The following is a 55,085-nucleotide window of genomic DNA, read 5'->3' on the forward strand; positions in this document are numbered from 1 at the left end:
GCGGGACTCGTTGAACAGGGAATTTAACCTTATAATTACAATTTATTTTGTAAGAATTTATAAAGTTTTAACATCGGTAGAATCGATATTTTCTACTTATGAAAGCGATGGCACTTGCATTACAACAATGCAATTAAAATAGAAAAAAGTAGGGTTGTCCAAAAAGTCAGTGAAAGCTGATTATTTGTAGCAACCCTTTCCTTTTTAGATTTTTAAAATGCTAGGTTTAGTTTTGCAATAAGGTTGCGATGTTTATAAAAAAGATACGGTGTTTTTAGCATATTCGAATTGTTAAATGCAACTCAAACGATTTAGTTAATGGATCCATTTCATCTTTGATTGATAAGAAATATCTTTATGATTTAATTCACCATCTTATGTAAAACCTCAGTCCTTTTGACAGGAAAAGGAGTAGTTAAGAGCCAAATAATCACGAATGATTTTAGGATGTCCGCCATTTTCAAGACAAATTTTACTCGCAATTTTAATTTCCTTCTGATTATAGTGAGATTGCGCACCAATTAAAAAGATGCCTGACAGTATCAATAATGTGCCAATCCCCAAAACATATTTTATGACTCTTTTCAATACACGTACCTCCATTTCAAAAGTAATCGCTATCCCCAGTATATGTTGAACGATGAAAGCAATATGTTTATTGACATGATGTATACAAATTAGAAATTGGAGCATTAGGTGGCTATAGTGGCATCTGCCTGGCGAGAGGAATTGAAGATGTGGGGCACATTAACCTCACTAGAGTTAGAGGAAAAATATGCACAAGGAAAATGATGAGCCATATTTAGCGTACTGTATAAAAATAGAAAATACTGGTGCGTTAATGGTCACGGATAGTCGGGTAGTGTTGCTGATCCAGAGATAACACCAAAACGCTATACAGCCATCATGAAGAAATTTAATGAGCTGGTGGCAGTCCACCCGCAACTGGAGTCCATCCTTTGACCAATTGGGGATGACATAACCGTTTCTAAAGTAAAAAAATAATAAAGGTAAAACCTCCTTTATGGTAAAGTATGGTTAGTAACCCAAAAAGGAGAGATGCTTTTGAAACAAGCGTTAATTGTGATTGATGCACAGCAAGAACTAATGGAAGGTAATCAGGAGGAACAAGCTGTTTATCGTAAAGACGAATTAGTAGAGACCATCAATAAGGTGATTAACAAGGCAATCGAAGAAAATGCTCAAATTATTTTTGTTCGTGATCAAGATGTAGCTGGTGGGGAGGGAGCTGGCTTTCAAGTACATAAAAAAATCCATGTTCCCACATCAGCTGTCTTTTTTGATAAACTTGCTACCAATGCATTCTACAACACGGGTTTGCTGGACTATTTAAAGGTTCATGATGTGAAGCACTTGGTAATGATGGGGTGTAAAACCGAGCACTGTGTAGATACCGCCGTCAGAACTGCCACTGTTCAAGGCTTTGATGTCACAGTTGTCGGTGATGGACATTCGACGAACGGCTCCAAGGTTTTAGAACCAGGCGCAATAATCGCACATCATAATGACTTATTACATGGTCATTACAATGTTGACCATTTCTCCCTTGTGCGTCATTCCGACGAAGATTTATTTGAGCCGAGCCATTCAACCTATCGCTAACATAAGAATGACCAAGAATTTTAGTTCTTGGTCATTCCTTTTACTTTCTAAAACATCCAATCTACTACATGAAAGACGTTATGCTATAGCAAAAGCTTGTCCAAAAGGATAGAGTTTTTTTAGAAATGGAACAGGTAACTTATTGGATATAGTAAAAATGGGATACAAGTTATATGGAAACCTTCTTCTTCATAGGGCCACTGTACGACCAGTGACCCTAAGTATCAAGTCAGGAGGTGTAAGGCTAAAATTAGCTTTACACTATTATATATATGTGAAAGTAGCTTTGAAAGTTAGTGATCTGCCTGTTCGATAGATTATTTTTTGAAAGGCGACTAATTAGGGCACAATATGTCGGATGACATCATTCTATTCTTGCTATTGTTGTGTAAAGGGAGGTTATTCAAGTGGATTCATGCACACGATTGAATGAAGCAATTGCCTATATTGAGGCCAATTTGACAAACGATATTGACATGAGGGAAGTAGCAAGAAAAGCGTATTGTTCAGAGTATCACTTTAAAAGAATGTTTTCATTTCTAGCTGGTATCTCACTATCTGAATACATTCGTCGGCGACGTTTGACACTGGCTGCTCTTGATTTGTCGAACGCCTCTTTGAGAATCCTTGATATAGCTGTTATGTACGGCTATAGCTCAGCAGATGCTTTTACACGAGCTTTTCAGCACTTACATGGAATGACACCCTCAGAGGCAAGGCAAACTGGTCAAACATTTAAAGCTTTCCCACGGATGACCTTCCAACTTACCATCCAAGGAGGAAAAGAAATGAATTACCGACTCGAGCAAAAAGAAGCCTTTCACATTGTTGGCTTGATGAAACGTGTACCGATTATTTTTCAGGGAGAAAATCCGGACATTGTGAAAATGGCGCAATCTCTAACAATTACAGATATTGAGCAGCTTAAAAAGCTGTCCAATGTGGAACCTAAGGGCATCATCCAAGCCTCTACAAATTTTTCAGAGGGGCGAATGGAGGAGAAGGGAGAACTCGATCATTATATTGGAGTAGCTACTACAGAAGCAACAAACCCTGGGTACTTTTGTCAGCTTGCTGTCCCTGCGAATACATGGGTAGTCTTTACAGTGGTAGGACCATTCCCGCAAACACTTCAGGAATCGTGGGGCCGTATTTATGCCGAATGGTTTCCGTCTTCTGGCTATAATCAGGTGGCTGGCCCTGAAATTGTCAGTCATGCGAGCACTGATTTCTCCTCACCAACCTTTACAAGTGAAATATGGATACCCATTCACAAAAAAGAGCCTCTTGCATAATGCACGGCTCTTTAATGTATTTTTGTGCCATTTGGTACGTGCTGATCAGGTGTTAACAGGATAACGTCTCCCTCTTCGGGCACTCCACCAATCACTAACACCTCTGACTTAAAACCGGCAACTCGGCGTGGAGGAAAATTAACAATGGCTACAACTTGCTTTCCGACCATTGCCTCTGGCGTATACCGTTTTGTAATTTGGGCAGAAGACTGTTTAATGCCGATCTCCTCCCCAAAATCGATGTTCATTTTAATAGCAGGAACACGCGTTTTTGGTAGCTCCTGTGCCTGCAAAACTGTACCAACTCGTAGATCAAGCGCTGTAAAATCTTCAAATGTGGCCAATAGACAACTCTCCTTCATTTAACTATATTATCATGCTAACATTGTATGGGAAATTATTCAAAATAAAAAGAAGAGCACATAGAGTGCCCTTCTTTTCTTAACGACGATGCTCCACCAGGTCAATAGCTCCTAACACAATATGAGCTAAACCAAAGCCAAAAATGGTGTTGGCCACCATTTTATTAGAACCATGCTTTTGCTTCATGGCATATCCTGCCGCTGTGACAGCCGACCCGAGAATAGTTGGGATTAAACCTTCACGAACATTATTCATAAAATTGATCCCTCCGTCGTATGATTCGGTATGAGTTTCATACCATACTTACTATGAACGTTTGGAGCTTATCCTATACGAATAAATAGTAGAGGAAAAATACTCGTTTGTTATTTATTGTTGAATCGGTTCTACTTCTATTTGATCGACCATAAATTCGTTCTTCGTATGATCGAATGTATAGGTAATATGGAAATCAGCCACATTTATAGGAAATACGCTAGCTGCAAGGGTCAATTTTATTCGTTGGTTTTCTATATAATAAATCGTTATTGCACCAAAACCTAGCTGATCCTGCTGTATTTCTAGCTCTGGATCGATTTTATAGTCAAAGTGATATTCCTTGCCAAATGCTCGACCCGTAATATTTAATGTTTCAAAGTCTTTTTTCACAACGTTTGACTCCATATGTTGAGCAACAATTTCCTCATAATGAGGAACCTTTATTTCTTGTAAGTCCTGATCTACTACATGAATATCATAATTATCTAGCCCCGTTCCTCTACCAGTCTGAAGGATAATAACAGCTTCCTCATCGCCGTCATCAGTCATATCTATGTAAAACACTTGAGGCTCGGTTCCTGTATCATCAGGGTTGTTCCAATTAAAGTCCTTCGTTTTCCCATTAAACTCCAGTTTTACGTCATCTCCTTTCTTATACAGTTTTACTTCTTTATTGGCAGAGGAACCCATTCATGTGGCATCAGCATGTGTTGGACTATAAGCTTTTTTAAAAGTTTTTTCTTCTGTGGGATTTTCTTTTTGATCTGAATGGCAACCTGAAAACAGAATAGCACTCAACAATAGCAACGCACCCATTTCTTTTTTCAATTTGTATCTACTCCTTCTGTATTATTTGGAAAACCGTCGACTTTGCTCATCGCTACGATTTATAAATAAAGAAAATTCCTCATTATATTATATAGTGGCTGTAATGAATATGAAAATTTTGGTTTTTTTGAAACGAAAATGAAGCTTCCACCGTATACTACAGAAGGGGTGTGTGGAAATGAAATATGTAGGCATCGGAACGATCATGTCCATCCTAGGTGTTGTATTTTCAATCCTAATATGGGGTACAGAAAAAGCCCATTTCCTTTCGGGGCTTGTAGGTGGAATACTCATTATTTTCGCTTTGTTAATGTCTGGATCAATGGGGAGTGGGGATCGAATGCGGGCCAATTTTGCAACAGAAACCAAAGAAGATAGGGATGAACGTAATCACATCATGAATAACGCTTTATGGTTAGCATTACCGAATATTATTGTCGCTATCTTTGCGTGTTATATGTGAAAAAAACGTCTCAATAGAAAGGATGTTGCAGATTTTGGATAAAGAAAAAGATTATTATTCAGAGGCTTCTAGATATACACTTGCAGTTGTTCTCTTCACACTTATTATTTGGGGCATCTATGATTGGCGACATGCAACTCCCAATGGTTTTCAATTTTTATTAATAAACGAAATTGTTATCACCCTTGGCATTACACGATATATGTTGAAGAAGCGAGATCAAAGAAGAAAGCACTCTCAATAATCTTTACATAGGTAATCAATAAAAGTGTCACATCTACCCTAGGTGTGGCTTTTTTTGTTGCATTTAATAGTTAGGAGTACATTTGCAATAGAGAGGTGGTACTATGCAATTAACAGATGGTACACGGACATTTGAAACGGACATAATTGATGAAGCTGCTAGAAAAAAAGAACGTGATGAGCAGGAGCGGGAGATGCTTAATGCATTTGCTCGCTACGCATACCTTCGATACAAGCAAATACGGGATAAGGTTAATCCACGTAAATGCAAATACATGTATATCCATCAAGTTCGTCAACAATTAACTTCACCAGCAAGACTGCAACGTGTTTGCAATCTTTTAAGTATGACTGATGAAGAAATACTTTATATTGTAGAATTTGTCCGCAAGTATTTGAAATACGTCAAATAAAAGCCTCATCATCGGATGGGGTTTTTTTACATAATTTCTAGGGAGAATTGTTTCTCAATCACCCACTCCATATAGTATGATGAACGTGGATAAAGGAGTGAAGCGATTTTGAGATTCATGAAATGGTTAGTTGTTTTTATTATTTTCATTGGTATAGTTGGCTATGGTGTATTACATTTTGGCACGAAATTTGCGTCAGAAAAAATTGTCAATACACTCTCAACAGAATTAGAGAATAGTGGACAAAAGGAAGAAATCAAAAATACAATTGAAAACGATCCGGAGTTAAAAGCCTATATGGAAGAGGCGAAAACGGTAGATAGTAGTACGTTACCTTTTACGTCGAAAGAAGAGGCTACTAAAGTAATCATTCAAAAAGTAGGCATTACAGAGCTAAATGATATTCGTGTGAAATTACAGGACGGCTCCATGACGAAGGAAGAGGCATTACAACAGGTAGAAGGCAAATTATCAGATGAAGAAATAGCTGCATTAAAAGTTATTATCTATAAAGAATTATACGAATAAAACAAGGCACACTCAACATTGGCAGTGAGCGTTGCAGCAGAGGCACTTACGAAATGGTAAGTGTCTTTTTTTGTCCATGTATTCAGAAGAACACCCTCAAAAAAAGGACCATAAATTCTAGCGAAATAAAAAATTAGAAAAATTTGTCCCTTTTTATAGCATAAACTTTTATATAGATAGTACAGAGAGTAATTGTGGAGGAGGGGGATAGCCATGATCTACAGAGTAGTGAAGAACGATAACTTTGTGGTATTGGACAAGGGCTTTTTAAATAATGACCAATTAAGTTGGAAGGCAAAGGGATTGCTTGCCTATATGCTGTCATTGCCAGATGATTGGGATTTTTGTCTGACAGATTTGGCGACACGTAGTAAATGTGGACGTGACGGGACTGCTAGCATTGTTAATGAACTGATTCGGGAAGGTTATCTTCAAAAGGTACAGGAGCGAGCAAAGGATGGAAAATTCAGCAAGGTGGAGTTTGTCGTTTTTGAAGTCTCTAACCGTGCTGCCCAGCCGTCAACGGGTTATCCGTCAACGGCCGCACCACATACGGAAAAGCCCACACAACTAAATAATAAATTACTAAATAACCAATTACTAAACAATAAAGATGATAATCAACAATCACAGACAGCCTACTACTTTTTCGAACAACAAGGCTTTGGCTCTCTGTCGGCGTATATGACTGCAAAAATTCATTCCTGGCTAAACATTTTTTCAGAGGAAATAGTCATCCATGCGATGAAGCTAGCTGTGGAGCACAATGTATTGTGCTGGCGGTATGTTGAGAAGATATTGCAAAATTGGCATCATAAACAACTAAAGACCATGGTAGATATTGCTTCAGACCAAATGCGCTTTCATGCCCAGAAGAAAAAAGTGGCGGACATGCCAGCCAAGAGACGTCAAGAGATTATTCCACAGTGGTTTCACCATCGTCATGAAGAGGAACGGCCACAGCAGCCAGCCATTAATTTTGAAGCAGAGCGGCAAAAAATATTAGCGCTGCTCGAAAGTGGCTAAACGACCTGCTGATCGGGATACCATAAAGGCCTCACGGAGGAAAAGTAAGCATGATCCTGTAAAATTAGCTGAATTCTGGCTAACGCATCGTCAAATGATTGCGGATCATATTGGCGTGTCAGGCAATGGTTGAAATGACATTTATGGCAGCATATAAGGCATATAGTCGCCAAAACTCATCATCTGGTGGCTGGGTGGAATACCCATTTATTTGCCCGATGCAATAGGGGACACTATGCCGTCTACTAAACAGGGCTAGATTATAAAAATCATGATAGGGATCACCTACATCATAGCCATTAAAATCAATAACCCCATTAAAACTATTTTGGTGGCAAATAATGTGCCCAAGGTGGTAATCATCATGAAGAAGGGTAGTTGGGCGTTGTCTTAATAGCGGTCAATGTTCTTCTATAAAGTACAATAATTTAGCCTCTTGCGGAATTTGATAAGAATCCTGCTGATAGGCTTGTAAATAATTAGTAAATTTCTCTTTTTGTAACGTCTCCCAATGGATAGTTTTTGGTGATTTCACCTGATGAATTTTTCTTAATTCTTTCCCTGCCATTAGACCGAGATGATACTGCTCTGTGTCCGAAAGCTGAAGAATGATTTCATCCGCAGGGGAGCCTATTAAATAGCTCATCACCATCGCTGAAAGATGGTCGTCTGGGAGGACCATATATTCAATGGCCTTATGTGTTTGAACTCTCTGGAGCTCTAAGTCCTGTAGTAAAGTAAATTCAATCCACCTTTTCTCTTGGTGTGCGAGATCGGAGAGGCGTACAAATAAGGTGTATCATTAACGGTTACGACATATTTGGTATCAGAGGAATAGCCTTTGTCGATTTTTTTAATAGCCGTGTAACGGTGTAGGCTAGTTAATCGATTCATGATATTTTCTACAATCACTTTATCTCTCTCCTTCATTCAGTTTAGAAGATACAAAATACTATATGGAGCCGTCCTTTGTCAATGCACCTGTTGAAGTGAAATGATCATTTATTCATCATTTTAAATAATAGTCATGAGCACAACTAACTAGAAAAAATGGTGTAGCTTGCATTTACTAGAATAAGTGAATGTCACTCTCTTCCTTCATTCACTTTATATGTGTAGCAGCAAAAAAGGTGAAATAGAGCAGTCATCCATTCAGCCCATCAGTCAACCATGACAAATAGCTAGCCTGTCGCAATAAAACTAGTTGTCCATTCACCCCTATAATCGTCAAAACAAATGATGAATAGCATGGTGGTCATTCGCAAAAAAATGATAGGAAAGGATGGTGCATAATGAGTTATGTGATTGAATTGCAGATGATGTCAGGATTACCTAATCAACCGCTCACCGCCATTAAGTACGTGGTAGCACATGAATCGGGTAATAGCACTAACACTGGTCCAAATGCATTAGAAAATGAAATTGCCTATATGAATAAAAATAAAGCCAATGCCTTCGTTTCTCACTGGGTAGGGGGTGGCGGACGCATTGTGCAAATAGCACCAGTTAATCGCGTTCAATATGGTTGTGGCCCTAAAGGGAATCCATATAGCTATGCCCAAATAGAGCTAGCGCGGACTTCTGATAAGGAACAATTTAAAAAGGATTACGCAGCATATATTTGGTTATTGCGCAAAATGGCTATAGAGGCAGGGATTCCCACTATTTTAGATGGTACTGGCAACGGCATCAAATCCCATCGTTGGATAGCTGATAATTTGGGCGGCACCACACACAAAGATCCGTTTGCCTATTTAATAAGTATGGGTATTAGCGAAGCACAGTTCCAGCAAGATTTAAAAAATGGCCTGGAGGAGGGGTTAACAATGTCCCAATATAATGAGTTGAAGCAGGAAATAGAAGCTTTAAAAAGCGTATTAGCTACAAAAGCTAGTTTACTATACGATCGAGAAGTAGCCGCATCTCATAAAGAAGCGTGGGAATGGGCTATTAGAGAAGGCATTATCCGAGGCGATGGCAGTAAAAATATGAATCCGGCAGGGGTTCTCACACGTGAGCAAATGGCTACTATGCTCAAACGTTATTACGATAAATTTGTCGATAATAAATAACTATGCTATAATAAAGAAAGGATAAAGTTCGTTGAAACAGCGTGCTTTATCTTTTTTTTTTAAAGATCTTTAGAACTTTTGTCGAAATAAAAAGAAGAGAGGCGGGGGTTAGGATGTTAACGAAAATAAGAAAAGTAAAATTTGAGCAGGAAAGAAAAAATCCGTTATATAACGTGGTCATGGAGTGTCCAGAGGGAAAACAACTATATATAAAATTTGATTATACCTATAAGACTAAAAATTTCTGGCCATTAGAAGTAAATTATAATAAAAAAAATTATGGCGCCAAATTGGCATGGTATACAAATGAAGTTGAAAATATGACAGTTGCTGCATTTTTAGAGAAAATAGCTAATAAAATTAATAAAAAATATCAGTTCGAGTTAGAACAACACTAAAAAAGCAGCATCCTTCCAAGGAAGCTGCTTTTTGTTTGTCCATTATTTTGTTGTAATATAGACGGTTAATTTGGCTTCATCAAATGTTACCTCTGCGCCAAGGGCTTGACTAACAAAGCGTAAAGGCACCATTGTCGTTCCTTGATAAACTTCGGCAGGGTGGCTAAGGCTAATTGTAGATGTCGTTCCATTTGCATCAACATAAGCTGTTTTGTTGCCAACCCCGATAACAATTTTCTTCCCGACCTTCGTCGCAGTTACTTTTTTAGTGGCATTATCATAAGAAACAGTTGCTCCAAGAGCTTCAAAAATTGGTTTCATCGGTACCAATGTTGTGCCATTTTTCATGTAGGCGCTTGGCGTATAACTTTGTTTTACATTATTCAAATAAACGGCTACTTTTGTCAATGCTGGAGCCTGAATTGCTGTTGTGGGCTGTGTATAGCTGCTTTGACCACCTGAGGAGGAACCACTGCCGCTATTCCCATTATGATAATGATAGCCTGTACAAAGACCTTTTGCCTTTGACTTGTCTGAACAATTATGACCACCATTGCTATCGAGACGCCCTGGATGTGCATCAGCAATCGTGGTAGTGGTGAAGAATAGGGTAATCATCGCTAAAAATAAGACTAATTTTTTCATATATATCCTCCTATTATCAAAATATGTAATTATTATACTATCAAAAAGTAAAATTTGGTATGTTTTTATAGTAAAATAGTAGTGAAATATAGGGAAGCTATTACATATCCAAAATGGAGAGCACTAACAGAAAACGGTTAATTCTTTTCGGTTTTTATAAGAGGCGATGAGGACAGCTGCAAAAGTTGCTATGGTACTTGATGCAAACATAAGACTCATTGCCCTCATAATACTACCGGTCATATCTTCTTGCCTATAAAGAAGTATCATAGACAGTACCCTGTTAGGATAAAGAAAATGATGACTATAGTACAATGCTTGTTCGGTTGTTCTTTGTTGTCGTTACATAAACGCATGAATTCTAAAATAAAATATAGGAAATTAAAAAAATAATGAAAATCAATATTTTTTATGCGATAACAAAAAAAGCATTCATCCGAATGGGATCAATGCTTGTTAGATTGATTCATTAACATCTTACATATTTACGTTTAAAACCAAGCCTTCCTCGATCAAGTTCCTTTTGAATAGTTTCATAGGCATTCAGTGTCGTGCTTTTTTTATTGTCACGCTTCATTTCCACAGGACCAACTGCCTGTGCTATTGCCACAGCTTTTTCGTGGAGGGGTACATAGGAAATCGCCACTGTGTAAAGAAAATTATTCATCGCAGATTTTGTTCGTTCAGGCGCAGTATGAATTGTTTTTTTCACAACCTCTAGCATGCTTGCTAATTTGCTTTCAGAAAATTCGTTATCTTTACGATTTCCTAAAAGCCAGCAATAGCAGCTCCAGCCTGCTGACATTTTCAGTTCCTCACCACTCGCCATCCATGCATCCGCCACCTCTTGTGCAATAGGTGATTCCGCTAAAGTGACTGCCACTACATAATCAGCCAGCATATAAAAGTAAGCCGAATCCATCCATCGATCAAAATCAGCCGCCGTCATCGTTTTTGGATCTGCAATGATACCTGCAAAATACATAGCATCATAGTTGCCAGTCGCATAAAGCTCTTCTGCCAATGCCTGATCGATTTTAATTTTCTTGGCAATCGGCTTCATGGCTCCTGTTGCCACACCAAAAACCGGCTCATGTGCCCCATTCGACATATACATTTTTTTCGTCCGTTCTTTGCCTAGCTCCTTCAGCTCCTGCATCACCATTTCTGCATTCATAGAAGCACTTCCTTTATTATCTGATTTCAACGCTCTTTACTATTATCCTATAGGGCATGCCCTTTTGTCATGATTGAACTAGTTTCGTCTAGAAATGCTTCCATCTTATTCGAATAAAAAATACGCTATTCAAATATAGTTGTTCACGATTAAAGCCTATTCCAAATAAACATAAATTGTGCAGCATCCGCTTCAAGGGCTAGTTGGTGATACTCGGTCGATTCATCCTCTGTAATTAAGCGACCTTTTTGAACATTTAAAATGGCATGTTTAACAGAAGCAGGATGTTCAACGGAATAGTGAGAATCCTTTAGGAGGGTAAGGGCAGATCGACATTTATGTTTATCAATGCGTTCATTTTTTCCTTTGAAATATAGTTTTATAAGGTAGGGGATGTCATCAACGATTAAACCAAGCTCTGGATTTGAACGGACGATTAAGTCATCACAAACCCAATTAGATTTACCGGGTTCAAACCATTGCACATTTTTGTTTTTAAAAAATTTTAAATAGGCTTTTATAGCTTCTTGATAATTTTTCTGACGAGCAGGGAGGGCATTGTCTACAAGATCGAGAAGGTAAGAGTCATTAAAATGATGTTCATGGTATTTTTTTAACCCTTCGCGTAATGCTTTCCAATAATCCTTAATTGGATGATAATCGCCCTGATATTTAATATCTTTCACAAATTTCGTCTTGGCGGCACTTCCCTTCATCGTGAAGTCCGTAAATTGTGTTAAGCCAATTGATGGCTTTGTCAAAATTGTCATTTTCACATCACCCTTCCTTCATAAAATTACAATGTTATAGATTAGTATTATATTGGTACGAGTAAATTTATATGATTGCTCGAAGACTGAAGAGAGCTGGGATGGCAAGGTTCTACTACTATAGAAAAATCAATTTTTTGAAAAAAGGATGTTTAGATAGGATGTAGCTGGGAATATAAATAGCGAGCTAGTCAATAGCTCAAAAAAAATTAGGAGGAATAGAAAATGGCTAACAAGCAAAACAATCGCAACAGAAACAACAATGAAAACATGACTGTCGAAGAAGCGGGACGTAAAGGCGGAGAAGCTACCTCCAGAAATCATGATCGTGATTTTTATGAAGAAATAGGACGTAAAGGCGGCGAGGCTCGCAGCAAACAGCGTAGTAATAACACTAACCAAAATCGAAGAACTAACAATAATAACTAATCCCTTTAAATAAGATAAGACCCTTCACACACGGGGCGTTTGTAGTTTTTACTACAAGCGCCTTTTTTGTGGAGCATTTCCTCAAGATCTATAGGATTTATTTGTTGAATTTATATGAATTGTAGTATATATTTAATCCGTTTCCATTATAGTTACATGAGATTGTTTGCAGAGGAAATGAGGACGGATCATGACAAAACAACATAATGAAAAAGAACTATATGATATCATCAACTCCGTTGTGCAGGCTGTTGGCATGCGGATGACTATAAAGCAGGACCATTCAGGAATTAATATGAGCTATAACTTTATTGGGCATTATGTAGGCTTTGATGCCGAGCGATTAATCGAGGCAAAGAATGAGCTGCCACATCCACCTTCACTTGAAGTGTATGTAAAAACAATGACCTTACATGAGCTGGGTCATGCGGTGGATCGTGAAGCATTACAATCATCGCTTCCGCGTACCATTGAAATTTTTACAATGAAAAAACAACATAGCTTACAGGAAATTTATCTTCATGAGCATCTGTTATCTATGTTGCTGGAAGAACATCATATGAATATTCAATTTGAGCAAACTGCATGGGAAAATGCTTGGGCTCTCAATCAAAAACATCACTTAGTAAGTGATGAGGAATTCGATTATATAAAGCATTATAGCCTAGCGACCTATAAAAAATTATATGACCAAGATTTACAAGCATATCACCATCTTTTGAACCAGCTTGTACCTCAATTAGCATAGCTAGAAATGATTATTTCATACCTTTCCAAGAATGAGATCGAACCAATTAGGGCAATGTAATACTACTTGGAGGTGATCATTTTGACAAAGGGCAAGCAATATAAACGTCAGTCAGAGTTGGCGGAATTAGCGACAGATTTAAGTCCAGATGATTTAGATGTGCGTGAAGATAATTCTTTAACAAAAGAACAAAAGAAAAATTCAAACGATACGAATCGTGCGAATGAATCATCATCATGTAAATCTCAATCATAATTCACACACCACAATCCATACGATTGTGGTATTATTTTGTCCGTAATTTCACCTATGAGTAGACTAAAGCAGAGAAGATGGTTTGAATCCGTACATACAATGCATAAACAGATACCAAATTAACATCCATTCCTATCAATTACCAGATTTATATAAAAACTATGGGTATAAAGAGAACAGATTCCATTTTTTGCATGCTATAATCATACATAATGAAAGAGGAGGGATGGAAATAGTGGAATTTTTTATTATGTTTATTGGCATCATCATAGTCGTCAGTATCCTTAGTAGCTTTAGCCAAAAATCTAATCAATCCAATGAGGAGATACATGATTTACATTCAACAAACGATTGGAATGGTCATCATTTGCATACTACTACTCACGAGAACCATCATTGTGCTGATAGCTCAACAACTAGTGATTCGTCATGTGGTCCTTCAGGAGATTGAGCAATGAGGAAATCTAATTTAGTAAGAAAGCCTAATGATTATTATTTATCATTAGGCAAATTTATAGAAAGATTGTAGTTTTTTCATCGTAAATAGAAATTATGGCTAAAAGTATGATTTACAGATGACATACTAGATTTATAACAATGAAATAAAGCCTCCTTTAAAGGGGGGAGAGAATGATTTTTAAAATGATAATCATTCCTATAATTAGTATCTCAGCCCGAAGCGTTCCTTGTAATAGCGAATAAGTCCTTTAGACCACCAACTAACCATAGATTATTACCATCCTAAGGTTGTAAAATAAGCTATAGATACAGAGAGAAATTGGAGGGAAAAGATATGATACGATTTGAAAATGATTATGCAGAAGGTGCCCATCCACAAATTTTGCAAAAATTAGTGGAAACCAATGAGGAGCAATCTCCAGGTTATGGGATGGACGAGCATTCGGAAAGAGCTAGAGCCTATATCAAAAAAGAGATAGCGGCTGAGCAGGCAGACGTTCACTTTTTAGTTGGTGGCACGCAAACGAATACAACTGTCATCGCCTCCATCCTACGTCCTCATCAAGGAGTCATTGCGGCAACTACAGGCCATATTGCTGTCCATGAGACAGGGGCAATTGAAGCGACCGGTCATAAAGTGCTCACTTTGCCTAGCGATGATGGTAAAATAACGGCCGCACAGGTAAAGGCATGCTATGACGCCCACTGGCAAGACAGCACACATGAACATATGGTACAGCCAGGCTTAGTGTACATATCTCATCCAACAGAAAATGGAACAACATATAGTAAAGCAGAGCTAAGTGCAATAAGTAAAGTTTGCCGGGATTGTGGATTGCCATTGTTTCTAGACGGTGCTCGTTTAGGCTATGGTTTAGTAGCAGACGGCAATGATTTATCGTTAAAAGATATTGCTCAGCTTTGCGATGTATTTTATATAGGTGGAACAAAAATGGGCGCCTTATTTGGCGAAGCGGTCGTAATTGTGAATCCAGCTTACCAACGAGATTTTCGCTATATGATCAAACAAAGAGGTGGGCTACTCGCAAAAGGCAGATTACTAGGTCTTCAATTTGAAACATTATTGGAGAATCATCTTTATTTGGATATTGCCCATCATGCGGTAGAGATGGCAATGCTCATTCAGCAGGCGTTTATCCAAAAAGGATTCGCCTTACGCTATAATTCAAAAACCAATCAGCAATTCCCCATTTTGCCGAACGATTTACTTAAGAAATTAGGCCAAAAATACTCCTTCTCTGTTTGGGAAACCTTCGATGATACCCATACGGTTGTTCGTTTTTGCACAAGCTGGGCGACAAAAAAAGAAAATGTGGATCGTTTAATAAAGGACATCGAGCGACTAGCATAATTATTCAACTGCACTTGGACTTCCCGAGTGCAGTTTTTTTCCCTAGTATTCCCTAAATATTGCTATAATGCAATTAGGAAGAAAGGTGGGGGTGTATGATTAACTACGTAGCATTACTGAGAGGCATTAATGTAGGTGGACATAATAAAATAAAAATGGCTGACTTAAGGGAAGCTCTTAAACCACTTGGATTGCAAAATATTCGTACCTATATACAAAGCGGGAATATTCTTTTTGAATCCACCGAATCAGAGGAAGTTTTGCAGAAGATAATTCATGAAACAATCCAAATAAACTTTGATATTACAAGTACAGTCATCATTAGAACCGCTGAGGAACTTCAGCATATCGTCAACAATTGCCCATTTTCTCAGCAAGACATTGCTGACGCTAGTGCCGCGGCAATAGGGGAATGCCTTCATGTCGCCTTATTACCTGCTGCCCCTACGGAAGAAAATAGTAATAAATATTTATCATATGTGAATGAGCAAGAGCGTTGTGTCATCATCGGCAGAGAGGTTTATCTTTTATTTTACAATAGCATTCGCAACGCTAAGCTTAGTCAACAATTGCCCAAGCTCGAGGTGCCCGCAACGGTTCGTAATTGGAAAACTATCATGAAGCTTACAACCATGTTTGATTCATGACGCGAGCTCCATTACGTTTACTCATTTAACCTATTAGTTATTTCATTGTAAAAACGATTCATCAAAAATGCTCAACATCTATCTCTTTATTTTGATGTGGAATTGGGCGAAAAAACTGTATCAATGGGGAAGAAAAATAATAGGGGAAGCATAAAAACGAGAGCAACTAAGGATGCTTTCGTTTTTTTAAATAGATAATAAAAAGGGCTGTAGCGAGATTATTCGCTACAGCCAAGAATTGGTTGACCCTCTGAGGATTTCCAATGTATTATAGCATAATTATTTAGTTCTTGTATAGAAGGGTAGGAATTAGGTGTATGGTCACACTAAATTAACCCTTGAACATTGCACTTTCTAGTAGTTGGTGACTTGAAAAAACACGCACTGTCAACGGATGAGCTGAAAAAGAAAACGATAGCTCAAGCCAGTACATCGACGTTTGTCTTGACAATACCCATGCGCCTTATGTAAATTTCTCCGGCTTAGCCACTTTGATGGATGAAGCTTCCCCACATTTTGTACAAAACGTTAAGATGAGGGGAGATCCAGTAGCCATAATGGAGCCCATCGGCCGTATATTTCCTTCACTGGTGAAACTGCCAATTTGTCCTGAAGCAAAGGCATCGTTTCCACATGCTTTACAATTCAATTTATTGCTTGCCATATGAACACCTCTTTATGTAATATATGTAAATTTTAACATAAAAAAAGAGAGCGTAGGTAATCGATAAGCTAGTCTTTTTAGTTTAAAAATAAATAGTTTAATGTTAAACTACCTTTCAGGAAGAAAGAGTTGGTTGCTCTTTTTAGTTATAAGGAGGAATTGTAAATGAATCGTGTACAAAATAAAGTAGCATTAGTAACAGGTGGCGCATCAGGGATTGGTTTATCAGCAGCGACCTTATTAGCACAGGAAGGCGCAAAAGTTGTTATTGCCGATTTCAATGTAGAGGGTGCTAAAGAAGCGGCCAGTTCTTTAGTGAAAGAAGGATACGAAGCTTCAGCTATTTTCCTTGATGCAGGAGATGCCTCTTCTATAGAGGCAGCGGTGAACTTCACGGTGGAACAATACGGCACATTCACAGTACTATTTAATAATGTGGGTCTAACGAACTTGCAGAAGGATTTAGATGTTGTCAATATAGACTTAGATGAATGGGATCGTTTAGTCAATGTGAACTTAAAATCCATTTTACTCGGTAGCCGTTTTGCGATTCCACATATGCAAAAGGCAGGAGGGGGTTCTATTATTAACACAGCTTCCATGGCCGCATTCGCTAGTGATCAAATCCGTACAGCTTATGGGGCTACAAAAGCAGGCGTGGTCAATATGACGAAGAACATTGCCACACAATATGGTAAAGATAAAATTCGCTGTAATGCGGTCGCACCAGGTCTCATTTTAACACCAGCAGCGAAAAATAATATGCCAGAAGAAATGCTAGCAATCTATTCTAAATTTAATGCTCTACCGTATCATGGTGAAGCAGATGATATTGGTCATGCAGTGGTATTTTTAGCCTCTGACGAATCGAAATTTATGACAGGTCAAACATTGCAAATTGAAGGTGGGCATTATTTAGCAAACCCAACCATTGCAGACACGAATAACGGGTTAGCTACTCTTAACTAAGTTCTCCAGAAAAGAGGTTGTCCCTTAATAGGCAACCTCGATTTAATTGTTTGATTTACATGTTGGGAGCTTGTAACCCGAACTGTGCCCATTCCTCTTTGGCTGGACCATAAATGCCTGGAACAGGTAAGCCTGCTTGACGCATTAGCACAGTCATTTGTCCACGATGATGACTTTGATGTTGCAATAAAAATAATAAGAGGGAGCCGTTAGGGATGGTTTGACCAATAAATTCAATTGTTTCATTCATGGTCTTGTCTGTCCATTGTGTTTTTAAAGCTTCCATAAAGGCATTACTCGCTTGGTAATAGCTATCTGCAATCAATTGTGCTGAAGTAGGAACAGGAAAATCCTCTGCTGGTGCCTCGAATGTTAGATGGGTATTCGCAGAAATAATTCGAATGGCTGTGACCGTATGCCACGCTATACGTCCTAAAGTCCAATGTTCAGCAGTAATGGCTTGATGAAGCGATTCATCAGTAAGCTGTTGTAATAGTTTTTGCGTAGCAGTGGCCTCAAATGTCCAGGATTGTAAAAAATGCTCTACTGTTTGAAACATAAAAAACCTCCTAAAATGAAATCTTCCATTCAATTATATATTTATTAATAGTGAATAGGATTATTTTCCACAAATTAAGTTCCCAAAAGAAAAACCATATAAAGTATGGCATAAACAGGAAGGGCAGTGGACGTAACGATATACATTATCCATTCACCCATCGTTAGTTTTCTTTTCCATCTCGTTAATTTAAGATGTCGACGATACACCATAGTAGAAATAAGTATGAGTATAAAGGATAGCTCCTTTAAGGAATCTAATAAGGTAATCAAATCATCATCTCCTTTAGGCTGTTGCAATATATGAGCCGAGCTGTATGAACATGACAACAAAATACGTGATATCCGCCAGTAGCTGGTTTAAGAAAAAAGCGCGCCTCTATACAAGATAGAAACGCACATACTGTTACTCTTCGCGAATGACCATAAATACTCCACTAAAAATAAATAGGGAGCCCAACCAAAACGAAAGACCAATCGCTTCACCTAAAAGAAGCCAGCCTAAAATTGTGCCTACAACGGGCTGAAGGAAGAAAAATAAGCCCCCACTAGAAGCATTCATTAGTTGAAGCCCTTTATTCCACAATAAAAAACCTCCAGCAGTTGAAACAATACCTAAGTATAACAAGCCGCCTGAAATTGTAGGCTGTAAAACAACGGATAAATTCAAATCTTTTAGCCTTGGAATGACAAAAGGCGTTAGTAGTATGACGGCAATCAAAGAAGAGTAGGTTGTTACAACAATTTGAGAGTAATGACTTGGAACCTTTTTTACTAGTACTGACATTAATGCCCATGTTAATGCAGCAACCAATAAGTAGAGTCCACCTAATTGTTGGGTTAAATTAATTCCGCCATGGCCTACAATAGCACCAACGCCAATTGTGGCAAGAATAATGGACAATCCTTTTTTCGGCGTTATGTTTTCCTTCAATATGATACGAGCAAAGACCACCATAAAAGCAGGTGTTGTAGCCGTAATAATCGCACCCATTTGAGCAGTGGAAAGCATAGTGCCCATTTCTTGGGTAACTATCGAAATTGTATTCCCAATGAGGCCGACAAGAAAAATAAGGAGCCTATCTTTTTTGGCGATTTTCCAAGAATGCTTCATCATAATGCCAATTAAACCAAGCGCTAATACGGCAATCAAATAACGAATCCAAACAAGCTCCAACGGTGGCACGACTTCCACCACTACTTTAACAACTACATACATAGCGCCCCAAATGCTCGCCGCAAGCGATAAAAAGAGGGCACCGATAATTTTAATTCTCATGTTTTTTCCTCCGTTTTCATAGATACCTATGTCCTTAACGGAGAAAAAGCGCTTCTACCGTTAAGGAAGAAGAAGTGCTGGAACGTCCTGTTCAAACAATGGAGCATACATCATTTAGATCACACCATCCTATTCATATATTTTTATAAGTACAAGGGAAACGTCATTGATTTCAGCAAGGCGATTCAGATTGAATAGCAATACTAGTTTCGAGCTGTTCTATACAACGATACACTACTAAAAACAAAGCCTATAAATCCACAAACGAAGAACATATAAGCAACAAGCTGGGACATAGCTTCCAAGTGATTGGTAAAGATTTTATATGCTCCTACTAAAAATAATGCTAAGCCGCTAACTAAACAGATGAAAATCCTACTCTTAACAGTCATCACATCCCCCCTGAAAATTAGATTGGCGAATGAAGCTTGATACATGCCACTTCTTTTTTGCTCTTTTAGGGAATAGTCAGCCTAAAAAAACCTATAAAAGAGGAGGGACACCAATAAAACTAAAATAGCTCCTACTCCATAAACAGAAATAACTGTAATCATGTCCTTTTTCATGAAAACACCACCTAATTTGAAACTTCATCCATCAAAGTGGTTCTTTTTATCACCAGTTTACTAAAAATTGATGCAAGCACTTGCTGAAATAACATGCCAAACACGACAGGCATTGCTACTTTACCCGGGAAGTATGTAGTAGCAACAATGACCCCAACGGCAATATTTCTCATACCTCCAGTAAAGACAAAGGTAGCCATATGTGAATAGTCTTTTAGCAAATAGCGACCTATGTAAAAGGCGAAAACATAGCCGGATACAGCAATTAAAAACACTAATAATATCACGAACAATAGGTGTAGATTAAAATCCTTCAAGTATGGAGCGATCGCACTGCTATTAATTAAAATGACAGTAAATAAACATAGCTTTGAAAAAGGTGCAAGCTTCTTTCCAATTTTCTTTGGTATTTCTCCCTTTGACCATTCATTCACCAATATACCGACAATCGTCGGCAAGACAATCATTAAAACTAAGTTAAATACAAGCGATAGAACGTCTAATTCAATTTTTTCACCCGACACAAAGAAGAGAATGAAAGGGAGAATGAATGGAGAAAGTAGCGTATCGATTAAAATTATGGATAAGCCTAATGGTAAGTTTCCTTTGCAAATATTGATCCAGATAACACTTGTAACCCCTGTTGGAATTGCAACCGCTAAAACAAAGCCGACCGTTAATAAATGGTCGTCAAAGATCACAGTGGATAAAAAATACGCCCATAACGGCATGAATAGGTGAAGAAAAATAATGGAGAAGATAATAAGTCCTGGATGCTTCATAAAGATTTTTACATCTTTAAATTTCATATGTAAGCTTCCTGAGAATGTCATGAATGCAAATAGCCAGGACACGAGAAATACTAAATTTTGTCCCCAGCTTTCAACTAATACACCTAAAATTAAACTTAATGGTGTCAAGATGGCAATGTATTTTTGGAGAAATACATTTAATTTTTCTAACATCAAAAGACCTTCTTTTTCATCTGATTTTATACCTTAATTATAATAATAACAGGAAGAATAGGGGGATAGGCAAATAAAAAAGCAGAAGGTTCGATAGCATCCGGTCTAATAGGCTTACCAGTGATTTATCGCTATTTTCACCAAGACAACGTATAATAAGTGAAGCAGAAGAAAAAGAATTTATTTTTCCTCTAGTCAAAAAAAGAGGTGCAATTACTTGAAACAGTTTGAAACAGCATTACCTGAGCAGTATGAAACATTAAAAAAACAGGCCAATTATACATCTAGCTGGCGAGAGCGTTTAGACGCAGTCGAAAAGTTATCGGCTTATCAACATGACAAAATCATAGATTTATTATTAAATCGTATGCAGCATGATACTGTCTACAAGGTGCAGGTAGCAGCCTATGAAGCACTTGTGGCGCTTGGCGAGGACGTAGAGAAACCATCACCTGCACGTTTTGATATTATCAAGGGAACAGACAAAATTTTCCTGCGGGTTAAAAAAAGCTTGCCGAAGGACCATACAGTGGCAGACTTTGCAGATAAACTAAAACGTATGCGTTTAGATGTCTTTGATGCGTATGAAGGCGACAAAGGTGTACAATTTATGAACTGGTTAGAGGAACGTTGGGCAAAACTGTAATCAATTGTATACCGATTTATGAAGGAAAGTTATTCTCTCCCAATGTAGAGAGAATGGCTTTTTCTTAGCTAAAGCTGCGGTTCAACAAATAATAAAATGTATTACTTTTTTACTTTGCATCAGGGAACGACGCATACTTTACATAACGATCTTTAATTAACCGGCGCTTTTCCGAAATAAGGAAAGCATCAGATGTCGTAGAGGAATGATAAAAAAATGCTGGTATGCTAACTACAGGTTTTTATTCAGATAACACACGCAGAAGAATCTCGAAAAGTCCTATCGTAGCTATGTTTATATAGCTAAAAGAGCACCAACATTGACTTAGCAACATTCCTGCCTTTTAGTGTGTTTCCAAGCTTTCGTGTGGGAACGTTTATTGAATTTATAATCTATAAAGTATTTATTAATCAAGAATAGTCATTGCAGTAATACATCAGAAAATGAATACAAAACATTAGTTATCCACGATAATGATGAAAACACCAAATAACAAGAAACATACTCACTATCCCCCAAGCAGTGGAACTCCATATCCACCAAATTACGGATTTAGCTTTGAATGAATTTTCCTCGTTTATAAAAGCAACCTTACTTTCCATCCCTTTTTTCATGGAAGTGAGAACAATAAATCCAATTATTATGAAGCCAATAGTTATCCAAAGTAATAGGTCCATTTTTACACGCCCTTTATAATTGAAAGTCACTCCAATTTATTATAGTAATTAGATTCTACAAGGAAAACAATAAACCTTGTGATCATTCAAGTGCAATTTAGTATTTAAAATACCCTGTGAAAATAATAGATAATCACATGCTGAAACTTAAAGTTCCAAAAGCTATGTTTGGAATCTTTTCTTTCAATCTGACCTGATTGTAGATGAATAGATTTTGCACATCAACAAAGGATTTTTAATCAAACTTTATTGATCAATTTGCTTGTCTCACTTGCATCATTTCATAGTTTCTTTATTGATTATTTGATATTTGTCTCCATTATAGTAAAACAGCCCCTTCAAAATGAAAGGGGCTGTTCGTGGGGGCTGAAATTACCCTCAAGTCCAAGGGATTTATCGAATTTTGACTTGTCTTTTATCAGTTTCCTTCGAAAAAGGAATCCGTACAATACCGACGATCAATAAAATATTACCTGTCCATCTTAGCCAGACATAATAGGGATGATCCTTTAACAGAAACAGTGAGGTTAGTATAATAATCATCCCAATCCCAATGAGCAATTTTATATAAATGGGTATTTTCGACATTTCCTTCCTCCTTTTAAAATAATGTACTTATCATCAATCTATAATGTTGCTAAGTACCTAAAAGACTAGAAGTGGGTAACGATAATTGCTATTGATCCAAAGATAAGGATGCCCATATTTAGCATACTAATCATTGAATAGTTTCAATATATTATAAAATTTATGTTTACTAAACCTTCCTAATAACTTATGTAAGTCATGTAAAACATATGAAGGGTCACTTTGGTTAGAAGTGACCCTAAGTAACAAATCAGGAGGTTGTTAAACTAGTTTAGCTTAACTATTACTATATATATGATGAGTTCACTTCGTATATCTAGTTGATGGCCTCTTCAGTAGAAATTAAAACTATATTGAAGAAAAATTATTTTTTTAGCAAAAAAATAGTTATCGGAGGACTCGTATTTTCAGTAAAAATCTATAATACCCATACAAACATAAATAAGGGAGCAAATAGGAGAAAAAGGTAAAATAAATATTCCATCCGTTTTGGTAGATGACCCTTTCAAAGAAAACAAATATCCCTTCTAAAAAAGTGGTGAGCAAAGTCATTAAAAATAGAACCAAAAAAGGTTTGTTCGTTTTTTTTATGAAATAGATACAGTAGCAGGATAAGACAGGGTATATGCCAACATCAAAAGGTAGTGAAGCGAAACTTTTTTGTTCGGGAAAAGGTAGCACCTCCCAAAAATCGAAATAAAAGCCGAGAGCATTCATGAGATAAGCAACGACACTAAAAAATGGAGCCACTAAAAAAAGCAATATTTTTTCTTTTTTGTATAGATGCATGAGACAAATCATCCAAGGAATGAGAAAAACTAAAAATAAATGTAAAATCATCTTTTACCCTTTCATTACTAACTAATCTAATCTTTATTAGTATTACTGCAGAACCGTAGAAACATACAGATGTTGGTGATGTGGAATATAACAATACGTCAAAAATATTTTAATTGATGTGGACAATAATGAGGACGGGAGTTGAATAAAGTGAGTGGAATTGATAAACGTAATCGATTAAGCGAGGAGCCATTTACGTATGAAATTACGAAAAAAGGGACTGTCGCTATTTATTACGAGGGGAAACAAATTAAAGTGGTTAAGGAAAACGAGGCAGAGCGTCTTTTAGCAAAAATCCATGAAGCGGAACAACAGACAATAGAAGTTCAATTATTATTAGCGAAAATGACAGGCAATTTTAAAAGAGGTAATGAAAAATTAGGGAAACAAAAAAGAAAGGTTTAGCTATGGAGAATCAAAATTTATGTGATGAATGATTTTTCGGTATAATATTTATGCAATTTATACATCCAATTATTGTATTTCATTTTCCTTTTTAAGGTATTGAGCTAGGTGCGGATCGTGATTTTTTATACCTCATCATCCACTTATAAAAATACAAATGATTGTTATGTCCAATTATAGGGGACTTCTAATGGCGTGCTTTCTTTTGAATTTGAATATTTTGTTAATCATTCGCTCATTTTACCATTTCTGTGGAAATACGTGTTATTCTATATTGGAATAATAAATAGGGAGGCGTTAATATGTATTACAGCAATGGTAACTATGAAGCTTTCGCACGTCCTAAAAAACCTGAGGGGGTAGATGAAAAATCTGCTTATCTAATTGGTTCGGGTCTAGCCTCGCTGTCAGCAGCATGTTTTTTAATTCGGGATGGTCAAATGAAAGGTGAGAACATTCATATTCTTGAAGAGTTAGATATTTCAGGAGGTAGTCTGGATGGCATACTTAATCCGACGAGAGGGTTTATTATTCGCGGTGGTCGAGAAATGGAGGACCATTTTGAATGCTTATGGGATTTATTCCGTTCCATTCCTTCATTAGAGGTAGACAATGCTTCTGTTTTAGATGAATTTTATTGGTTAAACAAAGAAGACCCCAATTATTCAAAATGCCGATTAATAAAAAATAGAGGTCAAAGACTTGAAGATGATGGCAAGTTTACCTTATCGGATCAGTCATCTGAGGAAATGATTAAATTATTCTTTACGCCTGAGGAAAAGCTAGAGGATAAAAAAATCACAGATGTTTTCTCTGAAGAATTTTTTGAATCGAACTTTTGGCTATATTGGTCTACGATGTTTGCATTTGAAAAATGGCATTCAGCTATGGAAATGCGCCGTTATATTATGCGTTTCATTCACCACATTGGTGGATTACCAGACCTATCAGCATTGAAATTTACGAAATATAACCAATATGAATCATTAGTATTACCGATGATAAAATATTTAGAAAGCCATGATGTTGATTTTCAATATAATACGGTAGTAGAGAATGTTTTGGTCGATAAAGTGGGCGACAAAAAAGTAGCTCATACGTTAGTTTTAAGAAAAAATGGCGTGAAAAAGAATATTGAGCTAACAGAAAATGAATTGGTGTTTGTGACAAATGGTAGTATCACGGAGAGTACAACATACGGAGATAACTATACACCAGCCCCTATCAATAAAGATTTAGGTGGAAGCTGGTCACTGTGGAAAAACATGGCTGCCCAAGATACAGACTTTGGACGACCAGAAAAGTTCTGTGATCATCTTCCAGAAGAAAGCTGGTTTGTTTCCGCCACTCTAACGACATTAGATGATCGTGTGGCTCCCTATATTGAGAAAATTAGTAAAAGGGACCCTTATGCAGGTAAAGTAGTGACTGGAGGCATTGTCACAGCTACAGATTCTAATTGGATGCTAAGCTATACGTTAAACCGACAACCTCACTTTAAACAACAACCAAAAGACCAATTAGTCGTTTGGATTTATGGTTTACTATCAAATAAACCAGGTGATTTTATTAAAAAAAGTATTACGGAATGTACTGGTATTGAGATAGCACAAGAGTGGTTATACCATATGGGTGTACCGGTTGATGAAATTCCTGACATCGCCCAAAATTCTTGTAATACTATTCCGTGCTATATGCCTTATATCACCTCTTATTTCATGCCAAGAGCCATGGGGGATCGTCCACTAGTTGTACCAGAAGGCTCTGCTAATTTAGCCTTCATTGGTAACTTTAGTGAAACAGCAAGAGATACAGTTTTTACAACTGAATATTCAGTAAGAACTGCCATGGAGGCAGTCTATCAACTATTAAATATTGATCGTGGAGTTCCAGAAGTATTTGCATCTTCTTTTGATGTTCGCACTTTATTAGCTTCAACTGCTCGCTTATTAGATGGCAAACAATTAACAGATATTGATGCCCCATTTATCTTAAAACAAATTGGTAAATTAGGTATTCACAAAACAAAAGATACGATTATTTATGACTTATTGAAAGAAAGTAAATTAATATAGACATGGGTAATTAGCGGAATCAGCTTACTCAATAGACAAAGCCCTTAAAGGGACTTTGTCTATTTTTATGACGAACATAAATCTTCATCCTAGAAAGAATGAACGGAATGTAATGAAACTATTAAATTTAGTCTATCGTAGCGAGCGGATACCGAATCAATCGAATTACGTTTCTCAGCAGATTTTATTAACGAAGAAATAATCAATGGGTAATAGGTTCTTTGAGCGAAAATATGTATGAGTCGCTGCCATAAAACGAAATAAACATCAAAAAGTCGCCCCTATATAGGCGACTTTTTGATGCTATTCATTTGAAGATTGGAGCGCAAACATTTTTATAAAATTGCTCTATAGCGAGGGAGAAACTATACTATAATTCAAAGCGCATCGTATGGTTTATATCCTTAAACCCAAGTTTTTCATATAAGGCTATAGCTCCTTTATTTCCAGACAGAACGTTCAACTCCAAGTAATTTAATTTGCGAGTATCAGCCCATTTCTTCGCTTCTAACAGTAAGGCAGACCCGATTCCTTTACTTTGGTATCGCTTTCCAACAATGACATCAATAATAAAGGCGTAAGTGTATTCGACCATGCATGTATAGCGAGGAGTCGTCATCTCCTTTATTAATAAAAATCCTAGGATTTCATGATCTTTTTCAGCGATTAAAATATCCGAATCATCCTCGATAATGGTATATCGAATAAAATTAACATCTTGTTTAGCAGGTCTGATATATTTAGGTTGTAGAATAGACATTTCTAAAAAGAGCTCTTGGTATAACACCTCGATCTGTGGAATGGCATCAAGTGTGGCAATTTTTATTTCCATCGTCATATACCTCCATTTATATTTTACTAATATGGAATATTTTACATGATTGGATGAATAATAGAAAGGGGAGAGAGCATGAGATTATGGCATGTGGATGTAATAGGCTTCCTACCAAAAGGGCAGCTACTTTCACAATGGCGAGAATTAAACAGTATATTTGCCAAGGAAGATAAGCATATACTCATTAATTATATTTATGAATATCCTAAAGACGACTTGTTTATTTATACGGAAATGGTCATTGCTGAAATGAAGAAGCGTGGCTATCAAATTAGAGCCTATGAAAAAATGAATAAATACTTTGAGGATTTAGGGCCTGTCGAGGCAAAAACACCTTTTAAGCAACATCATAATAGGGAATATCTTGAAATTTGTTATTATAATTTAAAAGAGAAATTTATTCGCGGTCAGAAAGATTATGATGAGGACATGTATCAACAATTATGTATGTTTGTAAATAGCAATCATTGATAGGGAAGGTGGGGTTGGCCATGCTACAGGCTATTATTTTTGATGTAGATGGGACGATGTTGGATACAGAAAAAGCGATTTTACAGTCGCTGCAAAGGACATTGCGTGAGGAAACGCAAAAAGAATATGCTTGTGAGGAATTACGATTTGCCCTAGGTATTCCAGGGAAGGACACATTACAGCGTTTAAACGTTGAGGATATAGAGGCGGTTCATCAAAAGTGGTCTGCAGCTGTTCTTGATTTTTCTCATGAGGTTTCCGTCTTCCCTAATCTGGAAGCGATCATCCAATCCTTAGCAAGTAAACCATTAGAGCTCGGCATTGTTACATCGAAAACTAGACAAGAAGTAATAGATGAATTTGATCCGTTTGGGTTAAGTGAATATTTCACCCAAATTATTAGTGCCAGTGATACGGAGCAACATAAACCCCACCCAGAGCCTCTTTTAAAATGTCTGGAATTATTGCAGATAGCCCCTGAAAATGCTATCTATATAGGGGATTCCATATATGATCTACAATGCGCAAAAGAAGCAGGAGCGAAATTTGCCCTTGCCCTGTGGGGTGCCAAAACGACTGAGGGGTATGAAGAGGCGGATTATGTGTTACAGGAACCGTCGGATATCCTGACCCTTATATAGAAAGAAGGTGTATCCATTATGTGATACACCTTCGACTATTAATCCCAAATTTTCGGTATCGTCACTTTCGCTGTTCGCAAATAATCCAGTAATTGCCCCGTATGAACGGACTCATGATAGGCAATCCTCAGCAACATATCGCCTAAATTTCTTATGTATCCTACATCTGAGCGGTCAATTTGAATACTTGTTAAATCCTCATCTGTGAATGATTGAACCGTTTTGATAAATTCAAGTCTATAGGGCGCTGCCGTTAATAATTCTGCTTCAACAGTGGAGTATGCTTGGTCTTCAAAGGGTGAGTCATAATCAGTTAGACTACCTTTATTTTTAATTGCTAGATGGTAATAATGCTCACTTTCAAGAACATGTCTTACCATTTCGATGCAAGACATAGCCTCATTGTCGGGCTTCCAAAGTAATTTTTCTTGGGGGATCGACGTCCAAAGTTTTATACTACGTCTACGTACTTCTTCAAAATTTAATACTAGTACATCAATTGAATTCATATTCTTCCTCCATTCGCTAGTATAATAAAATTATACACGAATGTACGTTCTTCTGGGGAGCTATTTCTATCAGCTTAGCGTATGATTCTTTAATTGTTTATATAAAAAATCATAAATTTGGCTTGTGCTTTTTTCTTCACTATTTGTATAACACGTCTATTATGTTAAAGATACTTTCTGACGTGGTGATTCGCAAAAAATAATTCTTGGTACCGATCATCTTGGTACATTTCCTCAAACCAATCATTCTGTAGTAGTCTTTCCAAATTGCGATCGAATTTTCTTGTATGTAAAGTCGTAGAACCATTCAATGCATTGGCTAAAATTGCTAACAAATTGGGTGTTCAGGAGATACAATCCTTTTTGACACTTGCTGCGGTACGAGAGAAGTGCAACGGTATCTCCCAATTTTGGTTGGGTTCTTTATCGCAGTACATTCTTCGTCAGTTTCGATTATATGCGAAACTGGATGGGGTGACGATTTTTACTTTACTGTTGAAAAAGGTTACCAACGTGCAGTTGTGAAAATTAACTTAGATGCACGATTTATTGAAGATAGGTTAACTTACCGTGAAATATTAGAAATTAAAGACAAAGACTTTATATCAGCATATAAAGAATTTTTTTATAAATGAAATTTTATTAGTCGTGTAGGGTAGTTATCAATAACTTATAAAAAGTAAAAGAGGCATGCAAAAATCATTTATTAAGTGAATTTTAGATTTTTTACTTCGCGAAGTTAAATATGCCTTCCTAAATCAAAAAAATGTTGGACCGATTGTATCCTGGTCTACCATTTTTTCTTTTTGTCCCAACATCTTTAAGGATTGAGAGTAGCAACAGATAATTCTTTTTAAGATTAAATGTAAAAAATTTCATTTTATAGAAGGTATATTCTAATTTAGTGTTGAATTAATAAAGTGTGTAATAAAATACCAAAAATAGGGGGTTTTATTATGTCGAAGGCGAAAAAAATAATTTTGCCAGTATTAATGATCTTTACTATTTTTTGTTTAGGTTTTTCTCCAGCTCAAGATATGTCCGTGCAAGCTAAGGATTCTCCGAGTGTTGTTGTAGTTTCTGGCAAACTTGCTAAGGAACTGGTAAATGCGACGCTCCGAGCAGTCAAGGAGGGTGAAGTTGAGAATGTAGCTCCTGTGTCTGCTTTTGATTTGGAAGGTTCGAGTGTGTACACTGTTGGGGGTGGAGTTACGGTTGTTACAGTTCCTTTGCATGGGGATTATAGCCTTCCTAGTAATATAACAGTATTCTTCGATGAGGATAATACTGTATTACAAACAAATGAAATGTTGGTTACCAAGAATGATTTAGGAAACTTCCGAGTTGAGACGTATTTGGATGGATCACTTAGTAATTCTGTGGATACTGAGCTTGCATATATTACAGATGAAGAGATGCTTGCAGAGGAGCCAGTTATGGAAGCGATGGGTGTAGGAGCAGTGGCAAGTTGTCTTGGTGCAGTACTTGGTATTGGTGCTACGGCGGCATATATTATTGCAGTTGCGTGTGGTGGTTCGTGTGCAACACCGACACCAGTGACTGCTGCGATATGTGCTGCATGTATTGGTGCATATGCAGTTATTGGTGCCGGTGGTATTGCCGGAGCGGTAGCTTGTTTCAATTACCTGTGAGGTGAATAGATGCATAAGGTTTTGGCAATCTCGATTTTGGGAATGGGTATAACTGGGGCCGTTTTAATCATCTCGGTCGCATTGTTATTCAAATCTCCAATTGGAAATGTGGTACTGATGGTTACAGCTGCTTCAACAATAGCATTCATTATATTCGCTGTTGCAGCTTTAGTATTTCGTCGGCGATTAGATGCAAATAGAGAGTAATATATTTATTAAATTAATAACGAGAATAAAAGGGGTTGGGAAAAAACAATCTCTACTTAAAAAGCCTGTGAATTTTTACGAACAGTAAAAATTCACAGGCTTTAAATTTATATCTGAAGAGATTTAGTTTTATATATCGAAGAAGGAAATAAAGAACAAAAGCAATGAAAATCAATAATAAATTAAACACTAATCACAAAATAATATTAGGAGTGCATGTATTCGTTCAAAAACAAAAAACCTACTATATTTACAACTGATTATGTTCATTTTTTTTAGTTATGGCAAGACAATATTATTATGCTTACTTTCAATGTTAATAATGATTAACCAAATGAATGAAGTAGACCGTTCTTATCTCTCGTATTCAATGACCGAAAAATGGGAAGGGCACACCCCTCGGAAGTGCCCCACAGTAACAAATCAGGAGATGCCTTGTTAAACGACTTTCGCTTAACATTACTATTTATATGATTGGATAACTTGGTTTTGTAGACCCTTGTACCGACCCTTAAAAAAATCTATTTATAATTATAGGCTATATGAAGAGATAAACCAGGTACCCATTATTTATGAGTACCTGGTTTATTGTATGAATGAGGATGAAATTGTCTATGTAAAAAATGGATGCCTATAAAAATGCTGCTGACACCGATGATTCTTAATAATACGTTTTGGAGAAATTGACTGTGATAACGATAAACATAAGGCCCATTGTTAATAATGCAGAGCCAAAGATCCCTTTTATTACTCTCATAAAGATGTTCGGTTGATAATGTTGCAGAAATAATCGCTCCTTTCTGAAAAGTAAAAGGATCACTAGGCTGGTTTAAGTGACCCTTTCATTATATTGAAGGGATATTTCTAGGTGCTAAAGGGATGTATTAGTATCCACCACTCATAAAACTAGCGCCAACGATAATTAAAAGAATGAAAAGAACAACGATTAATACAAATGATGAACCGTTATAGCTGCCGCCATTGTCGCCGCCATAATAACAACCGCCACTGTTCATATTACCTACATTTCCGCCGTATCCGTATCCCATTGAAGATCCCTCCTTTCTACAACCTATAATATGTAGGAGGGGAGGATAGAGAAATGTTATTTACCCTATACTAGCTTATTTATTTTCAAGAATAGCATAAATAGAGGGAAATAAAAGAGGCTATTCTTTCAGCAAGTATGGTCGTCTCCCCCCTAAAGGTACGTTCCTTCCGAAAAAGAATCTGTCTATTGGGTTCTTTTTTTATAAAGAAACCGTCTAAATGTGTCTTAGTGTTCAAAATTCGAAAGAAAATATTCCTAAATATAACATTTTATGTTGATATTTTTACATAATATGTTATTTTTATAGAGGTAATATAGTACTAAAAATTAAATATATTACCAAAAAACCTGAATAGGACTATAGGAGGATATAACATGAAGAAAAAATTTACATTCAATCAGTTATTAATTGGGGTTAGTACAATGGCCATTTCGTTAGGTGGGTTACAGGCTGAAGCATCCGCAGCAGAAAAAACACCGTATAATGTATTACAAATGAAACCTATTGGCATAGAAATGCCGAAAGATGAAATGGTGCATTCCACTATGGCAGAGGAAACATTATCCTATGAAGAACGTTTGGAAATTGGAGATTTTTCACAACGCCCTGCTCCAACTTTAGAGCGCATGGATACACAGCAATTGCAAGAGCAGTACTCGATGGCAGAGCTAAATAAAATGAGCGATCGGGAGCTTATTCATACGCTTGGAAATATACGTTGGTTCCAAATTACAGACTTATTTCAATTCAATGATGACACAAAAGCCTTTTATCAAAATGAAGAGCGCATGCAAGTAATTATCAATGAGTTAGGGAATAGAGGAAGCTCTTTTACAAAAGATGATTCAAAGGGGATTGAAACATTTGTTGAGGTACTCCGTTCTGCTTTTTATGTAGCGTTTTATAATAATGAACTAGGTTATTTAAATGAGAGAAGTTTCCATGATAAGTGTTTACCAGCATTAAAAGCAATAGCCAATAATCCGAACTTTAAACTTGGTACAGATGAGCAGGATAAAGTAGTATCTTCTTATGGAAAATTAATAAGTAATGCTTCTAGTGATGTGGAAACCGTTCAATATGCTACGAAAATTTTAAAACAATATAACGACAATCTTTCTACATATGAAGCCGAAAATTCAAAAGGACAAGCTATTTACGATTTAATACAGGGTATTGATTATGATTTACAGTCGTACTTATATGATACTCGTAAAGAGGCTAATACAACGATGTGGTATGGAAAGATTGATGGCTTTATTGAGGAAGTTAATAACATTGCGCTTATACATAATGTGACGGATAACAATAGTTGGTTAATCAATAATGGCATTTATTATGCAGGGCGTTTAGGGCAGTTCCATAGTAAACCGGATAAAGGTTTAGAAGTTGTGACACAGGCGATGCATATGTATCCCTATTTAAGTGAAGCTTATTTTGTGGCAGTAGAGCAAATTACGACCAATTATGGTGGACGTGACTTACATGGTAATACGGTGGATTTACAAAAAGTACGTGAAGAAGGAAAAAAACAGTATCTACCGAAAACATATACATTTGATGATGGATCGATTGTATTCAAAACGGGAGATCAAGTAACGGAAGATAAAATTCAAAGATTATACTGGGCTGCAAAAGAGGTAAAAGCACAGTATCATCGTGTAATCGGGAATGATAAAGCACTGGAGCCTGGTAATGCTGACGATGTCTTAACAGTTGTCATTTATAACTCTCCCGATCAATATCGATTAAACCGTCAATTGTACGGATATGAAACAAACAATGGTGGTATTTATATTGAAGAGACTGGAACGTTCTTTACATATGAACGTACACCTGAGCAAAGCATTTATAGTTTGGAAGAGCTGTTCCGACATGAATATACGCACTTTTTACAAGGCAGATTTGAGGTGCCTGGTCTATTCGGGACAGGTGATATGTACCAAAATGAGCGATTAACATGGTTCCAGGAAGGAAATGCAGAGTTTTTTGCTGGGTCAACACGTACAAATGATGTTGTGCCACGTAAGAGCATAATTAGTGGGCTGTCACATGATCCGTCACAACGCTATACAGCTGAACAAACAATGTTTGCAAAATATGGTTCCTGGGAATTCTATAACTATTCATTTGCATTACAGTCTTATATGTATACTCATCAATTTGATATGTTTGATAGAATTCAAGATTTAATTCGCGCGAACGATGTGAAAAATTATGATGACTATCGTGAGTCGTTAAGTAAAGATTCACAGCTTAATATGGAATTCCAAGCGTATATGCAGCAATTGATCGATAACCAAGAAAAATATGAGGTGCCACAAGTAGCAGAGGATTATTTAATGCAGCATGAACCAAAAGCATTAAACGAGGTTCAGCAAGAAATTGTCGATATGGCACAATTGCAGGATGCAAAAATGACCAAGCATCAGTCTCAATTTTTTAATACATTTACACTCGAAGGGACATACGTAGGTAGTGCCACACAGGGTGAGTCTCAGGATTGGAAAACGATGAGTAAGCAAGTAAACCAAGTGCTGGACCAATTATCTAAAAAAGAGTGGAGCGGCTATAAAACAATGACAGCGTATTTTGTCAATTATCGTGTAAATGCGGCTAACCAGTTTGAGTATGATGTGGTTTTCCACGGCGTTTCTACAGATGAAGGCGAAACGCAAGCACCAATTGTAAATATAAATGGTCCATATACAGGCATGACCCATGAAAATATTCAGTTTAAAAGTGATGGGACAACAGATAAGGATGGAGAAATAGTTTCTTATCTTTGGAATTTTGGAGATGGCACAACAAGTGAAGTGGCAAACCCTACTCATGTATACGAAAAAGAAGGAACTTACAATGTGACATTAACAGTGAAAAATAATAAGGGACTAGCAAGTAAGGGGCAAACAATTGCAACTGTTCGAAAGGGAGGACAGACAGAGCAAGAACAAGCAACAATCATTCCATTTAATAAACCACTAAAAGGTAGTTTGATTGATAATGATACAAATGTCTATCAATTTGACATTACGTCTCCAGAAGAACTAGATATTTCTGTTGTAAATGAAAATCAAATTGGTATGACATGGGTGCTCTATCATGAATCTGATATGCAAAACTATGTAGCATATGGACAGGAAGATGGAGATACAATCAAAGGTAAGTTTAATGCGGAGCCAGGAAAGTATTATTTATATGTTTATAAATTTGATAATAAAAATGGGACATATACCGTTCAAGTACAAAATGATACAAAAGCTGAGATAGAACCAAACAATCGTCCAGAAGAAGCCACTATACTTCCATTTAATACACCATTAAAAGGTCGATTAATGGATGATGATCATACGGATGTTTACGAATTCAATGTTACATCTCCAAAAGAACTAGATATATCTGTTTTAAATGAAAACCGAATTGGTATGACATGGGTGCTTTATCATGAATCAGATAGTCAAAATTATGCATCTTTTGGACAGGAAGAGGGAAACATGATAAACGGTAAATTACATGCAGAGCCAGGAAAGTACTATTTATATGTTTATAAATTTGAGAATGAGAACGGAACATATACAGTACAAGTGCAGTAATGAAGGGAAGGAAATGCAAATAGTAGTATAGAAAATATGCCCGTTCAGCGGTAGACAAAAGCCATCGAGAGGATTCACTCTTGATGGCTTTTGTCAATATGAAAGGATGGAAAGCAGTTCGACTCGCTGTAGTGGCAATCATCGGCCTTACGTTTACAAGCTCTAAATGTTAAAAGATTGTCGGTATCATCCCTCCATCCATACGAATTGGAGAGCCTTTGAATGCGGAAGCATAGGGACTACAAATAAATGTAGTAATTCTCCCGATTTCAATTGGTTTGATAAATCTCTGTATTTCCGATTGAGGGAGATTAGTCGTCATAAATTTTTTTCTTTCTCTGGAAAGCTCATCTCTAAATTAGCATTCTCTTAAGAGCATCACGATAATCACGAGCATGGTAGGCCGTTAAAACAGTAGGCGGGAAATGATTGCTATCAAAGCTAGTTGCCAGTTTAATGATTCCTTCGGCCATGTTGTCAATAAGATCAGCAAAAGCCTACCAAATTCCGTAATATTGTGCTAAAGAAACAGTTGGTTCAGTCATCAATGCGATACGTAGTTGTGCTTTTTGAATAACATCGTGAGGGGCTACCCCTAATTGACGGAGCCCCTCCCAAAATCCTAACGGCATTTTCATACGAGTGGACGTATGTAACATCAACGTATCAGTATATATAGTATCTTTTTCATCGCGCCATGTAACTAGCAAACACTGACTACCAACTTGCTCATTGCGCCAAATTTTTAGAGTTAAAACGGGGGCATTACTTAGCAAAAATAACGGTACTTTATAAAAGAATCAGAAAGGATTGGGCTATATCATACATTCTTTTTTATAAACATCCTTTTGGTTATTTTCTTATAGTGTTTAAGTAAAATCAAAATTTTACTAGATACAGCTTCGTTATATTGGTATAAAGTAGTAAATATAGGAAATTGATATAGATATTATTAAGGTATTGAAAGGTTGTAGCTTTAAATGAAGAAAAATTATTTATTATTATTATTTTTAGTTGTATTAATGTATGGATGTTCTAATGGAGTAAAGGAGACACCTACTGTTACAGCTAAGGATGCTGAAAAAATAGTAACAAATGATCAAGAGAAGCAAGTGGTCAATCGTCAATTATATGAAAAACTATCTGAAGCAGTGGAAACTTTAGGTTTTACATATGACATGCATACTTTTGCAGACAATGAGCATGATCGAGGAGTTTTATATGCGGAATTAGTCGATTTTGATAATGATGGTGTTAACGAGGTTTATACATTCATGAAAGGAGCTGACTACCCACTATCCGCTTATCCTCATCGTAATAAAGATAATTATATACAAGAAATTTGGACAGGACATGCAAATGGAGAAAATGCGTTGCTATCTTTTTCAAGTGAAATTGATAAATTGGTATGTTCGGCTTGTGACATGAATGTTTCTTTAGTAAAGGGGAAGGATGGGCGTACTTTCCTTAAAATGTTTTCCCATCAAATGAGTCAAGGTATTGCCAATAACAAAATATGGGTATACGCAAAGGATTCCAAAAAATCAGAGATGGAATTAGTTGTGTCCGGTAATTTCGGTCATAATAATGAGGGTGATCTCTTTTATACATTAAATGATGAGGAAACAGATCGAATTACGTTCGAAGAAGAATTAGCACGATATGATGGAGAGGAGCGTCCCATACTGATTAGCAATTTTGCTGAGAAAAATTACGGTTTTGATTCTTCTAGTCCAGCCACTATTGTTGGAAAAACCCTTGCAACTCTTTCACCGAGTGTAAATACTATTGTAGGCAAAGAAAAATTACTTGAGAAGGATAAAAAGAAAGAGATTGTTAAAGCATTAGATGAATTTAGTAGTATGAGGAGCATTAATCATCATGACCCGAAAATTGTCATGTCTTTAGTGTTAGACGTTGTCCAGAAGTACAATATTGATCATGAGTATTCGGACAATGGCGAAATGGTTTATGATGGAGCTATCGTTCAAGCGAAATATAAAGAAGCATTTGGTGTTGAACTTGCTATAGATAGTATGAACTTTCCATCGAGAGATAGCCAAGACATTGTAACTTATGAGTTGGGTAAGTTTTATATCTATCCAACTGGCTTTTATTTCGATTCCATTCATCGTAATTATCAAGATGTCTATCAAGTATCTAAAGATGTCTATTATGTAACCTTTCTTGACTCAGAATTTAATGACTTAGAATACTCCTTAACAAAAGATGTAATGGTCACTTCTGAGGATATGTTTAAGAAGGACATTGCAAGTTGGCCAATGGATGCTCGGGTATGGCTAAAGCCAGGTATACAAAGATATGCGGTAGTTAAATATGTGGATGGAGAACCAAAAATTCAATATATGGGAGCACAAAATTTAACCGATAACCAATTACAAACGTTTTAAATAGTACGGTTCTTCTTATCATTCCGACAAGTGAAATATGATACTATAAACTAATAGCATGTATGCTGGAGGGATGATAGTGAAAGCAGAAAAACGTTTACGGTTTTGCGAAAAAGGACATAGTTTTTACAAAAGCACGGACTGTCTTAGCTGCCCGACCTGTGATAAAGAAAATAAGCCTACGAGTGGCTTCCTTTCAAAGCTGAGTGCTCCTGCAAGAAATGCCTTAGTTCACGAGGGGATTGATCCCTTACATGCACTATCCAAATACAACGAAAAGACCTATTAAAAATTCATGGAATTGGACCAGCGTCTGTACCTATGTTGAGAGCTTCATTGGAAGAAGAGGGATTATCATTTACGAGTGAGGGAGAAAACTAAAATGACAAATAAAGAATTATCCGTTGAACAACGCGAGGAACTATTGCAAACATTGCAAGCTCGATTTGAAAAAAATATGAATCGTCACGAAGACCTTGAGTGGACAAATGTCCAGGCTAAACTGGAGGCTAATTTGGACAAACTGTGGTCGCTTCATGAAATGGAAGCAACTGGGGGAGAACCGGATGTTGTGCACTATCATCCAGAGACAGATGAATATATCTTTTATGATTGTTCGGCAGAAAGTCCAAAAGGTCGCAGAAGTGTATGTTATGACCGAGAAGCATGGGAAGCAAGAAAAAATCATAAACCAGAAACGACCGTCATGGATATGGCTACAGAAATGGGAATAGAGCTTTTAACGGAAGAGCAATATCGGGAGTTACAGCAACTAGGTAAATTCGATCTAAAAACATCTAGCTGGATTCAAACCCCTGAAAAAATCCGTAAGCTGGGCGGTGCCATCTTCTGTGATCGTCGCTACGACACCATCTTCGTATATCATAATGGGGCAGATTCTTACTATGCTGCTAGAGGTTTTCGAGGATCACTAAAGGTTTAAGTAAAAATGATAATGAAAAAACAATGATCTCTAGGTAATCAAATTACTTGATTGCCTGAGATTTTTTTATAAGTACATGCAAACATGTAACGAGCAAAAAAATTGATAATGGATTTTTTTACTTAGTACTAGACAAATATGGTTTTTTATTATACAATGATATTAATAAAATCGGTCGTAGTCGTAAAGAAACAATGAATTCACATATTACAAAGAGTAATCGTGTTTTTTGGATACTTTTTGCAATATGTGAATTTTTTCTTTAGAGATGTAAGATTTTATTTAATACAATTAATGGAGGTCATTCAAATGACACAAGGTACAGTAAAATGGTTTAACTCAGAAAAAGGTTTTGGATTCATCGAAGTAGAAGGCGGACAAGACGTATTCGCACACTTCTCAGCTATCCAAGGTGAAGGTTTCAAATCACTTGAAGAAGGCCAAAAAGTAGAATTCACAATCGAAGATGGTCAACGTGGACCACAAGCTGCAAACATCGTAAAACTTTAATATTTGCATGCTTTCAATACCCATATCGGGTACTAATAAAAAACCAGGCGCTCATTTATAATGAGTACCTGGTTTTTTTTCTATGATTACATAAGAACACTTATAATGGCATGGGGTTTTATGACATTTATATTACTTTTGATTACTTCCACACCATTTTTCCCATGATAAAGATAGATGGGGGGTGTTGGTTCATGGATTATGAATATACAGTGAAGTTCCACTTCAACGAATGTCGTGAAGAGGAATATAAAATCAAAACTAATATCGGCCAAGAAACATTTACAGAAGAAATGTTTAATGGGTTCAACGAGAAACCTTGGTATACCTTTACAGAAACTGAACATTTTCAATCGATATTAATTAATACGAAAGATGTTTATAAGGTATCCATCGTACAACATACTATACAATTTGATTAATGTATGACGAAAGCCAGATCTGTTTTGAACTGCCCCGTAAAAGTTAGACATCAATCTAACTTTTACGGGGGTTTTTATCATGTCGTTGACTCTATTGACAAGGAAGAAAAAATAAAAAAGAGTCACCCAAGGAAAGTGACTCTAAAAAAGATAAGTGTATGGATGATTGTTATTCCCAGTATTGGAGGATTTATTGCTTTCACGGGACGGATTAATGGGTTGAACCCTTGTAAAAATATTAATATGAATTATACAGGAAAGCAGCTCCAACGATTATGAGAAGAATGAATAGAACAACAAGAAGTGCAAATCCTGCACCATTCCCGTAGCCTCCACCGTTACCACCATAGTATCCAGACATAATGATAAACCTCCTTTCGTAATTTTATAATATGTATGCCTAACAAGTTGATTAGCGATAAATGTCATAGGAACATCAAAAAAAAAATTTATTTACACTAGGATTTACAAAAGAAGGATGGGTATTATCAGCGGGGAGCCTTCAAAGTTTTTGCCGTGTGGATAGGACTTATTGTTAATTAGTATCAAAATCAAATAAAAGAAAACTTGTGGAATAAAAAAGTCTAATAGATTAAAAAATTGTTGTATTTTGTCATTATATATATGATAATTATACCTGTTATTTCATTTTTTTACAGGATTATAAACCTATTAAAAATTCAATTGGAGGATTTCTATGAAAAAGATTTTAATGATAATATCAGCTGCTATGGCTATATTATTCAGTTTCTCACTTCTCGATATCGACGGAAACAAAGCTAAAGCAGCGTCTATTGGAGAACAATTAAAAGAACCTGAGTCAGGCTGGCAGAGATTTGATGACACACATTCTGCAATTAAATATACCTATTTTCCACATCTGGGTTACAAAGTAAGCCAGGCTTACAAAGGAACTACAAGCTTTAACGCCAACTACTCAACTCAAGGAGAGGTACGATTTAAATTTAAAGGTAAAAACCTTAGAATTATTACACCTACAGGGGCGCCAGACTATAGAGCAAGTAGTGTGGACATTACTATAGATGGGATTACAGAATCTTTCTCGATGGTATTAAACAACCAATATATGAACCTATCATACGAGAAATTAGGTTTAGATGACAAAGTTCATGAAGTAGTTATTGATAATTTCAAAGGAGGAAGAAGTGGATGGTCTTTATTCGGTTTGGATGCAATAGACCTTGATGCTGATGGTACACTTATTCACCCAGATACAGAAGTGGTTGCTGAATCTTTAAAACTAAACATAGAAACACTGGAACTAACAATAGGTTCTAGTGAAACTTTAATAGCAATGATTGAACCAGAGAATGCAATAAACAAAAACGTTATATGGACAAGCAGCGATTCAGAGATTGCTTCAGTGGATGATAACGGCAATGTAATAGGGAAGAAAGCTGGTAAAGTAACGATAACTGCCACGACTACAGATGGAAGTAACTTAACAGCAACAGCCATGGTTACTGTAAAAGAAGCTGAAACAGGAGAAATTGGCAATAGAGCCATTTTAAGACTTACTACGACTAATAAAGATATTCATGAGTATGATTTATCTTTATCAGAAATTGATCAGTTTATGAATTGGTTAGATAGTCGTGAAGTTGGACAAGGGAAACCGTACTATAAATTTAAATTAAATGTAACGACTGGAAATATTATTTCAAGAACAGAGTATATTATGTATGACAAAATTGTGAGTTTTACAGTTGATAATTATAAATAGTATAGTACTTGCAATAAGTCATTTATAGAATTTAAGTTGGATATTGTAAATAACAGGTGCTCATTATTAATGGAGTACCTGATTTTTTTTCTGAAATTGTGATGTCTAAAAAATCAGAGGATGAAATTGGATGATGCTATTCCATAACTATTCATGGAGAGCGATGAAACGAAACGATGGTTAAAGCTTTAAATTGCCAAAACTGTACGGCAACTTTTAATCCTCAAGACTCTATATATGCGTACTATGGTAGTTACATAATCACGTCAGAAGCTAAACAAATCACCTTAAATGAAATGGGACATAATGAATTTCCGGTACAATCACGTATGGCGGGCGTTTATTATGAACAACTCAACGTCTGATTTTTGAGCTCATACATTAAATCTCTATCCAAATTTTAATTGAGAAATTCGACTAGCAGACAAAGATTGAGCCGTGTTTGGTTTAAATCTTCTTATCTCTCGAAGAATGAAGATGTTTGATGAAAAGGTACGGAAACCATCTTAGTCGTTTATGGTGGAAAGACGTGGTTAGCTAAAATAGAAGGGGCTAAAAACGGAAATAAAGAGCAGTGACATTGAATACTTTGCGTGAAAAACAAATCAAACGCAACCGTAAAATAGTATTTTTATAATTTTTTGGTAAAATTAATAAGTATGTCCTGTTAGAAAAAATTGTAATATATTCACAAAAAGTATTGGGGGTGTCTATATTGAGAATAATTGGAGTTGCGCTTTTAATTATGGCTGGATTGATTTACACAATAGAGCGTGGGTTTACCATGCTATCAACTAGCATTGTTCAAGCTGGATTTTTTGCAGGTAAAATGTCCGGAGAAGTTCCGGATATTAAAATGAGTTCGTTTACCGACAATTTATTTGTTCCACTTTTTTTTGTTTTAGGAATAATTACACTAGTTTATAGTTTTCTTAAAAAATAAAAAACAAAGAGATTTTTTTATGTTCCTATTAAAGTTATTTCTTCCAAATAAGTTGCAGATGCAATTGTAAGTCGAGTAGTTGCTATTGCACGTAAGCTAGGCATGGGGTGAAGATTGGACAGGTAATATTGATCATCCCCATTTTGTGGTTAAGCCAATTTGGATTATGCCGAAGGGGTACAAAATTGAAGGTCAAGTAATTATTCCAACTAATAGTAAATACCAAGCCAATACAACTAAACCAATTGCAAAGGATGATGATAAATTGCTATTTACAAATGAAACAACTAAAGCTGCTGTCCGTGATTACATGAAACAATCAGTTGATAAAAAGAAAATTGATAAGTCATGGCTTGATAAATTCGACCAAGGTACGATGACAAGTGGTGATTTTGAATGATTGAAGATTATCATTGCACAACGTAAAGCTTAACAGCAGAAGCCCGTTACCTTAATTGGTAATGGGCTTTTTATTGACCATATAGAGTGTTCGTTTTACTTTAAGTTTTTGATTTACAAAAGGAAAAATCTATAGGTATGAAATATAAGTTCTTAAGGGTATTTAAAAAAACAATTAATTCTTGACAAAGGGACTATAACTGGAAATCTTCTTCTAAACTGATCTTCAATACATCCATGTAAAACAAAATCGCCTATAAAGGGATTATATATAACACCTTGCACTAGGCAATAACTGTCATCATGAACATCATTTCCATTTTGATCTTTAAACATTGTCCAAAAATAAACCCACTGCCCTTGATATTTGCATATTTCTTCTGGTGTAATAGGAGGACATATAAAAGGGGGGGACGGAGTACCTGTAGGTGGTGGATTTGGGTTTACAGCACAGGATATTAAATTACAACCGTTGCCAGAGTATGGTCTACTATAAAACACATCTTGCACCTCCATCGTAACTTAGAACAAATGTTAGTTACGAATTTTTTGAATCTTATACCATTTTATTCATCCAAGAAAAAAAGGTTACCTAATTTCCACCAAAATTGGTAATTTGTTTTTATTTCCACAAATTAATACTTGTCAAAATACAAACGTCTGGTCTAAAATAATGCAAACGAATGTTCTTGTCGAGAGGATGGAGTTGTATGTTGAATCCTGAGCAACGGCGACTATTTCATAAATTTTTAATTCTAGAAATGGCAGTTCAAGCATTGCAACGTGATTTTTCAGTAATTGAAAATTTATAAATGAGTAAAGTTTATTTACCAATCCTTGATAAGTTACTAAAAGACATAAGCCAAGAGTTTACAATTCAAAAGGCTGTTAGCAAAAGACAAAATAAGATTAGTAAAAGTAGAAAAGATAGACGAATATTTTAGCGATGTCCAAGTTGCAACGGCAGGTAATGACGTAGTGCTACGCTAAGCTAATATGGCTTTTAAAACTAAGGTAGAAAAATCATTAATCAGTCACCAAAATAAGGACCAGGTGCTCAATTGAAAGTGAGTACCTTATAAAATCCTCTCTAAATTAGAGTGATGGCCGCAATAACTAAAATCCCACCCATAAATTCCGTTTTTGGGGTTGTAACAAGCGATTAACAAACCAACCCTCGTTACACAAAAAGTCACATTCCCCCGAAAACCCCCGAAATCAAACAAAAAGCATGTCTTTGTACATTCACACAAAACCTTGCTATAATAAGGTTTGCGAATACATAGGAAAGAGGGTAAAAGCATGAACGCTTATGATGAATATATGAAGCAGGTTGTGAAACCAATGCGTGAGGAGCTGGTGGGAGCTGGGTTTACGGAGCTGACGACGGCTGATGCGGTGAATGAATTTATGGCTGAGACGAAGGGCACTTCGTTAGTAGTCATTAACTCGGTGTGTGGTTGTGCGGCAGGGCTTGCTCGTCCAGCAGCGCGTGAGGCGATTGCGGCAGTGAAGCCGGATCATCTTGTGACAGTGTTTGCAGGGCAGGACCCAGAGGCGACTGCGGCGATGCGCGGTTACTTTGAAGATGTGCCCCCAAGCTCACCTTCCATGGCGATTTTAAAGGATGGAGAATTGGCTTACTTTATTCCACGTGAACAAATTGAAGGCTTCCCTGTGGAGCAAATTGTTGCCCATTTAACGGGCGTGCTAGAGCAAACATGCGAGCAATAAATACGATTGTAACAACAGCGGGCAGACCAGACGAGGAATCGATGGCGCTCGCTGCTTTTGCATGTCAAACATTAGGAGCTGCGTTTGAGCCGAGGAAAAAGCGCTCTGTTCGTAAGATGTCACAGGAATTTCAGGCGAATATCCTAGTAGCAGGGAAGAATCGCTATGATTATTATGCTTTTGGGGCAGGAGAGCCGTTTTTCTTCCATCCTAATTCTGCGGCGTTTCGCTTAAAACGGATCGCTCGAGGTGAGGCGGAGCCATTTTTAGAGGCTGCCCAGCTTCAGCTAGGTGATACAGTGCTGGATTGTACGCTTGGGCTAGCGGCGGATGCCATGTTGGCGGCTTATATCGTCGGGGAAACAGGGCGCATAGTAGGCTTGGAAGCGAATCCAAATGTGGCCTTCGTTGTGGGGCAAGGGATGCAAACTTATGATACAACAGAGCTACCATTAACGGCCTGTATGCGACAAATCGAGGTCGTCCATGCCGAGGCAGTCCGTTATTTAAAAGAATTGCCAGCGAATGCGTTTGATGTCGTTTATATGGATCCTATGTTCGAAGAAGTGATTGAAGAGTCCAATAATTTCGAGGCATTGCGCTTAGCAGGTGAGCATGTTAATTTAACCGATGAATGGGTGCAAGAAGCGATGCGGGTCGCTAAAAAGAGAGTGGTGCTGAAAGCCCATTTTCGATCAGAATGGTTTAGGAAATATCATTTTCAGCAATACGAGCGAGTGACAGCTAAGTTTCATTATGGTGTTCTCGAAGTGTAGGGGCTTGTTTTTAGACAGGCCTCTATTTAACTAGATTGTAATAAGAAGGAGGCTCCAAATCCCATATGACGATTAACGAAATTAGAACCCCTTTTGAACTAGATTTACTAGCCAAGGCACAATCTTTGAAAACTACAAAGCCTCCGAGTCCGTGGGAACATGAAACGGTAATTGCTGCCAATGGTGTCCTAGCATGTGGATGGGATCAAGATGAAAATATCATCCTCATAAGTGGGTCTGGCTTTAGTGTTACTGAACCGATAACGGGTCTTCGTCTTCATCGAGAACGAGATAAGGAATTGACGGAGGACTGTGTCAGTGAAGACCGCTTAATTTTTCACTCTCCGATATCAAAAAAGCCTACCGCCATTTTTGGCTTGGAAGCGGGAGATGGGATACATGTGACACCGGATGGCTGGCAGGTTGAAGTCATTTACCCGTGGTGGCCACGTGCAACAGTAGTACTCGATTATCTATTTACACCCCGTTATAGCTATTTGAACAATGCTACAGCTATTGATATACAGCGTTTGGATGGTGCTATAAAATGTGGGTTTTCTCCTTCCGGTAAACATGTAATGATTATGGGATCAGGTGGTGCCTTCATCTATTCAAGAAAAGAATGCCATTCAATATAGGAACTCAATTGATTTTTGTCCTATAATTCGAATGGTGCTAACAGATTTTAAATTAGTGCTTTACATTTTTAATGTAGAGTGCTATAATTGGAAACGTGCTATTTTAGGTGGCATATTTCAGTAATCTGGCATTCTGCTTTTTGTTTTTGTAGATACTTATTCACACTGGCGCATGCTTTGGGGCTGCAAGGACGCAAAAGATGGTAGGGTTTGCGTTGCTTAAGTTAGAGAGCACACAGTGGAATTTTACCGCGGTGATGAAACAACTATTGTTTCAAGATAATATTCCCCAGATGATTGGGTTGAGACTTTTACAATTTACGAAAATGTTACCTATAAATACTAAAGGGGTAGTTTCGCATGAGCGAGGCTGCCCCTTGTCTAATTGATGAACGCTGTCGCATGAGTTGCTGGCAGTTTTTTTTGTTGCCAAAATTATGCTGGTATACATTGCCGTTTACTATGCTAGACAAATAAGTAATAATGAAAGCAAGAATTTTAGTAAAAGTCAAAATTCTATAGTTGAAAATCTGAAAAATCAAAAAGGTGAGGGAAGTTTATGGAGAAAATCAATACACAATCAGCAGATGTAATCACACAATTAACAAAAATGGCAGAAATGAAGAATGCAAGCATTGAGCAATTAATACCGTTTTATTGTCAGGAAAGACTTCTCAACCGTTTATCAACATCATCCTATTATGATCAATTTTACATAGAAGGGGATTTTTTATTCTTTACATTGGCTGAAGGAGTAGGGATGCCACCAAATGAACTAACGCTTACAGCCCAACAAAGCGCTTATCAAAACGACTTAGTTCAACAGGCATTTGCAGAAATTTGTTCGATTAAGATACCAGAGGACGGTGTTCAATTTTTCGAAAATGACATAGAAAGTATCATAATGGATACGAGTATTCACTTGAAAATACCAGCTACATTGGGCTCTATCACTACATACATAGAAGTAAAAATAACCTTTATAGAAAATCGAGTCGCACCACAGATCATAACTTCCCCATCAGTGCTAGACATGAAGCCAGCGGAGCTCTATACATATCCAATTGAATATGTAGTTGCCCAAGCCCTGCTTGACATTTACCAATATCCAGCTGTGACCTCAAAGGTCGTATTGGATATAGAGAGGGTACTACAAACACAACACATAGAAGGTCGTAAATTACAGGCTTATCTTGAAGAAATGCTTGATCAACATCGTCTGACATTAGAGGTAACACCTATACTAGAAAAAGGAATCGTTAAGCAATTTTTCGATCCCATATATGAAGCCATGGTGGCAGATGGAGAGTTTTTTAAACAATGGAATAGTAAGGAGCAAGCTTGGCAATAAAAATACTACCCTTGCGAATAATAATGAGCTGCACCCCAATTGTTAGATATGTGCTACTGAGGTAATGCAAAAAATCATTTCCAACGGTATCGCAATAGGGGATAATAAAGGTGATTTTTAAAGACTGCAACCACAACCCGTGCAGAATTGGCGATAATAATGAATTGTCTCCTTAACAAGCTAGGGTATATATAAACAAGCCGTTGGAGCATAATATAGCAGTTATCAGTTATAGTAAGACCCTGAACATACGTAAATATGGTTTTATAAGAGCATCATTCCTGAAAAGGATGATGCTCTTTATTTTTAATTTAGAATAGGAATTGGAGCAGATCGAGTCGAATAGAAAGCTCTTTATTCTTTATCAAATTACCAATGTAAGCTGATTGATGGTGTTAAATTACATTTCTTGAAACTCATTTCATTAAGATTCGTTCTATAAAATGGTACTAAAAAAAGGATAAAGAATATATTTTTGGAATCTAATCTAATATATTATTCCTGCTAAATAATACACGAGGTGAGTGTGGTGGCATTTGATAATAGAAAAACGACGTTCATTTATATGGTAAGGCACGGTGAATCTCCGTATGTTGGAAATGAACGGACAAGAGGGTTAACTGTGAAAGGACAATTAGGTGCTCAAAGTATAGCTGATGTGTTAAAGAGTGAAGGAATCGATATTATCCTATCCAGTCCATATACTCGTTCAATATTAACTGTTGAGCCATTAGCTAAACAATTGAGTCAGGAAGTGATCGTTTGTGAAGAATTAAAAGAGAGAATTTTTTCTTCAGAAGAAAAGCGATTACCTGATAGTCAATTATTTCCGCTATTGGAGAAATCCTTCTTGGACCCCAATTTTGCAATAGAGGGTGGAGAATCGAATACCGATTGTCAAACAAGAGCTGTAAGAGCTTTAAAAGAGCTATTAATTACTTATGAGGGACAAAAAGTAGTAATAGGAACTCATGCATTAGTCATGACCTTGATGATGGGATACTTTCATGAAACGTACAATTTAGATTTTTTGCTACAAACAACCAAGCCGGATATATACAAAATGGAATTTTGGGGACAGCAATTGGTGGGTGTTAAGAGGCTAGGCATGTAGTAAGGACGGCTAATGCATGTGCTTAAAGTTTGGTTATAGAAATCATATGTTAATAGACCAGTTTAGATTGAGCAGTTGGTTTCCTGAACGCACAGGAAACCGACTTTTTTTGGCTTAATTTTATGTGCTAGATACATCTATCGTTGCCAATAGAAAACAACTATCATCGATAATTTTTTTATGATAAAAAATGTTCAAGCAGTTTTTCAATTTCTTCCAATGAATAAATAGAGAATTTTTTATTTTTATAGCTTATAGGGCCCTCATTTCTGTTCGTGTTCATTATTCCCTCCAATAGATTAATAGTTTAATTCAAAAATTTTTGCAGGCTACTGTGGTGACGCTACGAGGAAAGCTTTCCAAATCGCTCTTTAACGAAGTAGAAAGGTGAAAAATAATGTAAAATATTTGAAATAATTGCATGGATAATATATTCTAATATGGTAATCAATTACCAATTAATTGATTTCAAGGAGGTTATTTATGAAAATAACAGAAGGCTACGGCAAAGTGATGATAGATGATTTTGAATTTTATGGTGAAATGAAACAAGATAAATGTTCTAAATGCAAATGTAATTTATTATATTACGATGATTTTGATGCTTATTTTTGTCCTAAATGTAATAGTTGGACTGAATCAACATGTAGTGATCCTACTTGCAAGTATTGCTCTAGTCGACCAGAAACACCGTTAACTCGCATATAACAAAATTAAACTAGAGAACTTAACCAGCTTTCAAATTTCTGTGATGGCGTGCTTACTTGGCCCTACAAGGAAGGCACACGGGTGGGTGCTTTAATGAAAAGAGGTTTTATGAAAAGAGGATTTAACGTATACATAGATAAACTTAAAAACATTCCCAAATTAAAGTTTGGAGAGAAATCGAAATTCGAGAAATGCTGTTAAGCCAACATTTCATGGATTTTCCTTTGATTATTGTTTATACAGCTTTGATGTGTAAGTGTGTTTGCTGAATAAAAACCTGTATATTGACGCTTTAAAACTACATTTTCTATCGTTCCTATACTTCAATTATAGGGTCTTTAAGTGATAAACGATATTCAACAATCGGGAACATTTCTTTAATAAGGAATGTGAAGAATGTCCAACGTGCTGCTACGATTTTTACAATGAACTGAATGGTATTAAAAAGCAATTGTAAAAAAATGAAAAACCTTGCGCTTTCCATATAAGAGGGCACATGGTTTTTCATTTAGGTTTAATTCAACGATGAGTGGGTCTTGAGAAATAAAATTTTTAATTACTATATATTGGATTTCTTAAGCTTCATAAGGTAAATCTAGTGTTGTAATAATTGAGTCGTGACCAGTAACAATTAGCATAGCTAATAGAGCAAGAATTAATACTGTTTTTAATTTTTTCATTTGATATTCTCCTTTTAAATATATTTAAAGGTAAAGAGGTGTTAGAAAATGAATATACAAGAGTTAGGAAATGTAATATATAATACTAGAAAAAACTTAAAGCTAACCCAAAAGCAGCTTAGTGATGGAATATGTACACAACCGTCAATCAGTTTAATTGAGAAGGGTGAAATATTACCAAGCTTAGATACAATTTATTACTTATCTCTCCGTTTGAAAAAACCATTTTCTTATTTCCTCCATGTCTTGTTTATGAATAATTACAGTCAAGTCCACCAGCTGGTCATGTATTTCGAAGAATTGACAGCAAAACATAAATATGAGCAAATTTATGAAATTGCGGTAAAAGAAATCGCAGAACCCGTTGATCCATGGCTTAACCATTTCTTAAAATGGCAATTAAATTTGAGTTCTTATAAATTAAAGAAAATACGATTCAATGAAGTAATACGTAATTTAAAAGAGCTCCTATCAACAAAATACTCTGTGATATTAGATAAAGATTTTTTAAAGGAACGTATTTGTAATACTATTGCGTTTATCTATGCAACGAATAATGATTATAAATCCGCATTGGTTTACTATAATAAAATCAATTTAGAGCTACTTAATGAAACTTCACCAAAAATGAGCAGGGACGTTTATATATTAAGAGTTATTTATAATAAATCCAAAACTTTCTATGATATGAAGTCATATAAGGAAGCAATAGATTTACTACAAGAAGGGATTAAACGATCTGTCAAATTAGAAAATATGTCTTTTCTTGGTCACTATAATTATTATTTAGCAAAATGTTATGAACGTGTTGGAGAAAATAAGGATTTAATAAACACGCATTATAAGAATGCAGGATTCTTCTTTAAATTATTAAATAATTCTTTGTATTATCAAATTGTCTACCATGAGCAAAGGCACTTGTTCACATGATATGTATAAAAAATTGCTTCCCTATGAATCAGGTAAAAGGGGAGCTTTTTTTTATTTACCCACTCTTCATAATTCATATACCTCCTAGTGAAACATTCTTATATCCTATTCTTACCCATTTCTAAGGCTAAATGGGTAAATATAAGTATCTTTATATTTTTCACTTCAGATCGAAATGATTTTTTACAATATTTGTATTATTATGAGTACATCCTTAAACGCAAAGGGGGGAAATGATGATGAAAAAGCCATTATTGGTACGCAAATCAAAAATCTATGTTTATAATGGTTGATTTTTGAAGTTGCTGTAATCTGTAACTAGATACTTAATGTTATGGGTTACTGAGGGTGTTTATTTGCGTAAGTGAAAGTAATTATTTTAATAGTCTAGTTATTTGGTTGACAGGCTAAAAACATCAATAGACTAGAATTATATGACTCTGTCGTTATTTCATTAAAATTTAATTAGAAGGGTGTATGATATCATGGTTTTAAAGAAATTAGTACTTTCAGTTTCATGCGCAGTTATGACTTTCGGTTTAATAGGCACATCAACATCATTTGCCGCAGAGAAAAAGGATACTATTAGCTTAGAGGCGAGTCAAATTTCACAGTTTACACCAGAACAACAAAATATTGCAGATGAAGTGGTGACACAACTTCAAGCAATTAATGAAGTATTAATAGGGTTAGACACTGAGAAACAACAAGAAGATTTTTTAGGTGCACTATTTGACCCTAATTTTAGTACAGATCAATTAGATAGTAATATTGTATTAGCAGAAAATGCTAAAGAAGTAACGGTTTTAAATGACATGTTTGAAGAACTTGGATCTCCTGTTCATTTTTCAGCAGATGTCAAATCTGTTATAGTAGAGGAGAATGGTGATTTAGTTGCTATTAAAAAATCTGGGGAAAATGAAATTATGCCATTAGGTTTTTGGGGAGATCTTTGGGACGACATAAAGGTTATAGCTGGTAAAACTTGGGATATAGCTAAATGTGGAGCTGCCATTACAGCAGTATTTGTTCCAGGAGCGGCTGCCTATAAAGCAATTAAAGGATTAGGCGGAGTTAAAGCTACTGTTCAATTATTAGCTAAAGCATCAACTACTAGCGATTGGTTAGCAATTGGTGGAGGAGCGGCTGCTGAAATTTTAGGTATCGATGGAGTTCAAACCTATTGCTTTGAATAAGAGAGGTGTTTAAATGAAGAACCCTAGGACCTCGCAAAGTGGAATTTTTGATCCAATTAGTCATGGATTCATGTCATTATTAGTTTTTGGGATGCTATTTATTGCTTTAATGATTGCATTGAATGGACCTATTACTTTTGATACGCTTATTATGCCGGCTGCTTTTATTTACGTAGTAGTTCGAGTGATAGAATATGTGACAATAAAGAAGACTAATCATGTTCCGCGCTGGTTAGTACTGGGATCTTTTGGAGTGGCTGTTCTAACAGCTATTGGCATGACATACTGGATCATTTAAATACTTAGAATTTTTTTAAACATAAGGCACTGTTAAATTTTAATGTTGTTTTATCTGGTATAGATGAGCCCTTACAATCGATTTTTCCTTATTTTTAAAAATGCCTTTTTGTGGTATTAATATATATTTGAAACTAAATGGTTAAAGTAGTCGTATAAGGTATTATAGATTAGAGGAGGTCGGAAAAATGGATTATACTAAAATCTATAATAAAGAACTGATTGCCTTAGTAAAAGAGAAAATAAAGTCCGACGGTGAAATTAAAGCGGTGAAGTTTGTGAGAGAGCAAACCGATATGTCCTTAATACAGGCAAAAAAATTTGTGGATTTTTGTAAAGAATAGACATAAAATTAGAGTCACTAAACTGTGGCTCTAATTTTTATTAAAAGTATCTTCAATAGTCATTGAACTACTAAATAAAAAATACGACAGTGTCCACTACGATATGTTTCTGTCGTTTTTTGTGCCTTCATTGCTATGACTATCTACAAATAAAAACCGCTCTAAGTAATGATTGAGGTATTTACAAACAACTCCTTTAAAACGATTTACCCAATGTTTTAAACGTGCATGTAGTCGGTTCACAACAAAGAAAAAGAGACTTTATTAAACGAGAAAATTAGTCCAATTTTGATGCAGAATTCGATACTCATAAAGGCGAAGGGTGGATGCACAGTTAATGCAGCCAAAAGTTAATACGCATTACTACATAAATTTACTTTGCGTTAATCTGCATTGTAAAGAATAAATGAAAAACCCCAAAAGCTGCATAGAACAGGCTTTTGAGGGCTTTGTAGGGTACATATTACAAAATAAAAAATTAGTCCGTGAAACATTAAATAATTGACAAAAGCATTGATTTATCAACGTTTACACGGACATTTACATTAATTAGCCCCACTGCTAGCCCCAGTTCCGCAGTCCAAACTTCTACTGAAAACCTCTACTGATTGTTCTTCTAACTCTTTCAAAACACATATTTATTTATCATATAATTAAGATTGTGAAGGATTACACTCAAACTAACAGTCAGTTTAGTTTAAGTACAACCTTTCATATAGTTACAAAAAGCCGAACTCCACATTTGGAAATGATATTATCCCTTTTAGGTAGACAATGTTAAAAAAACTACAGTACGCTGTAGATAACATTATACGTAAAGGGGATTTTTCGATGTCGAGAAAAAATAATACATATTCAAATGAGTTGAAATTAGAAGTAATACAGGCTTATTTGGCGGGAGAAGAAAGTATGCAAAAGATTGCGGAAAAATACGAGATTCGTAATGTTTCATAAGTGAAGGTATGGGTGAGAAAGTTTAAAGAAGTAGGGTCGATTGACGCGTTTAACCGTCTTCCATCTGCTGGATCAGGGGCGAAAGGCGTAAAAAATCCATTAAAAGGCAAACGGATTCACTTCAAAGATATAGAAGAAGAACGCGACTATTACAAGGCGCAGGTAGACTATTTAAAAAAGCAATATCCAAATCTGTAAATGGAGGAATGCCTACTTATCCAGATCGTTATCAAATAAAAGATGAAATGAAGAATCGTTATCCGATTACATGGTTGGCTGAGATGGCGAAAATCCAACGTTCTGGCTATTATAAGTGGTTAAAAAATGGCAAGGTATCGTTGCGGAAACAGGATGATATCCTTTTAAAAGAACACATTTTAACCATTCATCAAGCAAATAAAATGTATGGTTATCCACGCGTAAAAATCGCTTTGCGTGATAAAGGATTGAAGGTAAACCACAAAAAAGTGTATCGATTAATGTGCGAATTAGGCATCCAATCCATTATTCGTAAGAAACGTCGCGTATGGAAAAATCGAGTATCACGTACATTTGAGAATGTGTTAGAGCGCCAATTTAAAGACCGTGCAGAGAATGAAGTGTTCGTCACAGACATTACGTATTTACCCACAAAAACAGGCTTTCTATATCTGTCTGCCATTCAAGATTTATACAACAATGAAATTGTGGCTTGGCAAGTAGGCAAACGGAATGATTTACAGCTCGTGATGGACACATTAAGCGAGTTAACGACCAAAAGAAATGTGTATCGAAGCATCATCCACTCGGATCAAGGCTTTCAATACACATCTCTTAAATATCATCAAACAGTTGAACAGCTCGGCATGATAGGTAGCCATTCCCACAAAGGGAACTGCCAGGATAACGCCTGCATTGAATCTTTCTTCTCGCACTTTAAAAGCGAATGTTTGTATCTTCTACAAGATCATTCAGAAGAGGAAATGATCCGAGCAGTTGAGCAGTATAACTACTTTTATAACTATAAACGCTTTCAAAAACGACTCAACCATCTGACACCGATAGAATATCGACATCAGATGGCTGCTTAGTCTTTTTAAAAATGTCTACTTGACAGGGGGAAGTCCAAAATCGGCTTTTTTCTATATATTAGTTTTTAGTTATAATCGACTTAATGAACTTCTTATGACTAATTCAAATCTTTTAAATACCACGCATCCATAGCAGAGTGTTCAGAACCTGGTAGGGGTTCTTGTAAAAGTGTAAATCCAAATTTTTCATATAAAATACATGCAGTTTTTAATTCATGCATTGTTTCTAAATAGCACTTTTCATAATGTTTAGAGGCAAATGACAAAGCTGTTTCCATTAATTTCTTAGAAAGCCCCAAACCTTGTACTTTTGGACTTAAGTATAGCTTTTGTAATTCGCAAACTTTATCCTGTTCGCTGAACGGTGCTATACCAATTCCACCTACAACTTCCCCATCTAATTCTACTACCCAATAGTTCGCATGTTTTAAATTATTATAATATTGGTAAAGGTCGTTAAGTTGAGGATCAAAATAAGCTGATCCAGGAACCGCTAATCCAAGTGATTCTAATGAATCTTGTATAATTTCTTTTACTTTTGCATTGTCTTCTTTTTTAATTTCTTGAATAATCATATACGATCTCCTTCACTTAGGTTTTAATGATTGCCACAGGTTTTTGAAAATAGTATCTCTAAAACGTTGACTTTGTCCACATTTTAGGGGTACATTTATATTAATATTAAAAGTAGACTAAGTCAACTAAAGGAGAAAGTAT

70 protein-coding genes and 5 pseudogenes (1 of these 75 running past the window's edge) are annotated in these 55,085 nt (G+C 36.3%); 47 read left to right on the top strand and 28 right to left on the bottom strand.

Translation table 11 applies throughout. From position 1 onward, the window contains the following. Positions 1-387: 387 nt before the first annotated feature. Positions 388-588, bottom strand: coding sequence for a hypothetical protein (locus ACP3VS_RS20405; protein WP_036161417.1), 201 nt, complete (start codon positions 586-588; stop codon positions 388-390). Positions 589-677: 89 nt separating this feature from the next. On the opposite strand from ACP3VS_RS20405, the pseudogene ACP3VS_RS20410 reads away from it, so the two are divergent. The 3 genes and pseudogenes from ACP3VS_RS20410 to ACP3VS_RS20420 form a co-directional block, all read left to right on the top strand. Further along, positions 678-963, top strand: a pseudogene (locus tag ACP3VS_RS20410) (O-methyltransferase); the annotation flags it as partial. 102 nt (positions 964-1,065) lie between these two features. Then, the gene (locus ACP3VS_RS20415) at positions 1,066-1,623 is read left to right on the top strand and encodes an isochorismatase family protein (protein WP_036215800.1); all 558 of its coding nucleotides are present in this window, start codon (positions 1,066-1,068) and stop codon (positions 1,621-1,623) included. A gap of 407 nt (positions 1,624-2,030) precedes the next feature. Beyond that, positions 2,031-2,918, top strand: coding sequence for an AraC family transcriptional regulator (locus tag ACP3VS_RS20420; RefSeq protein ID WP_031419916.1), 888 nt, complete (start codon positions 2,031-2,033; stop codon positions 2,916-2,918). A gap of 11 nt (positions 2,919-2,929) precedes the next feature. Here ACP3VS_RS20420 and csaA read toward each other — a convergent pair whose 3' ends face one another. The 4 genes from csaA to ACP3VS_RS20440 form a co-directional block, all read right to left on the bottom strand. Further along, complete coding sequence (gene csaA / locus ACP3VS_RS20425; RefSeq protein WP_426389793.1) at positions 2,930-3,262, bottom strand: chaperone CsaA; 333 nt, start codon at positions 3,260-3,262, stop codon at positions 2,930-2,932. A gap of 97 nt (positions 3,263-3,359) precedes the next feature. Continuing rightward, a complete protein-coding gene (locus ACP3VS_RS20430; RefSeq protein ID WP_008179752.1) occupies positions 3,360-3,536 on the bottom strand; it encodes a hypothetical protein in 177 nt (58 codons plus the stop codon). A gap of 114 nt (positions 3,537-3,650) precedes the next feature. Continuing rightward, on the bottom strand, positions 3,651-4,229 hold the full coding sequence (locus tag ACP3VS_RS20435) for a hypothetical protein (RefSeq protein WP_230584384.1): 579 nt from the start codon (positions 4,227-4,229) through the stop codon (positions 3,651-3,653). Beyond that, entirely contained in the window at positions 4,230-4,367 is a 138-nt protein-coding gene (locus ACP3VS_RS20440; RefSeq protein WP_281486536.1) for a hypothetical protein, read from the bottom strand. Positions 4,368-4,545: 178 nt separating this feature from the next. Between ACP3VS_RS20440 and ACP3VS_RS20445 the strand changes: the two genes are divergently transcribed. The 5 genes from ACP3VS_RS20445 to ACP3VS_RS20465 all read left to right on the top strand — a co-directional run bounded on the left by ACP3VS_RS20445 (position 4,546) and on the right by ACP3VS_RS20465 (position 7,040). Continuing rightward, the gene (locus ACP3VS_RS20445) at positions 4,546-4,830 is read left to right on the top strand and encodes a DUF5316 domain-containing protein (RefSeq protein ID WP_426389796.1); all 285 of its coding nucleotides are present in this window, start codon (positions 4,546-4,548) and stop codon (positions 4,828-4,830) included. A gap of 34 nt (positions 4,831-4,864) precedes the next feature. Then, entirely contained in the window at positions 4,865-5,074 is a 210-nt protein-coding gene (locus ACP3VS_RS20450) for a hypothetical protein (RefSeq protein ID WP_232900858.1), read from the top strand. A 103-nt stretch (positions 5,075-5,177) separates the two neighbouring features. Next, positions 5,178-5,486, top strand: a complete 309-nt coding sequence (locus ACP3VS_RS20455; RefSeq protein ID WP_036166213.1) for a hypothetical protein — start codon at positions 5,178-5,180, stop codon at positions 5,484-5,486. A gap of 108 nt (positions 5,487-5,594) precedes the next feature. Next, positions 5,595-6,014, top strand: a complete 420-nt coding sequence (locus tag ACP3VS_RS20460; protein WP_031419921.1) for a hypothetical protein — start codon at positions 5,595-5,597, stop codon at positions 6,012-6,014. A 213-nt stretch (positions 6,015-6,227) separates the two neighbouring features. Next, the gene (locus tag ACP3VS_RS20465; RefSeq protein ID WP_426389799.1) at positions 6,228-7,040 is read left to right on the top strand and encodes a DnaD domain protein; all 813 of its coding nucleotides are present in this window, start codon (positions 6,228-6,230) and stop codon (positions 7,038-7,040) included. Between the two features lie 118 nt (positions 7,041-7,158). Here the strand turns inward: ACP3VS_RS20465 and ACP3VS_RS20470 are convergent, their stop codons facing one another. Both ACP3VS_RS20470 and ACP3VS_RS20475 read right to left on the bottom strand, forming a co-directional pair. Beyond that, the gene (locus ACP3VS_RS20470; protein WP_368042007.1) at positions 7,159-7,383 is read right to left on the bottom strand and encodes a phosphotransferase; all 225 of its coding nucleotides are present in this window, start codon (positions 7,381-7,383) and stop codon (positions 7,159-7,161) included. Between the two features lie 57 nt (positions 7,384-7,440). Continuing rightward, the gene (locus tag ACP3VS_RS20475; protein WP_243432685.1) at positions 7,441-7,722 is read right to left on the bottom strand and encodes a hypothetical protein; all 282 of its coding nucleotides are present in this window, start codon (positions 7,720-7,722) and stop codon (positions 7,441-7,443) included. Positions 7,723-8,332: 610 nt separating this feature from the next. On the opposite strand from ACP3VS_RS20475, the gene ACP3VS_RS20480 reads away from it, so the two are divergent. Further along, on the top strand, positions 8,333-9,112 hold the full coding sequence (locus ACP3VS_RS20480) for an N-acetylmuramoyl-L-alanine amidase (RefSeq protein ID WP_426389802.1): 780 nt from the start codon (positions 8,333-8,335) through the stop codon (positions 9,110-9,112). A 113-nt stretch (positions 9,113-9,225) separates the two neighbouring features. Beyond that, a complete protein-coding gene (locus ACP3VS_RS20485) occupies positions 9,226-9,510 on the top strand; it encodes a hypothetical protein (RefSeq protein WP_012294144.1) in 285 nt (94 codons plus the stop codon). A gap of 42 nt (positions 9,511-9,552) precedes the next feature. Here the strand turns inward: ACP3VS_RS20485 and ACP3VS_RS20490 are convergent, their stop codons facing one another. The 3 genes from ACP3VS_RS20490 to ACP3VS_RS20500 form a co-directional block, all read right to left on the bottom strand. After that, positions 9,553-10,155: a copper amine oxidase N-terminal domain-containing protein gene (locus tag ACP3VS_RS20490; protein ID WP_031419926.1), complete on the bottom strand. Its 603-nt coding sequence runs from the start codon at positions 10,153-10,155 to the stop codon at positions 9,553-9,555. Positions 10,156-10,624: 469 nt separating this feature from the next. Then, on the bottom strand, positions 10,625-11,332 hold the full coding sequence (locus ACP3VS_RS20495) for a DNA alkylation repair protein (protein WP_031419927.1): 708 nt from the start codon (positions 11,330-11,332) through the stop codon (positions 10,625-10,627). A 149-nt stretch (positions 11,333-11,481) separates the two neighbouring features. After that, positions 11,482-12,102 carry a hypothetical protein gene (locus ACP3VS_RS20500; RefSeq protein WP_012294147.1) on the bottom strand — a complete coding sequence of 207 codons (621 nt, stop codon included), beginning with the start codon at positions 12,100-12,102 and terminating at the stop codon, positions 11,482-11,484. A gap of 225 nt (positions 12,103-12,327) precedes the next feature. Between ACP3VS_RS20500 and ACP3VS_RS20505 the strand changes: the two genes are divergently transcribed. The 6 genes from ACP3VS_RS20505 (at position 12,328) to ACP3VS_RS20530 (ending at position 16,012) form a co-directional block, all read left to right on the top strand. Next, positions 12,328-12,531: a KGG domain-containing protein gene (locus tag ACP3VS_RS20505; RefSeq protein ID WP_036161432.1), complete on the top strand. Its 204-nt coding sequence runs from the start codon at positions 12,328-12,330 to the stop codon at positions 12,529-12,531. A 190-nt stretch (positions 12,532-12,721) separates the two neighbouring features. Then, complete coding sequence (locus ACP3VS_RS20510) at positions 12,722-13,279, top strand: integrase (protein WP_426389804.1); 558 nt, start codon at positions 12,722-12,724, stop codon at positions 13,277-13,279. A gap of 72 nt (positions 13,280-13,351) precedes the next feature. Beyond that, on the top strand, positions 13,352-13,534 hold the full coding sequence (locus ACP3VS_RS20515; protein ID WP_230584388.1) for a hypothetical protein: 183 nt from the start codon (positions 13,352-13,354) through the stop codon (positions 13,532-13,534). A 235-nt stretch (positions 13,535-13,769) separates the two neighbouring features. Then, positions 13,770-13,985, top strand: coding sequence for a hypothetical protein (locus tag ACP3VS_RS20520; RefSeq protein ID WP_051563229.1), 216 nt, complete (start codon positions 13,770-13,772; stop codon positions 13,983-13,985). Between the two features lie 342 nt (positions 13,986-14,327). Continuing rightward, positions 14,328-15,365 carry a threonine aldolase family protein gene (locus tag ACP3VS_RS20525; RefSeq protein WP_426389806.1) on the top strand — a complete coding sequence of 346 codons (1,038 nt, stop codon included), beginning with the start codon at positions 14,328-14,330 and terminating at the stop codon, positions 15,363-15,365. 95 nt (positions 15,366-15,460) lie between these two features. Continuing rightward, the gene (locus tag ACP3VS_RS20530; RefSeq protein ID WP_031419937.1) at positions 15,461-16,012 is read left to right on the top strand and encodes a DUF1697 domain-containing protein; all 552 of its coding nucleotides are present in this window, start codon (positions 15,461-15,463) and stop codon (positions 16,010-16,012) included. Between the two features lie 463 nt (positions 16,013-16,475). Here the strand turns inward: ACP3VS_RS20530 and ACP3VS_RS20535 are convergent, their stop codons facing one another. Next, the gene (locus ACP3VS_RS20535; protein ID WP_036166198.1) at positions 16,476-16,676 is read right to left on the bottom strand and encodes a hypothetical protein; all 201 of its coding nucleotides are present in this window, start codon (positions 16,674-16,676) and stop codon (positions 16,476-16,478) included. A gap of 165 nt (positions 16,677-16,841) precedes the next feature. Here ACP3VS_RS20535 and ACP3VS_RS20540 point away from each other — a divergent pair, with 165 nt between their 5' ends. Beyond that, positions 16,842-17,645, top strand: a complete 804-nt coding sequence (locus tag ACP3VS_RS20540; protein WP_012294156.1) for an SDR family NAD(P)-dependent oxidoreductase — start codon at positions 16,842-16,844, stop codon at positions 17,643-17,645. 55 nt (positions 17,646-17,700) lie between these two features. Here the strand turns inward: ACP3VS_RS20540 and ACP3VS_RS20545 are convergent, their stop codons facing one another. The 5 genes from ACP3VS_RS20545 to ACP3VS_RS20565 form a co-directional block, all read right to left on the bottom strand. Next, positions 17,701-18,204 (bottom strand): DinB family protein, encoded by a 504-nt coding sequence (locus ACP3VS_RS20545; protein WP_012294157.1) that lies wholly within the window; start codon positions 18,202-18,204, stop codon positions 17,701-17,703. A gap of 74 nt (positions 18,205-18,278) precedes the next feature. Then, on the bottom strand, positions 18,279-18,476 hold the full coding sequence (locus tag ACP3VS_RS20550; protein ID WP_232900856.1) for a hypothetical protein: 198 nt from the start codon (positions 18,474-18,476) through the stop codon (positions 18,279-18,281). A gap of 133 nt (positions 18,477-18,609) precedes the next feature. Beyond that, on the bottom strand, positions 18,610-19,482 hold the full coding sequence (locus ACP3VS_RS20555) for a DMT family transporter (protein WP_197148900.1): 873 nt from the start codon (positions 19,480-19,482) through the stop codon (positions 18,610-18,612). Positions 19,483-19,685: 203 nt separating this feature from the next. Continuing rightward, complete coding sequence (locus ACP3VS_RS20560) at positions 19,686-19,874, bottom strand: hypothetical protein (RefSeq protein ID WP_426389809.1); 189 nt, start codon at positions 19,872-19,874, stop codon at positions 19,686-19,688. A 185-nt stretch (positions 19,875-20,059) separates the two neighbouring features. Continuing rightward, positions 20,060-21,013, bottom strand: coding sequence for a bile acid:sodium symporter family protein (locus tag ACP3VS_RS20565; RefSeq protein ID WP_197148901.1), 954 nt, complete (start codon positions 21,011-21,013; stop codon positions 20,060-20,062). 217 nt (positions 21,014-21,230) lie between these two features. On the opposite strand from ACP3VS_RS20565, the gene ACP3VS_RS20570 reads away from it, so the two are divergent. Beyond that, positions 21,231-21,659, top strand: a complete 429-nt coding sequence (locus ACP3VS_RS20570; RefSeq protein ID WP_012294160.1) for a HEAT repeat domain-containing protein — start codon at positions 21,231-21,233, stop codon at positions 21,657-21,659. A 461-nt stretch (positions 21,660-22,120) separates the two neighbouring features. Here ACP3VS_RS20570 and ACP3VS_RS20575 read toward each other — a convergent pair whose 3' ends face one another. From ACP3VS_RS20575 to ACP3VS_RS20585, 3 genes are all read right to left on the bottom strand, one after another. After that, positions 22,121-22,336, bottom strand: coding sequence for a hypothetical protein (locus ACP3VS_RS20575; RefSeq protein ID WP_036215832.1), 216 nt, complete (start codon positions 22,334-22,336; stop codon positions 22,121-22,123). Between the two features lie 393 nt (positions 22,337-22,729). Continuing rightward, positions 22,730-22,924 (bottom strand): hypothetical protein, encoded by a 195-nt coding sequence (locus ACP3VS_RS20580; RefSeq protein ID WP_031419947.1) that lies wholly within the window; start codon positions 22,922-22,924, stop codon positions 22,730-22,732. Positions 22,925-23,311: 387 nt separating this feature from the next. After that, positions 23,312-23,764, bottom strand: a complete 453-nt coding sequence (locus tag ACP3VS_RS20585; protein ID WP_426389811.1) for a CBO0543 family protein — start codon at positions 23,762-23,764, stop codon at positions 23,312-23,314. A gap of 150 nt (positions 23,765-23,914) precedes the next feature. Here ACP3VS_RS20585 and ACP3VS_RS20590 point away from each other — a divergent pair, with 150 nt between their 5' ends. Both ACP3VS_RS20590 and ACP3VS_RS20595 read left to right on the top strand, forming a co-directional pair. Beyond that, positions 23,915-24,169: a hypothetical protein gene (locus tag ACP3VS_RS20590; RefSeq protein ID WP_031419952.1), complete on the top strand. Its 255-nt coding sequence runs from the start codon at positions 23,915-23,917 to the stop codon at positions 24,167-24,169. A gap of 302 nt (positions 24,170-24,471) precedes the next feature. Continuing rightward, positions 24,472-26,244: an oleate hydratase gene (locus tag ACP3VS_RS20595; RefSeq protein WP_012294163.1), complete on the top strand. Its 1,773-nt coding sequence runs from the start codon at positions 24,472-24,474 to the stop codon at positions 26,242-26,244. Positions 26,245-26,614: 370 nt separating this feature from the next. On the opposite strand, the gene ACP3VS_RS20600 is transcribed toward ACP3VS_RS20595, so the two are convergent. Next, entirely contained in the window at positions 26,615-27,076 is a 462-nt protein-coding gene (locus tag ACP3VS_RS20600; RefSeq protein ID WP_036161441.1) for a GNAT family N-acetyltransferase, read from the bottom strand. A gap of 78 nt (positions 27,077-27,154) precedes the next feature. Here ACP3VS_RS20600 and ACP3VS_RS20605 point away from each other — a divergent pair, with 78 nt between their 5' ends. After that, positions 27,155-27,550, top strand: a complete 396-nt coding sequence (locus ACP3VS_RS20605; RefSeq protein ID WP_031419957.1) for a pyrimidine dimer DNA glycosylase/endonuclease V — start codon at positions 27,155-27,157, stop codon at positions 27,548-27,550. A gap of 20 nt (positions 27,551-27,570) precedes the next feature. Next, positions 27,571-28,191 (top strand): HAD family hydrolase, encoded by a 621-nt coding sequence (locus tag ACP3VS_RS20610; RefSeq protein WP_036166188.1) that lies wholly within the window; start codon positions 27,571-27,573, stop codon positions 28,189-28,191. Positions 28,192-28,229: 38 nt separating this feature from the next. Here ACP3VS_RS20610 and ACP3VS_RS20615 read toward each other — a convergent pair whose 3' ends face one another. Beyond that, the gene (locus ACP3VS_RS20615) at positions 28,230-28,700 is read right to left on the bottom strand and encodes a DinB family protein (RefSeq protein ID WP_426389814.1); all 471 of its coding nucleotides are present in this window, start codon (positions 28,698-28,700) and stop codon (positions 28,230-28,232) included. Positions 28,701-29,656: 956 nt separating this feature from the next. Between ACP3VS_RS20615 and ACP3VS_RS20620 the strand changes: the two genes are divergently transcribed. Further along, on the top strand, positions 29,657-30,352 hold the full coding sequence (locus tag ACP3VS_RS20620) for a hypothetical protein (RefSeq protein ID WP_051889636.1): 696 nt from the start codon (positions 29,657-29,659) through the stop codon (positions 30,350-30,352). Positions 30,353-30,361: 9 nt separating this feature from the next. Further along, positions 30,362-30,559 (top strand): hypothetical protein, encoded by a 198-nt coding sequence (locus ACP3VS_RS20625; protein WP_012294170.1) that lies wholly within the window; start codon positions 30,362-30,364, stop codon positions 30,557-30,559. Between the two features lie 884 nt (positions 30,560-31,443). On the opposite strand, the gene ACP3VS_RS20630 is transcribed toward ACP3VS_RS20625, so the two are convergent. Next, positions 31,444-31,608 (bottom strand): YjcZ family sporulation protein, encoded by a 165-nt coding sequence (locus ACP3VS_RS20630; RefSeq protein WP_012294171.1) that lies wholly within the window; start codon positions 31,606-31,608, stop codon positions 31,444-31,446. 377 nt (positions 31,609-31,985) lie between these two features. On the opposite strand from ACP3VS_RS20630, the gene ACP3VS_RS20635 reads away from it, so the two are divergent. Continuing rightward, the gene (locus ACP3VS_RS20635; protein WP_289449064.1) at positions 31,986-35,204 is read left to right on the top strand and encodes a collagenase; all 3,219 of its coding nucleotides are present in this window, start codon (positions 31,986-31,988) and stop codon (positions 35,202-35,204) included. 169 nt (positions 35,205-35,373) lie between these two features. On the opposite strand, the pseudogene ACP3VS_RS20640 reads toward ACP3VS_RS20635, so the two are convergent. Together ACP3VS_RS20640 and ACP3VS_RS20645 are read right to left on the bottom strand one after the other, a co-directional pair. Further along, positions 35,374-35,567, bottom strand: a pseudogene (locus tag ACP3VS_RS20640) (SDR family NAD(P)-dependent oxidoreductase); the annotation flags it as partial. A gap of 134 nt (positions 35,568-35,701) precedes the next feature. Next, complete coding sequence (locus ACP3VS_RS20645; protein WP_426389816.1) at positions 35,702-35,914, bottom strand: hypothetical protein; 213 nt, start codon at positions 35,912-35,914, stop codon at positions 35,702-35,704. A 270-nt stretch (positions 35,915-36,184) separates the two neighbouring features. On the opposite strand from ACP3VS_RS20645, the gene ACP3VS_RS20650 reads away from it, so the two are divergent. The 5 genes and pseudogenes from ACP3VS_RS20650 (at position 36,185) to ACP3VS_RS20670 (ending at position 39,490) form a co-directional block, all read left to right on the top strand. Further along, on the top strand, positions 36,185-37,615 hold the full coding sequence (locus tag ACP3VS_RS20650; protein WP_426389817.1) for a hypothetical protein: 1,431 nt from the start codon (positions 36,185-36,187) through the stop codon (positions 37,613-37,615). Positions 37,616-37,673: 58 nt separating this feature from the next. Then, a pseudogene (locus ACP3VS_RS20655) lies at positions 37,674-37,996 on the top strand (RNA polymerase alpha subunit C-terminal domain-containing protein). Position 37,997: 1 nt separating this feature from the next. After that, positions 37,998-38,558 carry a DUF4256 domain-containing protein gene (locus ACP3VS_RS20660; RefSeq protein WP_036166170.1) on the top strand — a complete coding sequence of 187 codons (561 nt, stop codon included), beginning with the start codon at positions 37,998-38,000 and terminating at the stop codon, positions 38,556-38,558. 309 nt (positions 38,559-38,867) lie between these two features. Beyond that, on the top strand, positions 38,868-39,068 hold the full coding sequence (locus ACP3VS_RS20665) for a cold-shock protein (RefSeq protein WP_008175097.1): 201 nt from the start codon (positions 38,868-38,870) through the stop codon (positions 39,066-39,068). 194 nt (positions 39,069-39,262) lie between these two features. Further along, positions 39,263-39,490, top strand: coding sequence for a hypothetical protein (locus tag ACP3VS_RS20670; protein ID WP_426389819.1), 228 nt, complete (start codon positions 39,263-39,265; stop codon positions 39,488-39,490). A gap of 238 nt (positions 39,491-39,728) precedes the next feature. On the opposite strand, the gene ACP3VS_RS20675 is transcribed toward ACP3VS_RS20670, so the two are convergent. After that, positions 39,729-39,851, bottom strand: coding sequence for a YjcZ family sporulation protein (locus ACP3VS_RS20675; protein WP_080695187.1), 123 nt, complete (start codon positions 39,849-39,851; stop codon positions 39,729-39,731). Between the two features lie 336 nt (positions 39,852-40,187). On the opposite strand from ACP3VS_RS20675, the gene ACP3VS_RS20680 reads away from it, so the two are divergent. The 3 genes from ACP3VS_RS20680 (at position 40,188) to ACP3VS_RS20690 (ending at position 42,577) form a co-directional block, all read left to right on the top strand. Further along, positions 40,188-41,234, top strand: coding sequence for an Ig-like domain-containing protein (locus tag ACP3VS_RS20680; RefSeq protein WP_426389821.1), 1,047 nt, complete (start codon positions 40,188-40,190; stop codon positions 41,232-41,234). A gap of 715 nt (positions 41,235-41,949) precedes the next feature. Next, positions 41,950-42,177: a hypothetical protein gene (locus ACP3VS_RS20685; protein WP_203582539.1), complete on the top strand. Its 228-nt coding sequence runs from the start codon at positions 41,950-41,952 to the stop codon at positions 42,175-42,177. Positions 42,178-42,322: 145 nt separating this feature from the next. Continuing rightward, positions 42,323-42,577 (top strand): hypothetical protein, encoded by a 255-nt coding sequence (locus tag ACP3VS_RS20690; protein WP_426389824.1) that lies wholly within the window; start codon positions 42,323-42,325, stop codon positions 42,575-42,577. Positions 42,578-42,729: 152 nt separating this feature from the next. Here the strand turns inward: ACP3VS_RS20690 and ACP3VS_RS20695 are convergent, their stop codons facing one another. Beyond that, positions 42,730-43,077, bottom strand: a complete 348-nt coding sequence (locus ACP3VS_RS20695; protein WP_031417175.1) for a hypothetical protein — start codon at positions 43,075-43,077, stop codon at positions 42,730-42,732. Positions 43,078-43,878: 801 nt separating this feature from the next. Between ACP3VS_RS20695 and ACP3VS_RS20700 the strand changes: the two genes are divergently transcribed. From ACP3VS_RS20700 to ACP3VS_RS20745, 10 genes are all read left to right on the top strand, one after another. Beyond that, positions 43,879-44,310: a BrxA/BrxB family bacilliredoxin gene (locus ACP3VS_RS20700; protein ID WP_012294187.1), complete on the top strand. Its 432-nt coding sequence runs from the start codon at positions 43,879-43,881 to the stop codon at positions 44,308-44,310. Continuing rightward, a complete protein-coding gene (locus ACP3VS_RS20705) occupies positions 44,298-45,086 on the top strand; it encodes a class I SAM-dependent methyltransferase (protein WP_426389825.1) in 789 nt (262 codons plus the stop codon). The genes ACP3VS_RS20700 and ACP3VS_RS20705 overlap by 13 nt, the downstream gene beginning before the upstream one ends. Before the next feature lie 65 nt (positions 45,087-45,151). Further along, positions 45,152-45,724: a hypothetical protein gene (locus ACP3VS_RS20710; RefSeq protein ID WP_325881986.1), complete on the top strand. Its 573-nt coding sequence runs from the start codon at positions 45,152-45,154 to the stop codon at positions 45,722-45,724. A gap of 559 nt (positions 45,725-46,283) precedes the next feature. Further along, a complete protein-coding gene (locus tag ACP3VS_RS20715; RefSeq protein WP_036215881.1) occupies positions 46,284-47,075 on the top strand; it encodes a nucleotidyl transferase AbiEii/AbiGii toxin family protein in 792 nt (263 codons plus the stop codon). Between the two features lie 565 nt (positions 47,076-47,640). Then, positions 47,641-48,189: a histidine phosphatase family protein gene (locus ACP3VS_RS20720; protein ID WP_426389838.1), complete on the top strand. Its 549-nt coding sequence runs from the start codon at positions 47,641-47,643 to the stop codon at positions 48,187-48,189. Positions 48,190-48,672: 483 nt separating this feature from the next. Next, positions 48,673-48,897, top strand: a complete 225-nt coding sequence (locus ACP3VS_RS20725; RefSeq protein WP_031417169.1) for a hypothetical protein — start codon at positions 48,673-48,675, stop codon at positions 48,895-48,897. 728 nt (positions 48,898-49,625) lie between these two features. Next, positions 49,626-50,507 carry a helix-turn-helix domain-containing protein gene (locus ACP3VS_RS20730; RefSeq protein ID WP_426389828.1) on the top strand — a complete coding sequence of 294 codons (882 nt, stop codon included), beginning with the start codon at positions 49,626-49,628 and terminating at the stop codon, positions 50,505-50,507. 485 nt (positions 50,508-50,992) lie between these two features. Continuing rightward, the gene (locus ACP3VS_RS20735; protein ID WP_036161455.1) at positions 50,993-51,703 is read left to right on the top strand and encodes a hypothetical protein; all 711 of its coding nucleotides are present in this window, start codon (positions 50,993-50,995) and stop codon (positions 51,701-51,703) included. Between the two features lie 13 nt (positions 51,704-51,716). Then, positions 51,717-52,001 carry a hypothetical protein gene (locus ACP3VS_RS20740; RefSeq protein ID WP_036161459.1) on the top strand — a complete coding sequence of 95 codons (285 nt, stop codon included), beginning with the start codon at positions 51,717-51,719 and terminating at the stop codon, positions 51,999-52,001. Positions 52,002-52,188: 187 nt separating this feature from the next. Then, on the top strand, positions 52,189-52,344 hold the full coding sequence (locus ACP3VS_RS20745; protein WP_012294197.1) for a hypothetical protein: 156 nt from the start codon (positions 52,189-52,191) through the stop codon (positions 52,342-52,344). Positions 52,345-52,455: 111 nt separating this feature from the next. Here the strand turns inward: ACP3VS_RS20745 and ACP3VS_RS20750 are convergent. Continuing rightward, positions 52,456-52,587, bottom strand: a pseudogene (locus ACP3VS_RS20750) (IS1595 family transposase); the annotation flags it as partial. A gap of 588 nt (positions 52,588-53,175) precedes the next feature. Between ACP3VS_RS20750 and ACP3VS_RS20755 the strand changes: the two are divergent. The 3 genes and pseudogenes from ACP3VS_RS20755 to ACP3VS_RS20765 all read left to right on the top strand — a co-directional run. After that, positions 53,176-53,298: a transposase gene (locus ACP3VS_RS20755; protein ID WP_197224374.1), complete on the top strand. Its 123-nt coding sequence runs from the start codon at positions 53,176-53,178 to the stop codon at positions 53,296-53,298. Next, the gene (locus ACP3VS_RS20760) at positions 53,299-53,496 is read left to right on the top strand and encodes a hypothetical protein (protein ID WP_241740627.1); all 198 of its coding nucleotides are present in this window, start codon (positions 53,299-53,301) and stop codon (positions 53,494-53,496) included. Then, positions 53,448-54,368 (top strand): annotated as a pseudogene (locus ACP3VS_RS20765) (IS3 family transposase); the annotation flags it as partial. The gene ACP3VS_RS20760 and the pseudogene ACP3VS_RS20765, both read left to right, overlap by 49 nt. Before the next feature lie 98 nt (positions 54,369-54,466). Here ACP3VS_RS20765 and ACP3VS_RS20770 read toward each other — a convergent pair. After that, on the bottom strand, positions 54,467-54,943 hold the full coding sequence (locus ACP3VS_RS20770; RefSeq protein WP_036215887.1) for a GNAT family N-acetyltransferase: 477 nt from the start codon (positions 54,941-54,943) through the stop codon (positions 54,467-54,469). 140 nt (positions 54,944-55,083) lie between these two features. Between ACP3VS_RS20770 and ACP3VS_RS20775 the strand changes: the two genes are divergently transcribed. Continuing rightward, positions 55,084-55,085, top strand: a 2-nt sliver of a protein-coding gene (locus ACP3VS_RS20775) for a MarR family winged helix-turn-helix transcriptional regulator (protein WP_012294202.1). The gene runs 433 nt beyond the window's last position; just 2 of its 435 coding nucleotides fall inside the window; the start codon is cut by the window's right edge — 2 of its three bases fall inside, at positions 55,084-55,085; its stop codon lies off the right edge, out of view.

Origin of the sequence: Lysinibacillus sp. VIII_CA (assembly GCF_049943995.1) — a bacterium.
Lineage (GTDB): Bacteria > Bacillota > Bacilli > Bacillales_A > Planococcaceae > Lysinibacillus > Lysinibacillus pinottii.

Excerpts from the sequence above, each read along its gene's own strand:
- ACP3VS_RS20540 (WP_012294156.1), top strand. The coding sequence starts at position 16,842 with ATGAATCGTGTACAAAATAAAGTAGCATTAGTAACAGGTGGCGCATCA.
- ACP3VS_RS20730 (WP_426389828.1), top strand. The coding sequence starts at position 49,626 with ATGAATATACAAGAGTTAGGAAATGTAATATATAATACTAGAAAAAAC.
- ACP3VS_RS20480 (WP_426389802.1), top strand. The coding sequence starts at position 8,333 with ATGAGTTATGTGATTGAATTGCAGATGATGTCAGGATTACCTAATCAA.
- ACP3VS_RS20500 (WP_012294147.1), bottom strand. The coding sequence starts at position 12,102 with ATGACAATTTTGACAAAGCCATCAATTGGCTTAACACAATTTACGGAC.
- ACP3VS_RS20745 (WP_012294197.1), top strand. The coding sequence starts at position 52,189 with ATGGATTATACTAAAATCTATAATAAAGAACTGATTGCCTTAGTAAAA.
- ACP3VS_RS20565 (WP_197148901.1), bottom strand. The coding sequence starts at position 21,013 with ATGTTAGAAAAATTAAATGTATTTCTCCAAAAATACATTGCCATCTTG.
- ACP3VS_RS20490 (WP_031419926.1), bottom strand. The coding sequence starts at position 10,155 with ATGAAAAAATTAGTCTTATTTTTAGCGATGATTACCCTATTCTTCACC.
- ACP3VS_RS20615 (WP_426389814.1), bottom strand. The coding sequence starts at position 28,700 with ATGAATTCAATTGATGTACTAGTATTAAATTTTGAAGAAGTACGTAGA.
- ACP3VS_RS20485 (WP_012294144.1), top strand. The coding sequence starts at position 9,226 with ATGTTAACGAAAATAAGAAAAGTAAAATTTGAGCAGGAAAGAAAAAAT.
- ACP3VS_RS20595 (WP_012294163.1), top strand. The coding sequence starts at position 24,472 with ATGTATTACAGCAATGGTAACTATGAAGCTTTCGCACGTCCTAAAAAA.
- ACP3VS_RS20605 (WP_031419957.1), top strand. The coding sequence starts at position 27,155 with ATGAGATTATGGCATGTGGATGTAATAGGCTTCCTACCAAAAGGGCAG.
- ACP3VS_RS20560 (WP_426389809.1), bottom strand. The coding sequence starts at position 19,874 with ATGACTGTTAAGAGTAGGATTTTCATCTGTTTAGTTAGCGGCTTAGCA.
- ACP3VS_RS20755 (WP_197224374.1), top strand. The coding sequence starts at position 53,176 with ATGTCGAGAAAAAATAATACATATTCAAATGAGTTGAAATTAGAAGTA.
- ACP3VS_RS20625 (WP_012294170.1), top strand. The coding sequence starts at position 30,362 with ATGCATAAGGTTTTGGCAATCTCGATTTTGGGAATGGGTATAACTGGG.
- ACP3VS_RS20505 (WP_036161432.1), top strand. The coding sequence starts at position 12,328 with ATGGCTAACAAGCAAAACAATCGCAACAGAAACAACAATGAAAACATG.
- ACP3VS_RS20670 (WP_426389819.1), top strand. The coding sequence starts at position 39,263 with ATGGATTATGAATATACAGTGAAGTTCCACTTCAACGAATGTCGTGAA.
- ACP3VS_RS20445 (WP_426389796.1), top strand. The coding sequence starts at position 4,546 with ATGAAATATGTAGGCATCGGAACGATCATGTCCATCCTAGGTGTTGTA.
- ACP3VS_RS20555 (WP_197148900.1), bottom strand. The coding sequence starts at position 19,482 with ATGAGAATTAAAATTATCGGTGCCCTCTTTTTATCGCTTGCGGCGAGC.
- ACP3VS_RS20435 (WP_230584384.1), bottom strand. The coding sequence starts at position 4,229 with ATGGGTTCCTCTGCCAATAAAGAAGTAAAACTGTATAAGAAAGGAGAT.
- ACP3VS_RS20430 (WP_008179752.1), bottom strand. The coding sequence starts at position 3,536 with ATGAATAATGTTCGTGAAGGTTTAATCCCAACTATTCTCGGGTCGGCT.
- ACP3VS_RS20630 (WP_012294171.1), bottom strand. The coding sequence starts at position 31,608 with ATGGGATACGGATACGGCGGAAATGTAGGTAATATGAACAGTGGCGGT.
- ACP3VS_RS20665 (WP_008175097.1), top strand. The coding sequence starts at position 38,868 with ATGACACAAGGTACAGTAAAATGGTTTAACTCAGAAAAAGGTTTTGGA.
- ACP3VS_RS20705 (WP_426389825.1), top strand. The coding sequence starts at position 44,298 with ATGCGAGCAATAAATACGATTGTAACAACAGCGGGCAGACCAGACGAG.
- ACP3VS_RS20545 (WP_012294157.1), bottom strand. The coding sequence starts at position 18,204 with ATGTTTCAAACAGTAGAGCATTTTTTACAATCCTGGACATTTGAGGCC.
- ACP3VS_RS20580 (WP_031419947.1), bottom strand. The coding sequence starts at position 22,924 with ATGTCGAAAATACCCATTTATATAAAATTGCTCATTGGGATTGGGATG.
- ACP3VS_RS20740 (WP_036161459.1), top strand. The coding sequence starts at position 51,717 with ATGAAGAACCCTAGGACCTCGCAAAGTGGAATTTTTGATCCAATTAGT.
- ACP3VS_RS20700 (WP_012294187.1), top strand. The coding sequence starts at position 43,879 with ATGAACGCTTATGATGAATATATGAAGCAGGTTGTGAAACCAATGCGT.
- ACP3VS_RS20600 (WP_036161441.1), bottom strand. The coding sequence starts at position 27,076 with ATGGAAATAAAAATTGCCACACTTGATGCCATTCCACAGATCGAGGTG.
- ACP3VS_RS20725 (WP_031417169.1), top strand. The coding sequence starts at position 48,673 with ATGAAAATAACAGAAGGCTACGGCAAAGTGATGATAGATGATTTTGAA.
- ACP3VS_RS20465 (WP_426389799.1), top strand. The coding sequence starts at position 6,228 with ATGATCTACAGAGTAGTGAAGAACGATAACTTTGTGGTATTGGACAAG.
- ACP3VS_RS20735 (WP_036161455.1), top strand. The coding sequence starts at position 50,993 with ATGGTTTTAAAGAAATTAGTACTTTCAGTTTCATGCGCAGTTATGACT.
- ACP3VS_RS20535 (WP_036166198.1), bottom strand. The coding sequence starts at position 16,676 with ATGGCAAGCAATAAATTGAATTGTAAAGCATGTGGAAACGATGCCTTT.
- ACP3VS_RS20720 (WP_426389838.1), top strand. The coding sequence starts at position 47,641 with ATGGTAAGGCACGGTGAATCTCCGTATGTTGGAAATGAACGGACAAGA.
- ACP3VS_RS20525 (WP_426389806.1), top strand. The coding sequence starts at position 14,328 with ATGATACGATTTGAAAATGATTATGCAGAAGGTGCCCATCCACAAATT.
- ACP3VS_RS20660 (WP_036166170.1), top strand. The coding sequence starts at position 37,998 with ATGACAAATAAAGAATTATCCGTTGAACAACGCGAGGAACTATTGCAA.
- ACP3VS_RS20495 (WP_031419927.1), bottom strand. The coding sequence starts at position 11,332 with ATGAATGCAGAAATGGTGATGCAGGAGCTGAAGGAGCTAGGCAAAGAA.
- ACP3VS_RS20610 (WP_036166188.1), top strand. The coding sequence starts at position 27,571 with ATGCTACAGGCTATTATTTTTGATGTAGATGGGACGATGTTGGATACA.
- ACP3VS_RS20635 (WP_289449064.1), top strand. The coding sequence starts at position 31,986 with ATGAAGAAAAAATTTACATTCAATCAGTTATTAATTGGGGTTAGTACA.
- ACP3VS_RS20680 (WP_426389821.1), top strand. The coding sequence starts at position 40,188 with ATGAAAAAGATTTTAATGATAATATCAGCTGCTATGGCTATATTATTC.
- ACP3VS_RS20530 (WP_031419937.1), top strand. The coding sequence starts at position 15,461 with ATGATTAACTACGTAGCATTACTGAGAGGCATTAATGTAGGTGGACAT.
- ACP3VS_RS20710 (WP_325881986.1), top strand. The coding sequence starts at position 45,152 with ATGACGATTAACGAAATTAGAACCCCTTTTGAACTAGATTTACTAGCC.
- ACP3VS_RS20475 (WP_243432685.1), bottom strand. The coding sequence starts at position 7,722 with ATGGTCCTCCCAGACGACCATCTTTCAGCGATGGTGATGAGCTATTTA.
- ACP3VS_RS20585 (WP_426389811.1), bottom strand. The coding sequence starts at position 23,764 with ATGATTTTACATTTATTTTTAGTTTTTCTCATTCCTTGGATGATTTGT.
- ACP3VS_RS20455 (WP_036166213.1), top strand. The coding sequence starts at position 5,178 with ATGCAATTAACAGATGGTACACGGACATTTGAAACGGACATAATTGAT.
- ACP3VS_RS20620 (WP_051889636.1), top strand. The coding sequence starts at position 29,657 with ATGTCGAAGGCGAAAAAAATAATTTTGCCAGTATTAATGATCTTTACT.
- ACP3VS_RS20675 (WP_080695187.1), bottom strand. The coding sequence starts at position 39,851 with ATGTCTGGATACTATGGTGGTAACGGTGGAGGCTACGGGAATGGTGCA.
- ACP3VS_RS20575 (WP_036215832.1), bottom strand. The coding sequence starts at position 22,336 with ATGGACCTATTACTTTGGATAACTATTGGCTTCATAATAATTGGATTT.
- ACP3VS_RS20715 (WP_036215881.1), top strand. The coding sequence starts at position 46,284 with ATGGAGAAAATCAATACACAATCAGCAGATGTAATCACACAATTAACA.
- ACP3VS_RS20510 (WP_426389804.1), top strand. The coding sequence starts at position 12,722 with ATGACAAAACAACATAATGAAAAAGAACTATATGATATCATCAACTCC.
- ACP3VS_RS20770 (WP_036215887.1), bottom strand. The coding sequence starts at position 54,943 with ATGATTATTCAAGAAATTAAAAAAGAAGACAATGCAAAAGTAAAAGAA.
- ACP3VS_RS20650 (WP_426389817.1), top strand. The coding sequence starts at position 36,185 with ATGAAGAAAAATTATTTATTATTATTATTTTTAGTTGTATTAATGTAT.